This is a genomic window from Mesorhizobium sp. M1403 (genome assembly GCF_040317695.1).
Lineage (GTDB): Bacteria > Pseudomonadota > Alphaproteobacteria > Rhizobiales > Rhizobiaceae > Mesorhizobium.
The window spans coordinates 111,680-168,895 of the sequence record NZ_JAMYKY010000002.1 but is presented as its reverse complement, the minus strand read 5'-3'; the positions used below and the strand labels follow the sequence as shown (position 1 = coordinate 168,895).

The following is a 57,216-nucleotide window of genomic DNA, read 5'->3' as shown; positions in this document are numbered from 1 at the left end:
GTCGTCGGTCAGCGACGAGGTCGGCTCATCGAATGCGATCAGCTGGCCGCCAGCACGTATGGCGCGCATGATTTCGATCATCTGGCGCTGTGCCGGACCGAGCGTGCTGCAGAGTTGACGCGCCCGCATATCCTGCTGCATGCCGAAGGTCGCAAGCACCTTGTCGGTCTGCTCCTCGAGCCTATGCCAGTCGAGCAGGACGCCTGCCAGCCGTGGCAGTTCGCCGACGAAAATGTTCTCGGCCACGGTCAGGTTCGGAACGATCTCCGGCTCCTGATGGATGACGCGTATTCCGGCTCTGTGGCTGTCGCGCGGTTCGCTGAAAACGATCGGCGTGGAGCCATACAGCACGGTGCCGGTGTCCGGTGCGAACACGCCCTCGAGAATTCGCATCATTGTCGATTTGCCGGCGCCATTCTCGCCAACCAGAGCGAGCACCTCTCCTGGCCGAAAGGCAATCGAGACATTGTCGAGCGCCTGCACGACGCCGAAGCGCTTCGATATCCTGTCGAGCGAGAAGAAATCCGATTGCATCAAAGCTCACTCCCGAGGATCGATCCCGTGTGCCTGCCGACGAACTGCCGGCCCAAAGAGCGTCATGCGCCCTGCGGCATGACGCATATCTGGTTCAGTGGCAGAGCTTGGCTTTGTAGTCCGACGCAAAATTTTCGGCGGTGATGTATTCCGGGTCCGTGAAGGACTGAACGGGAAGCTTCGTTCCGTCCTTGATGGAGGCCAAGAGAATCTTCACCGCCAGCGCGCCATGATTTTCCGAATTGAGCCACATCGTACCACGGAACGCCGAGGGCTTTCCGGATCCGAAAGCGTCACAAGCGCGGCTCCCGTCGATGCCGATCCCCATGCCCTGGTCTGCGGTATAGCCGGCGTTTTCCAGGGCTCGCGCACCACCCAGCACGCCATCATCGTTGCATGAATAGAATATCCAGTTCGTGACGCTGGGATTGGCCGTCAATGTGGTGGTCATCACGTCGATGGCGTTGACCATCGTATTGTCGTAGGGGACGCGAACGATATTGCCCGGCTTGAAATCGGGCACCGCCTTCAGGAATGCTTCTTCCGCGCCCTTGTTGCGCTGCATGCAGGTATCCGCTTTGCGGTCCTCGATCGAGGCGATGCGCACCTCTTTGCCGGCCCAGCCGTCGGCCTTGTAGAGCTTGGCAAGTTCTTCGCCCACCCGCGCACCGATGTTGTAGGCATTCATGCCGACATAGGGGACCTGAGTGCCGTCCTCGTAGTAGATGTCGTCATCGACCGCCACCAAGGGAATTTTTGCGGCCTTTGCTTTCTCGGCGATGACCGGTCCCAGCGCCTTGTCGGGGACGACAATGGCGATGCCTTTTACGCCATCGCCGACCATCGTATCGAAGGTCGTGATCGTTAAATTGGCGTCGAACTGAACGTCCTGCGACACGAACGCAGCCCCTGCCGCCTCGGCCGCTTTCTTGGCGCCGCCGACTTCGGCGACAAACCATGGATGGTCTCCCATCTTGTTGATGTAGCCGATCTTGATGTCGTCTGCGCTTGCTGCGCCACTCATCAGTCCGGCAGCCAGTACCGCAAATGTCGCCAAAGCCTTTGTTGTGGTTTTCATGAAGATCCTCCCTGAGAGCTCGATGGTCGTTGCTAGTCGTGGTAGAGAACCGAGCGCCCACCATCGATGGTGATCGTCTCGGCATTTATGAACGGCGCTTCGTCCGAAGCGAGGAAAACCGCCGTCATTGCAACCTCGTCCGGCCGGCCAATGCGCTTGGGCGGATGAAGGTCGTAGGCTCGCCGCTTCTCCTCGGCGGGGTTCGGGAATGTGTTCCAGTAGGCTTCCGCGATCGGCGTCTCGATATAGCCGGGGGCGATCGCGTTCACCCGGATACCGCGCGCGGCATATTCGATGGCCAGCGAACGGGTCAGGCCCAAAAGTGCATGCTTGGCGACCGGATACGGGAATGTATGGGGAATGATCTGGAACGCGTGACAGCTCGCTATGTTGACGATAGACCCCGAGCCCTTCGCCAGCATCGTCGGCAAGACTGCCTTGGCGCAGAACCATGCGGCCTGGAGGTCTAGCTTGAGACAGCGGTCCCATTCCTCATCCGGCATCGCCAGTGGTTCGTAGAAGACGTTGGCACCGGCATTGTTGACGAGAACGTCGACGCCGCCATAGCTCGTGATCGTGCGGGCGACCATGTCCGCGACCGCGGATGCGTCCGTGACATCCGTCTCGACGAACGATACGTCGGCGCCTCCGACACGCAGTTCGTCGGCGATCGCTTTGCCGCTTGCCGCATTCAGTTCGGCAATGACGGTCTTTGCCCCATGCATCGCAAAAGCCCGGGCGGTGGCGGCACCGATGCCTTGGCCGGCGCCTGTGACGATTGCGATCTTTCCTTGCAGCCGGCCTGCCATTGCATTCACCAGTCGACCACGGTGCCGTCCGGCATGACGGCGTTGCGGGCATGCAGCACTTCCTGCTTGAAGGGGTGGCGCGCGATAACGTCCTCATTGACGGTGACGCCAAGGCCCGGCAGTTCGGGCAGATCCCAGCGGCCTGGCTTGCGCCGAATTGGCCAGGTAACGACATCGTCGTACCAGGCGACGGCACCGGACATCTCCTCCTGAATGACAACGTTTGGGGTCGATATGCCGAAATGAAGAGCAGCCACACCGGCGATCGGACCGAGCGGGTTGTGCGGCGCAAGGCCGATGCCTGCGGTTTCCGCCATGGCCGCGATCTTCTTTGTCTCGAGCAGACCGCCAGTGTGGCAAATATCCGGCTGGGCAATGTTGAAGGCGCGGGCTGCGATCGAGTGCGTGAATTCGCGACGTCCAATCAGCCGCTCGCCGGAAGCTATCGGCACGGCCGATCGCGCCGTAATGTGCGACAGTCCGGCAACATCTTCGGGCGGCACGGGTTCTTCCGCGAACATGATGCGGGCCGGCTCGATTGCCTTGAGGTAATCCATCGCCGCGTTAACGGATGCAGGGCGTCCGTGGAAATCGACCATGATGTCGATATCCGGGCCAACCGCCTCGCGAAGTGAGCCAACCATGTTGGCAACAGAATCGACTGCCTTCGCAGGAGACACGTAGTGGGTGTAGGGAATGCAGACGACCTTGACCGCATCGTAGCCTGCTTGCGTCACGATGCGTGCGCGTTCCACGATGGCATCCGCGGATCCGGTCTCATAGACCGCCTTCATGTCCCCGAGGCCGAGATGCGTATAGGTGCGCAGATAGTCGCGGACCCGACCGCCCAAAAGGCGCCAGACGGGGACGCCCAACGACTTGCCCAATATGTCCCAGAGCGCGATCTCGATGCCGCTGACGGCGGACATTCCCTCGACGCCAAGACGCCAAAAGCCGTGCCGCGTAAGTATCTGGTAGCACTGCTCCACATTGCGCGGATCTTGCCCGATGAGCAGGGCCTCAAGGTCCTGAAGCGCCCCAACGACGGCTCGGGTCTTCCATTCCAGCGTTGCCTCACCCCAGCCAAACAGCCCGGGCTCGTCGGTTTCGACCCGAACGAAGACCCAGTTGCGCATTTCCGCGTTGCAGACGCGCGCCTTGATGGCCGTGATTTTCATTGGTCCTCCCAGACCTGCCGTCTTTTTTCGAGGCAATATGTATGATTTATTACGGATAATATGGACGAGTCAAGCGCAACATCGATGTGGACCAGCGCCGCGCCTCGATGTTCAGCTCGCAACCATCATGTCCTCGCCACCCATCCAGCGCAGGCATCAGCAGCTCACTCAGCTCGCCTGATCAGTATTCGCCAACGTCGATGACGGCCTGGGCGAAGGCCTGCGGGGCTTCCTGCGGCAAGTTGTGGCCAATGCCGCCGGTGACGATCCGGTGCGTGTATCTGCCCGAGAATTTCTTGGCGTAGGAACTGCTGTCGGGATGGGGTGCACCATTGGCATCACCCTCAAGGGTAATGGTCGGCACTGTGATCACGGGAGCTTCGGCCAGCCGGTTTTCCAGAACGTCATATTCCGGCTCGCCATGTGCCAGGCCGAGCCTCCAGCGGTAATTGTGAATGACGATGCTGACGTGATCCGGGTTGTCCAGGGCTGCGGCGCTGCGCTGGAAGGTGTCATCGTCGAAATTCCACTGCGGCGAAGCGAGTTTCCAGATGAGTTTGGCGAAATCGCGCGTGTATTTCTCGTAGCCGGCGCGGCCGCGATCCGTGGCGAAGTAATACTGATACCACCATTGAAGCTCCGCCTCCGGTGGCAGCGGCACCATGCCGACCTGCTGATTTCCGATGAGATAGCCGCTCACCGAGACGATCGCCTTGCAACGCTCAGGCCAGAGCGCGGCAACAACATTGGCCGTTCGAGCACCCCAGTCGCAGCCGGCGATCGTGGCCTTTTCGATTCCCAGCGCATCCATCAGGGTGATCGTATCCGCGGCGAGCGCCGACTGCTGGCCGTTGCGCATCGTGTCGTCCGAAAGGAAGCGCGTAGTGCCGTAGCCGCGCAGGTAGGGCACAATCACGCGGTACCCCTTTGCGGCAAGCAGGGGAGCGACGTCGGTGTAGGTGTGAATGTCATAAGGCCAGCCATGAAGCAGGATCACTGGGGCACCTTCGGCGGGCCTCAGCTCCGCATATCCGACGCTCAGCTTTCCGGCATTGACCTGCCTAAGCGAGCCGAATGATTTCTGCCTGGTTTGCATCGCGGATGCCCTCGCCTCGACCGTCCAAGCGGCTACCGATGCGTTCAAGCCGAGTTCGGTGGCGGCGAACGTCATTGCTGTTGCGCCAACAATGCGTCGGCGGCGATGATCGACCGTCTCGGGAGCCTTATTCGCATTCATGATGAAGCCTCTATGATGACCAACAAGCCGGAACGACCAGAACCCGCCGCCGTATCGGCCGACAGGAAATATTGCGCTTATTTCGACGGTGACTGCGACGAATCCAGGATTGTAACCGCTCGGCCAGGAGGCAGTGCGGCGAGTTCTGACCGGATGCCGGTAAGGTCCAGCGTTTCCTCGATTTCCCTCCTAAGAAATTCGAGACGTAGGCCGTCCCCGCGCTTGAAAGCGGCTGGATGTAGCATCCGCAGAAACGGCAGCATGAGAATGACTCCTGATCTTTGTTGGGGTGAGAGAATGCGTCTGATCTTATGCTCGGAGCCACCTCGGCTTCAGACGAGGCCCTCACGATCCATTGCGATGCGCACGGCCGGTCGGGCAGCCATTCGGGCGCGAAGGGCTTGCAAAGGCGCGGGAACAGGGACGTGGAAGCGGGCCGCCCAAAGCAGCATCACGAAAAGATAAAAATCCGCGACGCTGGGTTTGTCGCCGAACAGATAGTCGGTCTCGAGCCCGTCAGCGAAGAGCTCGAGTTGGCTCGTAATCGTCGCGCTCGCCTTGGCCTTTTCGGCATCGCTGCTTTGGTGCCACATCGGCTTGAAGCTTCGGTGTATTTCAGTTGAGACGTAGGCCAGCGCTTCGAGAAGGCGGGTACGGCCCAACGGCCCCGCCACTCCCAGTGCCGGGTATTGTGACGCAATCCAGTCGAGGACTGCGATATTTTCCGTCAGCGCTTCGCCGCTATCCAGCACGAGGGCTGGAACATAGCCCTTGCGCGTGACGGTGGTGAAATCATCCCCGGAGCTCGTTCGTTTGGTTTTGAGGTTCACGCTTTCGCGCTCGAAGGAAACACCGGCCTCTTCCAATGCGATGTGATCCGCCAGGCTACAGGCGAGAGGGCTGTAGTAGAGTTTCACCGTTTTCCCTTTCTGACCCCGATTGAGTTCCGCAATTGGTCGTCGCCGGGCGAAAACCTGCCCAGCGCCACGCGAGACAACTGCTCCAAAAACTCGCACTTGGCGGGGACGACGACTACGACACCGACAGCTAGGCATGCCTATGCCGAGGTATGATCGGGCTGAAGTTCGGGATCGCCGTGCGCAATGCCGGACGGTATCTCAGCTCAGTGGCCAACGGTTACCTGGAGGAATTCAGAACCTTCCATGACGGCTTCATCGCCAGCCCGGCCAGTCCTTCGCTCAGGAAATCATAAACGAAAGTATTGGACGCACGTGCCCTTGGCACGATGGCTCACACCCGGCCACGGCCGGCATATTTCGCGCGACATGAGCAGACTCGAAAGGCGAAGGCCGTGGCCTGCTTTGCTCGATTGCCATCAACGCGATGAAGCAGCTTCCAACAATAGGAGTCGCCATCATGGCCGATCTTTCCGATACCTCCACAGCCGAGCACGCATTGCGCGTCGAGGCGCCCGCCGCGATCGAGGTCGACGTCTCCTCGCTGAGGCCGGGAACGTGGCTGATCGTCGACTGGCACGGCAAGCCGGTGGTCGTGCGCAACCGCACCGAAAAAGAGATGAAGGACGCCGAGGCAGTCAATCTCGCCGAGCTCAAGGATCCAATTGCCCGCAACGCCAACCTGCCGGCCGACGCGCCAGCGACCGACGCCAATCGCACCATGCCAGGCAAGGAGGCCTGGATGGTGATGGTCCAGGTCTGCACCCATCTCGGCTGCATCCCGCATGGTCAGGAAGGCGATTTCGGTGGCTGGCTCTGCCCTTGTCACGGCTCTCAATACGACACCGCCGGCCGCATCCGGAAGGGGCCGGCACCCGAGAACATGGCGGTACCGGTGTTCCAGTTCGTCTCCGACACCAAGATCCGTATCGGCTGAGGCAGGAGGGCATTTCGATGAGCGACAAACACTCGACCTATACGCCCAAAACCAGAATCGAACGCTGGTTCGATGCCCGCCTGCCGCTGCCGCGGCTGGTGCACGACAGCTTCATCGTCTATCCCGTCCCGCGCAACCTGAACTACGCCTATACGTTCGGCGGCATTCTCACGATCATGCTGGTTTCACAGATCCTGACCGGCATCGTGCTGGCCATGCATTACGCTCCTGATACGGGGCTGGCCTTCAATTCAGTCGAGGAGATCATGCGCGACGTGAATTCGGGCTGGCTGCTGCGCTATCTCCATTCCAACGGCGCGTCGTTCTTCTTCATTGCCGTCTACATCCATATCTGCCGCGGGCTCTACTATGGTTCGTATAAGGCGCCGCGTGAGCTGCTGTGGGTGCTCGGTTGCACCAACCTCCTACTGATGATGGCGACGGCCTTCATGGGCTACGTGCTGCCTTGGGGACAGATGTCGTTCTGGGGCGCTACTGTCATCACCAACTTCTTCACGGCCGTCCCACTGATCGGCGACTGGCTCCAGCAGCTTTTGCTCGGCGGGTTCGCGGTCGACAATCCGACGCTGAACCGCTTCTTTGCGCTGCATTACCTGCTGCCATTTGTGCTTGCGGGCGTGGTGACCTTGCATATCTGGGCGCTTCACGTCGTCGGCCAGAACAATCCGACCGGCATCGAGGTCAAATCGAAAACCGATGTCGTGGACTTCACGCCCTATGCCACCGTCAAAGATGCCTTCGGCATCCTCGTGTTCCTGTTCTTCTTCGCCTATTTCGTGTTCTACCTGCCGAACTATCTCGGCCATCCCGACAACAACACGATCGCCAATCCGCTGAAGACGCCGGCCCACATCGTGCCGGAATGGTATTTCTTGCCGTTTTACGCGATCCTGCGCGCCATCACCTTCAATATCGGGCCCATCAACTCCAAACTCGGCGGCGTGCTCTGCATGTTCGGCGCGATCGCGGTGCTGTTCCTGGTGCCGTGGCTCGACACCTCGAAGGTGCGCTCGGCGGTCTACCGGCCCTGGTACAGGGTGCTCTTCTGGCTGTTCGTTGCCAATTCCCTCTTTCTCGGCTGGCTCGGCTCCCGACCGGCGGAAGGCGCCTACGTCGTCATGTCCCAACTGGCGACGCTTTACTATTTTGCGTTCTTCATCATCGCCATGCCGGTGCTCGGGCTGATCGAAAAGCCGCGACGGCTGCCGAATTCGATCACCGAAGCAGTTCTCGAAAAAGACAAGGCCAGCGGCCGAGGCCCGATCGCCGGGCCGGAGGCCAAACATTGAACTGTGAATGGCGGTGATCGTTCATGAACTGGTGGAACTCTCCTCTGGTCTACATCGTGTTGCTCGGCCTCGCCGGGATCGTCGTTTGGACCCTCATCCCCAGACGCTTCGCCAATGCGAAGCTGGTCGTCCAACTCAGCTTTTTCCTCGCGATGTCGGCCATGGTTCTCGACCTGCGCGTCGTGCCATACGAGGCCGCAGGGGACAACGAGACAACCGGAGGAGCGATCCTCATGGGCTCGGTCAAGCTGCTCTGGTGGGTTCACCTTGCCTGGGCGCTAATCGGATTTGTCCGCATCTATCTCGTTTTTGAGCGAAAGCCGCGCGAGGCACGTCTCCTGCAGGACGTCGTGGTCGGTATCGTCTATGCTGGAATGTTCCTGTCGATCCTGGCGTTCGTCTTTGCGGTGCCGGTCGGAACGCTCATTGCCACGTCCGGCGTGTTTGCCGTCATCCTGGGACTGGCGCTCCAGAATACGCTCGGTGACGTATTTTCGGGGATCGCGCTTAACCTCGGCCGCCCTTACGTACTTGGAAACTGGATCATTCTGAGCGACGGAACCGAAGGCCGCGTTGTCGAGACCAACTGGCGGTCGACCCAACTCCTGACCCCGACCCACAATGTTCCAGGACCCTTCGCCTTTGGTCACAATCAGAAGCCTGGATGCGGCAGCTATCGAGATCGAGTTGTTTTTTCGCGTCGCAAATCTTGACCAGCGAAGTGCCGCTCGGAACGAAATCTTCGATCTCATTTATCGCCATTCAAAGTCGACCGGCATGCTGCTGGCGGAGCCACTTTCGGCTTCGATTGCCATGACCAACCGGCTGAGCGACGAGAAGGCAGCCTCCCAAAGCTTCACCCCGATCGAACTCATCAGGTCCATACCGGTATTCTCGGCGCTAACGGATACCGAGCAGGAGTCGCTCGCCGCAGCGGCCTCGGTTCGCACCTACCATAAGGGCGAGATCATCGCACGACGGGGAGAGATGCTGCCGTCGCTCATGATCGTACGGACGGGAGTTATCGTCCGGCAAATTGGCGAGGACGATGCTCACCTGCAGGAGATCGGCCGGCTTGCACCCGGCGATTTCTTCGGCGAGACCGGCTTGCTCGCCGGCATTGGCGAGATGTCGAGTTTGCGGGCAATGACCCCCGTCGAGGTTTACGAGATAGACCAGGAAAGCTTTGCGCCGCTGCTGCACGAAAGGCCCGAAATGGCTGAAGATCTTGCGGCGATCCTGTCGAAGAGGGTGTCGGCTCTTAATGAAAGCGGCATCGCCGGACAGAACCACGCGAGCTCCAAATTCGCGCTCCTCAAAGCCATTCAGACAGTCTTTCGCGCCGCTCCGTTCAAGCGCGTTCGAGCACCTGGCTGACAAGGCATGCAGAAGGACAGAGATCCATGACCATCCGCCAAAGCGATATCACAGGCATCGATACAATCATCCAGCCGGCTATCCGTGATTTTGCCGACGGACTGAAGATAAGGCGCGTATTGCCCTCCTCGAATCGCCTGATGATCGGGCCCTTCATCCTGTTCGACCATTTCGGCCCCGCTATATTCGACGCAGGTCACGGTTTCGATATGGGACCGCATCCGCATATCGGCGTTGCGGCCGTGACCTACCTGATCGACGGCGAGATCGTCCACCGCGACAATTTCGGTAAAGTGCAGACCATCCGTCCTGGCGAGGTCAACTGGATGACGGCCGGGTCGGGCATCGTCCATTCCGAGCGCACGCCACCGGAAGTCCGGGCGTCGGGAAGCAATCTCTTCGGCGCTCAGGCTTGGATCGCCCTCCCCTCCCGCTATGAAGAAATTGCCGCCGACGTCGCACATTTTGGCGCTCCCGAAATACCCAGGATCTGTGCCGACGGCGTCGAGCTTACGTTGATCGCCGGCGCGTCCGACGGGTCGGTCTCGCCGGTAAGGACGTTCTCCGACATGGTCTATGCCGAAATTGTGCTCACGAGCGGTGCGCGATACCAGGTGAAACCCGAACACCGTGAGCGTGCAATCTACATCGTCGCCGGTGAGGTTGGAATTGTCGGCCAGTTCGGGACGTTTCATGAGGCCGAATTGATAGCTCTGGCGCCCGGCGCTGAGATTGTGCTCCAGGCGCCTGCCTTCCATGCGGCGAGGCTGATGCTGATAGGAGGCGAGCCCTTTTCCGAGCCACGTCATATCTATTGGAACTTCGTCTCCTCTTCAGCCGAACGGATCGAGCAGGCAAAGGCGGATTGGCGCGAACGCCGCTTCTCCGGTGTGCCGGGAGACCACGAGTTCATGCCTCTGCCAGATCGCAGCGTGTGAGGGATAAGGCAGCGGATGGTGACCTCAGCGCCGCGACAGCTTTACGCCGGTGGCGTAGGCAGACCACTACGATATCAAGTAGAGATCGTTCATCGTTTCCTCGTCGAGCAAACCGTCGAACCAGACGTCGAAGATTGTCTCGAGCAGGAACTCGTCGTTGCTTGCTTCGGAAAACAGCGTGAGGGACGCGTGCAACTTCTTCGCATCAACCTCACCGAAGACAGCGCGAGCGCTTAGGCCGGAGAGCCGCTGCAGGGTGCCAACACATTCCCGATAACGGCCTCCTAGGATCGGAAATGAGAGATAAGCGCTGGCTTCGTCGAGCGATGTGATTGAATATGGCTCAGGCGCAGTACCGCTTCGCCTGGTGGCCAACCTTGGGAAGATGAACTCCATATAGGGAGTGCACATCATTCCTTGACGGAGAATAGCCAGCGCGTCGTCGTAGACCGGATCCTGTGCGCTGACGAACCTCTGCAAATCATACTCGTCGTGCATTAGGATAGATCCCTGGGAAACCCTCAACATTCGTGCCCTGACTAGCCGTCGACGACATCTGCATAGTCCGGGTGCTTGGCGAAAAAGCGGCTCATGAAGGGACATTTCAAGATCGCTTTACGGCCGGTTTTGCGGAGCAGCTCGAAGGTGCCCTGCGCCAATCGCGACGCGATCCCTTGTCCGGAAAATTCCGACGGGACTTCGGTGTGTATCAGCGCGACCTTCCCGCCCTCGAGCCGATAGTAGGCCGCCGCAAACATATCGCCGGCGATCGGCAGCTCGAAACGGTCCTGTTCGACGTTTTCAACGACTTGTGCATCCATCTTTATCTCTCGATTGTATGTCACGTTTGTCACCGGAGGGAGATTGGCCGGCCGCTATCGCACCGCAGGCAACCGCAGAGTGACGGTCGTGCCTGCCCCAAGTGTGCTCTGAATATCGATGCTTCCGCCTGACTGCTCGGCAAAGCGCTTCACCATCGGCAAACCGACGCCGCCGAGGCCTTCGCTTTTGGTGGTGAAGAACGGATCGAAGGCGCAGACCATCGTCTCGCTGGTCATCCCGATACCGCTGTCCGCGACACGGATATCTACCTGACCGGCGGTAGAGCTTTCAGAGGCCAAGCCGGCATCGATCGAGATGAAGCCGCCGTCAGGCATTGCATCGCGCGCGTTGAACAGAAGATTCAGAACCGCATTTTGCAATCCAAGGCGATCGCATCTCACCAAAGGCAGGTCCGATCCAACCCGAAGCTCAAGACCGAAATTGGCATCCAAGGCGCTCCGCACGAGGGTTTCGATCTCAGCCAGGCAAGCACCTACGTTTGTGTATTCGATTTCCGCGGGGCTCTCTCGGGCCAGGCTGATGGTTTGCCGGACAAGGCCACTAGCCCGTTCCAAAGCCGTTTTGGCGCCGGCAACTACAGGCCCAAGCGCCGGAGCCGCTTGGATGCTCGGATCGCGGGCCAGGTGGTTCAACGCCGACGAGGCGACCTGAATGAGATTGCCCAGGTCATGGACGATGCCGGCCGTCGACATTTGCACGGACATACCACTTCCAGGACCATCGGACGGGCTGTCGAAGACATCTTCTTTTATGTCCGGACGAAACATTTCATTACCCCGTTGGCTCAGCCGACACCTATTTGCTTCAATACACCATAATTTATGGTATTTATTATCCATTATATCTAAGAAGACTTCGATATATACTTCTGTATATCCAAACGCGAGACCATGATCTATTGATAGCCGATCCCGCTGATGTAGTTGGCAAGCAGCCGTTCCTGCAGTTCCTCTTGTTTGAAGAGCGCCTTCATCGCATCACGGATATCGAGGACGCCTAACGGTTTCGAGTCAGCCCCGAGCACCGGCACATTCTGCAGGCCTTGCGCGGCCATGGTCTGCCAGACTGAATGAAGATCATCATCGGGACCACAGGACACGATGGACCGGCTCATCAATGCCGCAATCGGCGCTTCTGTTGGCCCTGAATTCGCTAGATGGCGGACAAGGTCGGACTTGCTCAGCACGCCTGCCGCCTCCCCACTGCCGTGGCACACCACGACCAGGCCTATTGCGGGCCTGGAAAGTGAGAGTGCTGCACTGCGGAGTGGAGCGTCGACGTCGATCACCATGAGACGGGCCGATATTACTGGATGCAGACTGTCAATGCGCATGACGCCCTCCTGAGAGCGCCTCGCGGCCGCGGCCGGGAGGCTGGGATCGGTTCCAGGGTTTGGTCGCCGAGGTCGGCGCCTTTGCCTGGCCGGTCAGAATGGCGCGAAAACAAGCGCCATTCTGACCCATTCCAAAGATTAGCTTAGCGCTGCTTTGCTCAGGCCAAACTTCGCATCCCCCGAGCCCGGGACCGGTTTGAAGCCGATGTTCAGACGGTTCCAAGAATTGACCGCCATGACGACGAAGGTCAGATCGGAGATTTCCTTCTCGGAAAGCTGCGACCTGACCCGATCGTAGATCTCGTCCGGGACACCCTGCTCGGGCAGCTTGGTCAAGACTTCCGTCCATGCCAAGGCTGCACGCTCGCGAGGAACGAACAGGGTCGAATCCCGCCAGGCTGCCAGGTGGTAAAGGCGCAGTTCGCGCTCGCCATGAATCTTCGCCTGTTTGACGTGCATATCAAGGCAGAAGGTGCACCCGTTCAGTTGCGCGGCTCGGACTGCAACAAGGTCGCGGATCGGTTCTTCGATTGACCCCTCTCGCGTCGCACCAAGAAATTCAATAAATTTCTTCAGAAGTTCCGGCGACTGCTCCGCATAACTCGCGCGTTGGGCGACGGCTTTTCCTTTCGGAGCGACCGGTGACGCTGCAATATTCATTACTTATCTCCTTGAGGTGTTTGCAATCCATTGCAGCGTAAGGATGACCGGTGAGCCAAACTGTTGCTATCGTGCCGATGATATGTATTGCCACTCGATTGGTTTGGGGCGCCTAAACCGAAGTATAGGAGGTGGAAATTCGTACCCTGAACGCTGCCATCGGCAATTCGCTTTGCCGCAGGCATGCGACAGGCGCACAGCGTTTGGGTCATATGAAGGGCTCGGCTGAGCTGGCCAGCGTCGATCGAGAGAGCTGGATCGAAACTGCGTTCACTCTTCGAAGGGAGCGTTCATCACAAGATCAACTGCCGAAGTCGCCTTGTAGCCTGAAACAAAGCGCTCGCCGAAGTCCCGGGCAAAGTTGTCGTAGGTGGTTTCCGGCCTGACCTCGGCGATATGGCAAAAGCATCGAGTCATCCGTCGCTTCATTTGGAGGCGTGGAAACTCACCGATGATCTTTGCAATCTCGGCTGACGAAACGAGGCTGTATTGCAAGCCGACGACATCGAGGCAGATGCCGGCTGTGCAAAGCGCCACCTCAGCCTCCTTGTAGAGGCCGATCGACGGCGTCGAGTTGAGGGCGACGCTGTCCCAGATCAATTGGGCGCGCCGCTCGTCGAAGCCGCCTTCCCGAACGAAGGTGCGGGCAAGATCGGCGCCTTCCACTTCGAAACGGCGCGGCCCGGCGAAGTCCTCATTGAGCGTGACGTCATGCAACAGGGTTGCAACGGCAACAACCTCCGCGTCGTGCTGGATATTCTGAATCTGTCCGATCCGGGCCGCGAAAAGCCAGGATCGGACTACGTGGTTGAACAAGTAAGGTTCACATCGCTGGCGGGCATGTTCGATCGCTCGGCCGACAAGCGGTGTATCGGGGACCGAAATCCCCGCAAGTGTGCGGCTGGCGATCGAATTCATGTCACTGACCGTCCCTTCGCATACGCCCCGATGGTCCGGAGGGCCACGATTTCATTTCGCGTTCGTCGTCAGTTCCGTCTCGCTGGTGTCGACGACGAAAATAGCAAGCAGACGAGCGCCTTCCGTGTTGCTGGCGTTTTCGCTGACGGCATGACGGTCGCCCGGGAATTCCGAGAAACTCTCGCCGGCGCGATAAGTCTTCACCGGCCCATCGTTGACCTGGCTTCGGATCGTCCCCTCCAGGACCGTGGCATAGATGAACGCGGATTTGGGATGGGTATGGGCCGGCGACGTACCCCCCGGCGCGTACTCGACGAGCACGGCTTTCATGCTCTTGCCGGGCACGTTTGGAAGGGCCTGGTCGTAGACAAGCTTCACACTGGCGGCGTCTTTGGCCATTGCTGCGGTGACGGAAGCGGCGGTGAGCGCGGCGCAGAGAAGTGTTTTGATCATGTCTGGTCTCCTTGTTGTAATGCGAATGGTGGGCCTATCCGATGATTGCTTACTTCGGTGGTGTGTATCGGCTGAGCCAATCATCGAAACGCACGGCGCCGATGCGCGCATTCTCGCCGGGCACAAGCGTTCGATCGTCGATTGCCACCTGGCCATAGTAGAGCGCGCCGGGATCCGAGACGACTTTGCGAGGGTCGTTGGTGGCCTTCAGGAAGCGCTCGACAAGTTCGCTCATGCGAACGCGCTCCGGGCCGGCAATTTCGATCATGCCGTTCAACGGCGCGGCAAGCGCGACGTCCGCCATCGCATCGGCAACATTATCAGCCGCCATGGGTTGGAAGTAGGCCGGTGACATATGAATGGTATCCCCGACGGCGCCTGTGTTTGCGATGGCGGCGGTGAATTCGAAGAACTGAGTGGCGTGAACGATCGTGTAGGGAATTCCGGACTCCCTAATCAGCTTTTCCTGAAGCAATTTGCCGCGGAAATAGCCCATGCCCTGCAGCCGGTCGGTACCGACGACCGACAGCGCCACGTGATGACGGACACCGGCAGCCGTTTCGGCGGCAAAGAGATTACGCCCGGATGCCTCGAAGAACTCCAAGGCAGCCTTTTCCTCGAACGACGGCGAGTTCGCGAGGTCGATGACGACCTGCGCACCGGCAAGCGCGGCGGCCAGACCCTCTCCCGTAACGGTGTTGACGCCCGAATTCGGCGACGCCGCAAGCACGTCGTGTCCTTTGTTTCGCAGTCTCTCCACGGTCTTTGAACCGATCAGCCCGGTTCCGCCGATTACGACGATCTTCATGTCTAGTCTCCTGGTGTTCGTGTCTATTTTCGTTGTCGATCGGATGCTGGGCGTTCCCGGCCTGCTACTGACTGACCGATGCAGCAGCATCCTCGATGAGTGACGTGACCTCGTCGGGATGCGAAACCATGAGCGCGTGGGACGCACCCTCGATGACGACGGTCTTTACCGCGTGCGCACGCTTGGCCATGAAACTCATGACGGCTGCCGGGATGTTCCGGTCATCTGAGCCGTAGATCATGTAGGACGGCAGCGTCTTCCATGAGGCGACGCCCGAGGCTTCAGCCAGAGCTGCCTGCGCAACAGGGCGTTGAGTGGCAGCCATCAGCAAAGTCTGCTCTTGCGGAACGTCGGCGGCGAACTGGGCGCGGAACTTGGCCGGCTCGATGAAGAGGTCTTGTCCGCCGTCCGGCAACGCGACTGGAGCAAGCGCGCTACCCAAGGTGCTGCCGGGAAACATGCTGGACAACGTAAGGCTCGATTCGCCGGTATCCGGAGCGAATCCGGCCACGTAAACCAAGGCCTTCACATTGGGATTGCCATTGGCGGCCTCGGTGATGACAGGCCCGCCGTAGGAATGCCCCACCAGCACGACCGGCCCGGAAACCGACCGGACGATGGCTGAGACTGCTTTCGCATCGCTGGCAACGCTGCGGAGCGGATTGGCTGCGGCTATCGCTACATAACCGTCTTTGCTGAGTTTCGTGATGACTGCGTCCCAACTCGACGATTCCGCGAAGGCGCCGTGCACCAGTACGATCGTCGGCTTGGGCTGAGAATTCGCGGCCTGCGCCATCCCGCCGCCCGACGCGGCAAGCGCCGCAGTGAGCGCCAGGACTCGAGTTATGTTTCGCATTTGCTTTCTCCCGTGTGGCCTGTGGTGACCAATGCTCAGGAGAATGCGCCGACGTGGCCCGCCAGCCTATTGTGCGGAAGGGTCTGTCATACAATGCCAAGGTGCAGGGTAGGTCACCAGGGAGATCAGGTGCCCCGGAGCACGATTGAGGTATCTATGCCGGGTGTGCATTGTCGGCAGGCGCCGGAATAGACACTGAGGGCGCGCGGCCAGAGAGCTGTCGATCCGTTGAGCATTGGTGAGCCGGCCGGATCGACACGGCGGCAAAGCCTTCTCTCGTCAACGACATAGTCCCTGGCCTTCGGCCTGCATCGCCCAATGCCTTCGCATGGGTCAAACAGCTGGACCGTCTGATCGTGTCGCTGCGTCACGGCATTTATATTTGCGTGGGTGAATACCATCCAAGCTACCAATGGAGTTACCAAAATGAAAATGACAGCCCTTGCTGCCGCCGCGCTTGTTATTACAGCAGGAAGCGCCATTGCCGGAAGCGACCACTATGGATCAAACGGAGCCCAGCAGCCTGCGACTGCGTCTGACAACGTGTATACATCCTCGATCAAAAAAATGAGCAACGATATCGGGGTGCCGAAAACCGTACGCAAGCCGATTGTTCCCAACGATGAATATGGCCAGGGCATCTGGGGTCACTGATCCCGACCTGCAGAAAATTGAACGGACCAGGGCGTGACCCTGGTCCTTCCGCCGTATCGGCAATACGGCTCCGTGGAGGTCCGTCTGTCGGCAAATCCACTGCCCGGCCGGCTCGTGCCCGGCCAGTCCGCGCCTGTCGAGATTGACCGAGGGAGCGCCCTCAGCGAGGACAAAGTCCGTTGAATGGCGCCTGACCGGGGCCTTCGCCGACAGCATTGCTCAGTGTGCCGATTTCTGTCTTGCGCGTTGATCCCTGCAATGCGACTGTAGCCGTTTACGTACCTCAATTTGCGTCCTGTCGACGAACGTTCTCGCCTTCGACCTATTTGGCGTGACTCGTGCGGCAGCTTCCCGGAAAATCTTCGTCAGGAAGACCGATTGCTCAGCCGTTATTCGGCAGTCTATTGGAGCGACGACATCGCAGTCGTGGCTCAGAGCACTGCCATCCCGCCGTCGACCCGCAGATTGATGCCCGTGACGAAACTGCTCGCGTCCGAGGCAAGGAACAGAGCGGCTTTTGCCAGCTCTTCCGGCTGCCCATCCGGCCCAGGGGTATTGCCTCCGCCATCGCCTTTTCAAACAGCCCGCGCTGCTCAAACGGTATGCCTAGCTTATCGAGAATAGCCGTATCCACCGGACCTGGGCTGAGGACGTTGACCCGGATGCCGCGAGACTTCAGTTCGATCGCCCAACCGCGCGCAAAGGCATTTATAGCCGCCTTCGAGCCCGCGTAAACAGCATGACCGTCCAGAACCTTCTCGCTGGCCAGCGAGCCTGTGAGGATGATTGCGCCGCCGTTCCGCATGATCGGAATCAGCTTCTGGACGCCGAAGAAGACGTCACGCGTATTGACGGCAAATTGCGCATCATACTCTGCCTCGGAGACGTCGGCCGAGTGCGTGATGGTGTTTATGCCGGCGTTCGCCATATAGATGTCGAGCGCCCCGAACCTCTGGCGGATCTGCTGCGCTACCTCGTCATGGTGCGACACGTCGGCCACATTTCCCTGAATGCCCAGCGCGCCTGCCCCGATCTATGCGACCGCTTCCTCGACCGCCTGCCGCCGGCGGCCGGTAATGACGACTTGCGCGCCCTCGGCCGCAAAGATTTTTGCAGCCGATAGTCCGATCCCGCTGTTTCCGCCGGTGACCACCGCGATCTTGCCTGAGAGTGCGCCCATGTCGTTCCTGCCTTCGAAAAATTGTGCCGGTGCTGCTGCGATGGTCGCAACTGCTGGCCAAGAAAATCTCACCCGAATTGAGACCGCCAAAATGAGCGGCAATCGCAAACGGCTACCGATTGATAAACTCGCGGCGCTTAGCCAGTTTGACGTCTTGGAGAGCGCATTGGCCTTCAAGGCAGAACAAGCGCGCGGCGGCGACCCCCGACAGCGCGACGTAGTGTCGAACACCGGCGATCGCCTCCGCGCTGCACAGGCGCGGTTGCCCGAATGGCAGCCGTGTCGCAGCACATGTTTCGCGCCTTTGCCAGCGCTCCAGCTCGATGGCGCAGTGGTTCGGTTCCACAATCCGGGACATGAGCCGGCAGAACCAGCATTCAGGCCACCGCTCGGCTATGCGAGCGCACAAGGTTTGACCTGGCGCGCCACCCGAAATGCGGTTCAGGGCGCGCGAAATATTGCCAAAGGTGGTCATCGGCGGCTCCAAGGAATTGCGGAAAACATGCGGTCGTGACTGAGGCTTGCTATCCTTTGATGAAGGCGAGCAGGTCAGCATTGACCTGATCCTGGTGCGTGGCCGTAATCCCGTGGGGTGCGCCGGGGTAATAGATATCCTTTGCGCCTTTGATCAGTCGGGCCGACTTGACTGCCGAGTCCTTGACGGGGACGATCTGGTCGTCCTTGCCATGCAGGACCAAGGTTGGCACATCGAACTTCTTGAGATCCTCGGTGAAGTCGGTCTCGGAGAACGCCTTGACGCTTTCGTACGCGTTCACGAGACCCGCCTGCATGCTCCAGAGCCAGAACTGATCCAGAATCCCCTGGGAAACCTTGGCGCCTGGCCTGTTCGCGCCATAAAACAACGGTGCGAGGTCCCGGTAGTACTGCGAACGATCCTTGACGAGGCCAGCCCTTATGCCGTCGAATACCTCGATCGGCAGGCCTTCCGGATTGGCCGGCGTCTTCACCATGATCGGCGGAACAGCGGCGATAAGAACAGCCTTGGCCACCCGCTTCGTCCCGTGCCGTCCGATATAGCGAGCAACCTCGCCTCCTCCGGTGGAATGGCCGACCAGCGTGGCGTCCCGGAGATCCAGCGCCTCGATCACGGCTGCAAGATCGTCGGCATAGCCGTTCATGTCGTTGCCGGATGTGGCCTGGCTCGATCGCCCATGGCCGCGCCGGTCATGCGCAACCACGCGGAAGCCGTTATGGGCAAGAAAGAGCATCTGGCTGTCCCAGGCGTCGGAATTCAGCGGCCATCCGTGCGAAAATGTGACGACAGGACCCTTACCCCAGTCCTTGTAGTAGATTTCGGTGCCGTCCTTGGTCGTGATGGTGCTCATCGTCTTGGTTCCTTTGGTTGAGGGGGAAGAGGGAAGGTTTTGTTTTCGGCTCGCGGCCGAAGCAGCGCGGGGCAGTCCGGCGGCAACGGTGGCGATCAGGCCGGCCAACAAGACATCGCGGCGAGATCCGCCGACGGAGAAAAGTCCGTCGTTGTTCATCATGTCCATCCATGTGCTTTGAACATCCTGCTCACCATCACGACCGTCGAATCGGCCCGTGCGGTCGCGGTCGGGAGGAACGAGCGAGGAGCGGTAGAAACGCGACGGTCGTGATGGCTTGCGAGGAACAGGATGCACCGATCCGGGCCGCGAACCTATTCTACGGAAGCATCTGTCATACGATGCCAAGGTGCAGGGCAGGCACGCCGAGGATTGGGGACGGGCCGAGGCAAGCTCTTATAGACATACGTCAATTTAGGCTTGGGTAGCGGCGCGGGACCGACGCGGCATGGCCGGCGTCAGTTGCTGTGCATGAAATGTTGCGAGTTTGTCGGTCAGGCTGGCGCCGCAAAAGAGCGCCGCTCAGAGGTAGCGATGTTGGCGCGGGCCTGGCCGCAAAACACCCAATAGGAACCACCGATGTACATCAGGACCACCCGCAGCAGCAGGAGCGTGCCGACGGGCAGGAAGGCCTTCGCGCGCTGAAGAAGCAAATTTCCCACAGCCTGAAATGGCCGGCGCGCTGGGCGATCCTATTGGATGGGGCATGGATCGGCTGTGCCAATTCTAGACCTCGCGCATCGGCGGGGGCAGCGTTTCCCACGCCCGGATCAGCTCACCGATGGAAGCAGCTTCCATCTTGCGCATGACATTGCCGCGGTGAAGCTTGACGGTCACTTCACTGATGCCGAGGTCGAAGGCGATCTGCTTGTTGAGGCGTCCCCGCGCCACTTCTCGCAGAACCTCGCGCTCGCGCGGCGTCAGCGTCTCGACGCGCTCGATGTTGCGCTTGACGACCACCGCATCCGCCCGCCGCTTGGCGTCCACCGCAATGCCCGCGATCACGGCGTCAAGCAGCGTCTGATCCCGCACCGGTTTCGTCAGAAAGTCCACGGCGCCGGCCTTCATCGCCTGGACAGTCATCGGGATGTCGCCATGCCCGGTCAGGAAGATGATTGGTTTGGGGTTGCCGTTTTTCGCAAGATGGTGCTGCAGATCGAGACCGCTCGTCCCTGGCATGCGCACGTCGAGGATCAAGCAGCCGGGGCTCTCCAACACGTCGGCGTCAAGCAATTCACGGGTCGAGGTAAAGCACACCGGCAGGAAACCCGCCGACAGGATCAATTCAGACAGCGCCTCCCGAACAGAGGCATCATCATCGACAATAATGACCAGCGGCTGCTCGGCTTCAGCCCTCCGCTGCTGTGATGACGGCGTCGATCTCCGTAAGGCCAATTGGTCAACTCTCATGTTTAGGCTCCGTTTCTGGGTTGCGTAAAGCGTCGCCGATCGCCGCAAGCAGTGCCTGGCCATCGAACGGCTTGCGGAAAAGCCCGCCAATGCCCTTGGCGCGGTGCTGATCCACTATCTCGTGGCGGCCGGTGATCAGGAACACAGGCAGGTCCGGACGCGCCTTCTTGACCAAGTCACGAAGTTCAAAGCCGTCCATGCCGGGCATCCCGATGTCGGTGATAAGCATGTCCAATCCAGACAGGCCGCTGACCAGCAATGCCCCCGCCGACGAGAAGCTGCGTGCCACATAGCCGGCGGACTCCAGAAGGTCCTCCAGCGACTCGAGCAGTCTTGGATCATCGTCGACAATCGCCACGACAGGCCTCCGCTTGCTCACGCTCAGCTCCCCCCTGCCCGGCGCGAGTGCGTGATCGGTATTCCCAATCGCTCGGCGATGCGCACTAGGTCGGCGAGCGACGCCGCGACCATCTTCTGCATGACGTTCCTTCTATGAATTTCCAGCGTAACTTCGCTGATCCCCAGTTCAGCGGCGGCCTGCTTGTTGAGCAAGCCGCTGACCACCAGCGGCAGCACCTCACGTTCGCGCGGCGTCAGCTCGAGATAACGTTGCTTCAACACGCCCAGCTCGGCGCGCTCCGATCGCTCTACCCGATCCTGGGCAATCGCTGCATGGATTGCGGCCATGAGGTCTGCATCGCTGAAGGGCTTAGTCAGGAAATCTACGGCGCCGTGCTTGATCGCACGCACCGAGGACGGGATATCGCCATGTCCTGTCAGGAAAACGATCGGCGGATGATCGCCCTCGGCAATTTGCCGCTGCAGATCGAGGCCGTTAATATCCGGCAACTCGATGTCGAGGATGAGGCAGGCAGGGACGTCCGGCTTGTCAGCACTGATATAGTCGCCTGCCGATCCGAACGCTACGGCGCGCATGCCGTGTGCGGCCAGCAGCTCACTGAGCGCCTCCCGGATGCGTTCATCGTCATCTACGATGAAGACAATTTGGCCGTCCGTCGTCATGACGCCGCTTTCGCTTCAATCGGTAACGTGAAGATAAACGTCGCTCCACGTGGTTCGTTCTTCTCGACCCATAGACGCCCGCTATGCGACTCGATGATCGAACGGCAGATCGCCAGCCCCATGCCCATCCCTTGCTCTTTCGTGGTAAAGAACGGCTCGAATATCCGGTCGGGAAACTCGACGCCCCGGCCGTGATCGCTGACTTCGGTCTGGACAACATCCCCGATATGGCGCACGCGGATTTTGATAACTCCGTCGTCCGCAACAGAGTCCATCGCCTCCATGCCGTTGCGGATGAGATTGACCAGAACCTGCTGGATTTGGACGCGATCGAACGCGACTAGCGGAATGTCGCTTCCGACATCAACGCTGATGCGAACGCCCCGCCGCATCGCTTCCTCGGCCACGAGGTCGCGTGCCTCTGCGATGACACTGCTGAGCGTCGCATTGGTCCTCGTCTCGGTGGATTGCTTGAACAGTGCACGGATGCGGCCGACGACGTCCGCCGCCGAATTGGCGTCCCGGATGATCCGCTCGGCCGTAATCTTCGCACGTTCGACGTTCGGCGGGACGGCGCCCAGCCAACGGTGGCACGCATGGGAATTGGCGACGATCGCGGCCAGCGGCTGATTCACCTCGTGCGCGATCGAAGCGGAAAGCTCGGCGAGACTTGCAGCCTGAGTGGCTTGCGCGAGTTTGTCGGAGGCTTGTCGCAGCGCTTCCTGCGCGCGCACCTCTTCGTCGATGTCGAGGGAAACTCCGTACCATTGCACAACCGCCCCGTCTTCATCACGCCGCGGCTCGACCCTGCACTCCGCCCAGCGATAGCCATCTGTTTCGCGCCAGCGAAACCGCATCGCGGAACCGCCGCCTGTTTCGAAACAGGTCAGCAACGTGCGCAGCACCTCGGGAGCATCTTCGGGATGAACCAGTTCTTGCAGCAATTCCTCGATGCGCGGCTCTCCGAGTGTTTCGAAATTGGCGATCACGGAGCGGAAATGGTCCTGGTATCGCTTGTTGAAGTAGACCGGCCCGCCGGTCGGCACCGCGCTCCAGATGCGGACCGGCACAGCGTCGATCATCTGCTGAAGCTGCAATTCGCTCCGCCGCAGAGCCTCTTCGGCTTGCATCTGATCGTCTATGTCGTGACAGAGGCCGTACCACTGGACGATCAGGCCAGCGTGATCGCGCATCGGCTCTGCCCGGCTCGACATCCAGTGATAGACGCCATCGGCGCGGCGCAGGCGATACCTCATGGAGAAGCGCTCGCCGGTGGCGAGGCAGTGACTGAGCGTATCGCCGAATGCTACTGCGTCGTCCGGATGGACGGCGGCCGCTATCATCGCCGCCAGCCGGCTGATGCCCGGTTTGTCCAAATCCGTTACGTCCAGGCCGAGAAAGTCGACCATGCGCTTGTTGAAAAAGGTCGGATCGCCATCGGGCCTCAGGCGCCAAACGTGGCTCGGTACCATGTCGACAAGCTGCGAGAGCTCCCGCTCCCGGTCGCCCAATGCCTCAAGGCTTTCACGCAAAGTGAGCACCGCCGCCTGATGCTGCCGGGATATGGCGGCCACGACGAGCGCCGAAAATGCCGAGATGGCCAGAAAAAGCTGCAGCATGATCTGGTTGTGCTTCTGGGACTCGGGATCGCCGGCAAATTGGCTGGCGCCGGATATCGTGAATACCGCCGTGATCAGAGCGAGGACGGTCAATGCTACGGCGGCGCCTCTGAACTCAAAGCGCACTGCGGCCCAAAGAAGAGGCGGCATGATGATGTAGGCGAAGGGCAGATAGCCGCTCAAGGAAAGGGCGGCGATACCAAGAAAGATCAGCCCCAGGACGCAAGCTTCCATCCACCGCGCTGCCGAGAGCTGCGCCTTGCCGCGCCAGTTCTGGAACACGACCAGCGCCAGCGGTGCTACGATCAGGACTCCCGTCGCGTCTCCGATCCACCACAGCGGCCAAGCCGTCGCAAAGGTTTGCGATTGTATGCCAAACCACGCAAGGGCCGCACTTCCCACCGTCGCGCTTGCAACCGGCGCAATTCCAGCGGCCAGTACGACGAATGCAAGAACGTCCCTCAACGTTTCCAGCCGAACTGGGCGCTTGCAGGTCTGGTTCACAAGCCATGCGCCGGCCACCGCTTCAAGAGCGTTGCCGGCAAAGATCAGGAAGGCCGGGAGCAGCGGAGTGTGGAACCACAAGAAGTTGCTGAACAGTTCGGCCAGACAGGCCCCCAGCACCCACCACGGCCAGCTATACCTGGAGGCGAAGACAAGCGTAGCGATGAAAAGCCCGCTCGGAGGCCAAATGGAAATCCCTGTTCCAGGTATGATTGCGAGCGACTGGGCGAATCCGCAGCCCAGGACATAGGCCGCAATAAAAAGCCCCAGGTGCAAGAGTTGGGGACGGTGCGACCAGACGCGCGACAACCTGCCTCTTTCAAGATCGCTGATCATGTTGCCGTCAATCAGGCCCGATTCACTCGTCGCGAAAGGTCGGCCACTTCCCGGTCCGGATCGGTCCAAGTCATGCGTTAACGCGCGCGTTGCGCTCGAATCGATCTCGCCAAGTGAGTTGGGCGCTGTGGTCATCGGGTGCCCCTGACGGACAAACAAACTCTGGAGATTGTCGGCGCTTCGTGTAGCACTTGCTCTTGATAGCTGGACTGGGCTGACGGACTCACGTCGCCACCCTAATCCCGCCACGCCCCAACCGCACCTCATGGAAATCCATGCATTGCACGGGGCGGCGGCGCCCCTTCACCGAGAGCCGAAAAAACCAAGCGCTTACTGAGCACCGCCAGTTATTGCGCAGCTTTCGCTTCAACCGGGAGGGTGAAGATGAATGTCGCCCCACGCGGCACGCTATTCTCCGCCCAAAGGCGCCCGCCATGAGACTCGATGATCGAACGGGAGATCGCGAGCCCCATGCCCATTCCGTTCCCTTTCGTTGTAAAGAATGGCTCGAATATCTTGTTGAGACGTTCGATACCCGGGCCGCGGTCGCTGACCTCGGTCTGGATCGTGTCCTCTATCCGGCGCACGCGCATCCCGAGAATCTTGTCGCCTGCGGTGGTGTCCATCGCCTCCATGCCGTTGCGAATGAGGTTGACCAGGACCTGCTGGATCTGGACGCGATCGAACGCAACCAGCGGAAGGTTGCTTTCGACGTCGATATCCATGCGAACGCGGCGCCGCATGGCTTCCTCGGCCATAAGGCCACGTACTTCGGCAACGACGCTGGGGATCGGCGTGCTGGTTCTCATTTCAAGCGAAGGTCTGAACAGGGCACGGATGCGGCCGACGACGTCCGCCGCCGAGTTGGCGTCGCGGCTGATGCGCTCGGCCGTGATCTTCGCGCGCTCGACGTTCGGGGGCTCGGCGGACAGCCAACGGTGGCATGCGTTGGAGTTGGCGACGATGGCGGCCAGCGGCTGGTTCACCTCATGAGCGATGGATGCTGAGAGTTCGGCAAGGCTCGCCGCCTGGCTCGCACGCGCAAGTCTCTCTTGTGCCAGCCGAAGCTCCTCTTGTGTCCGCACCTCATTTTCGATGTCGAGGCAGATAACGTTCCACTGCACGATGGCGCCTTCAGCGTTGCGCATCGGCGCGGCGCGCGTCTCGACCCAGCGATATTCACCATCGAAGCGCCGCAGACGGTGCCGTCGCGCATACGGCTCGCCGGTGGACAAACAATAGGCATATCTCTCCTTGACACCTGTCAGGTCGTCGGGATGAACACCGGCGTCGAGTGTGCCAGCCAGCCGGGACTTTCCCGCTTCGTCCAATTCCTCAAGATTGTATCCGAGGAATTCTCGGAGCTGCTGGCTGCGATATATCGGTTCGCCATTCGGCGCGGCGCAATCGATCATTGCCGGCAGCGTTTCAACGAGCTGCCAGAGCGCGCGTTCTCTCTCGCGCAGCGCTTCTTCGACGCGCAGTTGATCGTCGATGTCGTGCGTAAGGCCGTACCATTGGACGATGCGTCCACCCTGGTCCCGCAGCGGCTCCGCGCGGCCCTCCATCCAGCGATAAGCACCATCGGCACGGCGCAGGCGATACTTCATGAAGAAGCGCTCGCCGGTGGCAAAGCAGCTGTCGAGTGCTTCCCTCAGGCTGGCTGCATCGTCGGGGTGGACGACGGTGGCAACGAAGGCCGTCAGCCGGCTCGTGTCCGGCTTTTCCGCGTCCGCTATGTCGAGGCCGAGAAAATCTATCAGGCGCTTGTTGAAGAAGGTCGGCTCACCGTTGGGAGACAGCCGCCAGAGGTAGCTCGGAACCATGTTGACGAGTTGCGAGAGCTCTCGTTCCCGGTCGTGCAACGCGGCTTGCGTGGTCACCAGGTCATGGATGTCGACGCTCACGCCGTACCATTGAAGAATGCTGCCATCTTCGTCGCGCAGCGGCTCGGCGCGAGTCTCGGTCCAGCGATAGCCGCCGTCGGCCCGCCTCTGGCGATATCTCTGAACGTAAGGCACGCCCGTTGCGAATGAATGGCGGATCGCCTGCCGTGCGGTGTCGATATCGTCTGGATGGATCACGCTCAGCGACGGCGATCCGTCCGGGGCGGTGATGTCATGGAGCGTGGCCCCGGTTACATCGGTGAACCGCTTGTTGACGTAGGAAGGCGTCCCTTCCCGTGTCGTACTCCAGATCAAAGCGGGCACGGTGTCGATAAGCTGCTGAAGGCGCCGCTCGCTTTTGCGCAACGCCGCTTGCGCGCGCACCTCATCGTCGATGTCGAGAGAAACCCCGTACCACTGCACGACCGTTCCGTCGTCATCGCGCCGCGGCTCGACCCTGCACTCAGCCCAGCGATAGGTGCCGTCTTTTTCGCGCCAGCGAAACCGCATCGCGGAGCCGCCGCCTGTTTCGAAACACCTCAGCAACGTGCGCTGCACCTCGGGCGCATCTTCGGGATGAATCACCTCGTGCAGCAACGTTTCGATGCCCGGCTCGCCGAGCGCATCAAAGTTGGCGATAACGGAGCGGAAATGGTCCTGGTACCGCTTGTTGAAGTAGACCGGCCCGCCGGTTGGCATCACGCTCCAGATGCGGACCGGCACGGCGTCGATCATGTGCTGAAGTTGCTGCTCGCTCTGCCGCAACGCCGCTTCAGCGTGCATCTGATCGTCTATGTCGTGACAGAGGCCGTACCACTGGACGATGCGGCCAGCGTCATCGCGCATCGGCTCCGCCCGGCTCGACATCCAGCGATAGACGCCATCGGCACGGCGCAGGCGATAGCGCATGGCGAAGCTCGCACCGGTAGCGAAGCAACCACGGAGTGCATCGCCGAATGCTGCCGCGTCGTCCGGATGAACGGCGGCCTGTATCATCGCTGCCAGCCGGCTCATGCCCGGTCGGTCCAGATCCGCTGCGTCGAGGCCGAGAAAGTCGACCATGCGCCCATTGAAGAAGATCGGCTCGCCGTCGGGATCGAGGCGCCAGATGTGACTCGGGACCATGTCCACCAGTTGCGAGAGTTCCCGCTCGCGGTCACGCAATGCTGACTCGGCCCGCTTCTGGTCCTCAATGTCTATTGTCGTGCCGTACCATTGAACGATGCGCCCCTGGCTATCGCGAAATGGTCGTCCTGAGCTTCGAAACCAGCGATAGACGCCATCGGCGCGCCGCAGACGATGCTCGGTATCATAGGGATCGCCGGTTTCGAGGCAATGCCGCCATCTGGCGGCTACAGGATCATAATCGTCGGGATGGACGGCTCGACGCCAGCCGAACTCATCGTCGTCTTCGGAAGTGTTGAGATCCTCATGCGTGTTGCCGAGGAACGCCAGGGTGTTTGGGCTGACATAGGTGAATCTTCCGGCGGCATCGGCTGCCCACGCGTGGCCGGGCATGCTCTCGATGATTTGCAGCGCGAGCGTTGCTTCGGGGTCGATTTCGCCAAGTGAGTTGGACGCTGCTGTCATTGGCTTCTCCTGTCGGACAAAAAAGCCTGGGGACGGTCAGCGCCTGATATAGCACTTGTTTTCAATATCTGGACAGGCGAACTCACCGCCTAAATCTAGGCCGGCGATGCCCCGGCTGCATCTCATGGAAATCCATGCATTGCGCGCAGATATCGCCGCTACAGAGGCCCTAACGATCGCCTCGCGCGAGGAGCGACGCGGATCGACGCGTCAACACCCACCACTGGGAAATACGAGCCGGACAGGTAAGACGCTCGGCTGCCTCTTCGTCGGCTGCAGAGTGAAACCGGAAAAACCTCTGCATTCGTCATCCCTGTCTCGTCCGGTTAACACGGCTCTTGGGGTAATCTGGAAACCTCCCGACCAAAACATCTGTTCCAAAGTATAGGGCCTGGACGCGGTTTTAGTTCTGCGGAGCGGCTTGGCGGGCGAGCAATTGTTTGGCGACAATGAGACAGGGCGCAGCGACCGCGAACAGCAGGACGAGCGCGAAGAAAGCTTCGTCGAACGAGATCGTGGCGACCTGCTTCTCAAGCGCGCGCTGCAGCAGCGGCAGCGCGGCCTTGGTTGCCGCGGCGCTGTCGATACTATTCGCCAGAACGTTCGCAGTGGCTCTCAAGCGCTGGTCCACGGCTGGATCGCCATTGACGAGGTGGGACGTCAGTATCGTCCGGTTGTGGACATTCTGGTGATCAATATACGTCTGCAAGAGGGCTGTGCCGGTCAGACCGCCCGCCTGCTTGCCGAAGTTGAACAGCCCGATGCCGAACGGCAGCGCATTGGCGGCAAGGCCCTGCAGTGTAATCAGCGTCAGTGCCACGAACAGAAGGCCGAGGCCGAATCCTCGCAGCAGCAGAGCAAGGGTCAGGTCCGGTGATCCGCTACCGCTCGTCGAAGCGGACAGCAGCCACATGGCGCCTGCGAAGAGCAGAATGCCAAACGGCGCAAGCGTGATCGGGCGCATCCCGGTCTTTTGGATGACGAAGCCGGACAACAGAAGTCCAAGCGCGAGCATGGCTCCGCTAGGCAGCAGAAGCACTCCTGCGCCCGTGGCGGTAAAATCGAGCACGTTGAGGGCAAAAGTCGGAATGAGATAGGCGCTGCCCGAAAGAGCAGAGCCGGCGACGAAGCTGACGAGAAGGCCAAAGCGAAAGTCCGGATTGCCAAGGGGCGAGATGGCCAGCAGTGAGCCTTCTGAACGAAGGCGGGTCTCCCAGACGGCCAGGAGGCCGGCAGCCGTCACACCGGTTGCGGCAAGGAAGGTGATGTCGGTGTCGTCGAACCAGTTGAACCTGCTGCCTTGCAGCAGGACGTAGGTCAAAAGCGCGGCGCCGATGCCGAGCAACAATATCCCGACGGCAGGAAACCTGGTTTTCCGCCAAAAGGTCCGATCGCCGTCCGCCGCCAACAGGACAAGGGAGACGATGCCGAGCGGAATGATGCTCAGGAATATCCACTCCCAGGTCAGATGGTCGACAAGCCAGCCCTGCAGGGCCGGCGTGACGGTTGTCGGAGCCATGACGGCGCCTACGGCAAAAACCGCCTGAACGACGGGCTGATGCCGGTGCGGGAAGCGAAAGAACAGCAGTGTCTGGCCGGCGACGAGAATTGTGCCGCCGGCCAGCCCTTGGACAATGCGGCAGATGCAAATCCAGGTGAGGTCCACTGACAACGTCAAGGCCGCGGATGCCAGCAGAAGGGCGACAACCCCCGCGCGCAGGCAGGCGGTCGGCCTGGCTGCCGTCACAAGAAGCGGAGCGACAAGGAACGCCGTCAGCTTGGCCGCGATGAAAACAACGTCGATCATCGCCAGTTCGTCCAACGTTGCGTAGGTGTCGCCGAGCATGTCGATCCGGCCGATGGACAGTGCGGTGGATGCGACCGCGTCCATGAAGGCGGCCAGCACGACGCCGGTTGCTATCAAGGAAGCGCGCAGGGTGCCGGGATGGCGCTGCATAGCCGCCGTTTCGGCGAGGTGCATCATTGTGCTGAGCGCCCGTCCGCGGTCCCGCCTGTCTGCATTTCCTGCGCTACTGCCGGAGCATCCTTGGCGCCTACGGTGATGGCAACACGAGCCGAGAGTCCCGGAACCAGGCGGCCGGGCAACGGATTGCGCATCATCCTGATCTTGACCGGCACGCGTTGGACGACGCGGATGAAGTTTCCGGTGGCATTGTCCGGCGGCAGCAGGCTGAATGCCGCGCCACTGCCGGGAGCGAAGCTGTCGACAAGTCCGTCGATTTGCAGATCTGGATATTCGTCAACCATGACGCGGACGCGTTGGCCGATCTCAACCTGCTTCAGCTGTGTTTCCTTGAAGTTGGCGACGATCCAGACATCGTTAACCGGAACGATGTCCAGGGCTGCCGTCCCTGGAGTAACATAGCGGCCGACCCGGATCTGGCGATTGCCGACGATGCCGTCGACCGGGGCCCTCACGACGGTGTTGGCCAGGTCTAGCATTGCCAGGTCGAGCGCTGCCTGTGCCTGCGACAGGGCTGCCTGCGCGCCGGACAATTGTGCATCCAGGGACGCCGAGCTTCAACTTCTGAGCCAACAGATTGGCCTCTGCGCCGTCCAGCGATGCCCTTGCCTTGTCATGGCCGGCCTGCGCATCCTGCAGCTTCTGATCGCTTGCGGTTCCGTTCTTCTGCAGCGTGACGTAGCGGCTTAAGTTGGCGCGGGCGAATTGCAGGTCGGCTGCGGCAGATTGCTTCTGCGCCTCGGCCTGCGCGATCAATGCGTCCTGCAGTTCACGGGTCGCCTTGATGTTGGCGATTTCCGCCTGCCGGGCGGCGACGTTGGCTTTCGCCTGCTCCGCCTTGGCCTTGTAGTCGCTGTCGTCGATGCGAAACAGGACAGCACCTTTTGACACACTGGCATTGTCGTCTATGTCGACTTCGACGATGTAACCGGCGAGCTTCGGAGCGATGCTGGTAATGTCTCCGCGGAGATAGGCGTTATCGGTCGTTTCCTCGAACCGGCCCCTTGTAAACCACTGCCAGCTCCAAATAGCTGCCATTGGCAGCACCATAAGGGCAACGAGGGCGATCGCGATCTTGCGGGGTTGGCTCATGATTGCCTCGACCCCAAGTCGACGCGCTCACTATCGAAGGAGATCTCCGCCTGCCGAAGAGCGAGCCGTTCGGCAAGGCTGCAAACCCACGGTGCGCAATAGAGTCTCACGAGAACGTCTCCGTCGAGCTGCGGCTCTGCAACAAGGCAGAACTGAAGAACGATCGCGGATTTCACGACCTCGCCGCTATCATGCGGACGAACATCCCATTTGCCCTGATCGGTAGTTCGTACTGAACCTCAGCACAGGTCGTATTGTCAGTCGGCCGGATTCAGGCGCGCGAACGTGGCGGCGCGGATCTCCGTATTGCCGAAGACCGTCCACGAGAAAATCCACTTTGAAGTAAATTCCGGACATCCCGTGGCAGCAATGATCGCAGAGAGCGCCCTCTTGAAGAGTTTGGTTGTCTTAACGTTCACCTATTTTGTATTTTGACAAGCGCGCAACACGCGTTCGCTGTGCAGCAGTTGCGACAGTTCATGAAACAACCCGCTATCTTGCCTCCGGCTAACGCGGTGCGACACGCAGCCCGGCGGCATCGAAGAGATGCATGCGCTCCGGCGGCAGAGCGAGGTGGATCGGCGGCCCTTGCGATTCAACGCCCTGCTGCTTGAGAACGGCGATAAGTTTGCTGTCGCCGGCAATGGTGGCGTGGACAACGGTTTCCGGTCCCAGCGCCTCGGCCAGCGTTATCCGCGCTTCCACCGATCCCTTGCTGCCATCCGAAAGTTGGATGTCGTGTGGTCGGATGCCAAGCGTCGCGTCGTCTCCCGGTTTCAGCGCGACCCCGTCGGCGGCGACCGAGGCCGACAGCCCGCCCGGACCTTCGACACGCACCTCGGCGCCGCTTGCCGAACGCACCTTCACCGGCAGCAGGTTCATCCGCGGCGCCCCGATGAAGCCGGCGACGAACAGGTTGGCCGGCGCGTTGTAGAGATCGAGCGGCCGGCCGACCTGTTCGATCCGCCCCGAGCGCATGACCACGATGCGGTCCGCCAGCGTCATCGCCTCGATCTGGTCATGGGTGACGTAGATCATCGTGGTTGCCAGCCGCCGGTGCAGGCCCGCCAGTTCAGCGCGCATGGTGATGCGCAGTTCGGCATCGAGGTTGGACAGCGGTTCGTCGAGTAGAAAGGCGGTCGGATTGCGCACCACCGCACGGCCGATCGCCACGCGCTGCTTCTGGCCGCCCGACAATTGACCGGGCCGGCGGTCTAGATAGGAAGCAATTTCCAGCATGCGCGTCGCTTCCGTGATCCGCGCGTCGATCTCGGCTTTCGGCATACGGATGTTTTCGAGCCCGAAGGCGAGGTTCTGGCGCACGCTCATGTGCGGGTAGAGCGCGTAAGACTGGAACACCATCGCCAGACCGCGCTGCGCGGCCGAAACGTTGGTGACGTCGACCCCGTCGATCTCGATCTTGCCGTCGGTCGGCCGATCGAGCCCGGCAATCAGCCGCAGCAGCGTGGACTTGCCGCAACCCGACGGGCCGACGAGGACTAGCATCTCGCCGTCCCCGACGTCGAGGTTGATGCCGTGCAAGATCTTCATCTTGCCGTAAGCGCGATCGATGTTGGTCAGCGTTATCCGTCCCATGACATCCTCACTTCAGTCCGGTGCCGGCAATGCCGGAAGTGATGTAACGCTGCAGGAAGACGAAGACGAGGACGACGGGGATCATCGTCACCACGGTCATCGCCAGTATGTAGTGCCACTGCACGTTTAGCTGGCCGGCATAGGTGTTGAGGCCGACCTGGAGTGTGTAGAGTTCCTTGCGCGACAGCACCACCAGCGGCCACAGAAAGTCGTTCCAGCGCCAGACGACCGAGAAGATCGCCAGCACGGCGAGCGCCGGTGCTGCAAGCGGCAATACGATGCGCCAGTAGATCTGCCATTCGGAAGCGTTGTCCATGCGCGCCGCATCGAGCAGCTCGTCCGGGATGGTCAGCATATATTGGCGCAGCAGGAAGACGCCGGTCGGCGTCGCCACGGTCGGCAAGATCACGCCCCACAGCGAATCGAGCAGTCCGACGGCGCCCACCACCGAATAGAGCGGCACCAGGATGACCGACAGCGGCACCATCAGCGTACCGACGATCACAAGCATCGTCAGATCGCGGCCGCGGAACTTGTATTTCGACAAGGCGAAGGCGGCCATCGAATTGGTGAGCAGCGTGATCAGCGTCGCCATTGCCGTCACAAAGACCGAATTGCGCAGATAGCGCAGGAAGTCGAAATGGACGAAGGGCTCGGTGTAGTTCTCCGTTGCGAAGCCGATTTCGCGCACCGGCTGCCGGTCGGCGATGTTGACCTTGACGATATCGTTCGGCGCCTGCGGGTCCACCATTTGCGCCATGATGCCGATGCGCCGCACCTCGGCCAGCACCTTGGTCGAACCATCCGGAAGCTTCACCCTGTAGAGGGCCAGCGGCTTATCGTAGCCTTCGACCCTCGCCTGTTGGCTGACATAAGGCATTATGGTCGGCGGGAACTCGGCGAGCTGTGCCGGTGTCTTGAATGACGAACCCACCAGCCAGACGGCCGGACCGAACATGATGACAACGCCGCCGAGCAGCCACAGCCAGCTCACGATATCCGTCCAGTGCCAGCCGCGACCGCCGCGCCGGCGGGTCAGGAATGTCATGACGCTGCTCATTCGCGGGCTCCTTTCCGCTCACCCCGGCGTCCGACCTGCAGCTGAACCAAGGTGAGCGCGACCAGCACCAATCCCATCAAGATCGAAGCCGCCGAAGCCAGCCCCGGATTGCGCAGCAGGGAGGCGAAGCCGATCTCATAGATGTACTGCGTGATATAGAGGGTCGAGGTTCCCGGCCCTCCACCCGTCAGCACATAGACTTCGTCGAAGATCTGCACGGCGCGGATCAGCGTCAGCACGATGACGACAAGCAGGTTAGGCATCAGCAGCGGCAGCGTGATGCGCCAGAACACCCGCGCCGGCTTCGTGCCGTCCATCTCGGCCGCTTCGTAAAGGTCGCGCGGGATCGCCTGCAATCCGGCAAGCAGGATAAGCGTATAAAAGCCCATATGGGCCCAGACCGAAACGCTGACGGCGGCGGTGAAAGCCCAGAAGCGGTCGGTCAGCCAGTTGTGCGGCTCGCCGCCCAGATCATGGACGATCAGGTTCAGCAAGCCCTGGCGTTGCAGGATCCAGCGCCAGATCAGACCGGTGACGACGGGCGACAGCAGCACCGGAAAGAAGAACACCGCGCGCCAGAAGCTGCGCCCGACGATCTCACGGTTGAGGATCAGCGCTGTCGCCATCGACACGACCGTCATCAGCGCCACCTGCACGACGACGAACAGGCCGGTATTGTGCACGGCCTTCCAGAAGAGATCCTCGTGGCAAGTGGCAGTGTCCAGGTAGTTGCCGCAATCGAGCAGGCGCTGGTATTGCTCGAGCCCGACATAGGTTCGGTCCTGCAGGAAGTAGGCCGTTCCTGACGTGGCCGAATAGAAGAAGTTGATGATCATCGGCACCAGGACGAAAATGCCGAAGATCGCCATGTTTGGGGCCAGGAAGAACGCGGCCATGCCGCCGGTGCCCGTCGCGCGCTGCCAGAACTTCAGCGGCACGTTGACGATCGATGCCAGCCACACGACCGGCGCCGCGAGGGCGGCGCCAATCCATGCCTTCAGTGTCGCGGCGGCGGTCACTTCGCCTCGGCAACCTTGTCGGCGATATCCTGGTCGATCCTGCCCCAGGCATCGTCGAGGCTGAGCTCGCCGGCCATCACCTGGCTGACGCGCGTCACCAGCGCGGCGAAGTAAGCATTGGCCCACTTCCACGGCGGCAGCGCATCGGCCGCCGGCAGGGTTTCACCCGCCGCCTTGACGAATTTGTCGAGCGCCGGACCGACATTCTTGTCGGCCGAGACCCATTTCAGCCCGCCCTTGTCTACGACGCCCTTGTGCGCGGGCAGAAACAGCGTGCGCTCGCTGAACTCTTTCACCACGTCTTCACGGGCCAGATAATCCATGACCTTAGCGACGTCCTTGGGATTCTTCGTGTATTTGATGGCGACCAGCGCCGCGCCGCCTTTCACGCCCGAACAGCCTGCGGTACCACAGGGCGAGCCGGTTGCCACCCAGTCGAAACTGTCGCCGATCTTGGTCGACAGATTGGCGACCTGCCAGCTGCCCGAATAATAAAACGGGATCTGGGCGTTGATGAAGTCGTCGGCGGCCGCGCGGTAGGTCGAGCCTGCCGCCGACACCCAGGTATCCTTCAGCATCAGGCCCTTGGCGGTCCAGTCGACGAGCTTGCCGACGAACGCCTTGGTGCCGTCGTCCACTTTGGCCGGCATGCCATCGGGTCCGACATAGTTCGCTCCGAAGGAGACATTCGGACCCGAAATGCGGTGACCGGAACGATCAATGGCGAAGGCAGCCGGAAGCTGCTGGCTCTTCGCCACCTCGGCGGCGGCGTTGATCCAGTCGTCCCAGGTCGCCTTGTCGCCGGGCAGCGGCACGCCGGCCTGTTCGAACAACGTCTTGTTGGCGAAGCCGCCGGTGAGCGTGAGCTGGGTCATGAAACCCGGGATGGCGTTGGAGCCGTCGGGGCGCATCCAGTCCAGCGTGTCAGCGAAATTGTCCTCCCAATATTTCGGATCGGCCACCAGTGGCCTGAGATCGAGCCAGTGCTGGGCAAGCTCCTTGATATTTGTGACGCGGGCGATGTCCGGGCCCTGGCCGGCTTCGAGCTGGATGGGCAACTGCTCCTGGATCACCTTGTAGGCGACGTTGTCGAGGGTGACGTGGATGTCGGGATTGTCCTTCATGAAGCGGTTCAGAATGTCCTGGATGACATCGCCCTCGACACCGTCCGAATACCACATGATGCGCACGTCGCCGGCAAATGCGCTGGTCGATGCGAGCAGGCTGACCGATAGCGCGGCCAGCAAAGTGCGGGTCTTATTCATGCTTCGTCTCCTCCTTTAGCGGGGCCGCGCCCCGATGGTTCAAGCGGCCACGCCCTCTCCTCTTGAGCGTCGCAGCCGATTTCCTCCCTACTCTCTTTGCTTCATGCGCATCGCCTCACCGCGCACGGTCCAGTTGGCCGGATCGAGTGTACGTCCCTCAGCCACGATCCTTGCGTCGGCGAGGAAATGCACCGTGCCGTACTCCGGATCCTCGACTATCAACTCGCCGTCGGGACCCGACCGCACCGACAGGCCGGCAAAGGCGCCCGCCCAGGCGTCGAGCGCCGGCAGATTGGCATCCCTGTCACCGAGACGAACGATCCATGTCGTCCTGCGTCCCGCCGCCCGCAACTCGTTGCCGGCCGTCGGGCCGGCCTCTACCTGCGTGAGCGGAACATCCGTCTTCAGCATGACGAAGGCGTCGCCGGATTGCGCGAACGCCCGATCGCCACCCACTCGCACGGCATCGAAGGCACGTGCGGGGAACCAGGCGTGCGTGAAGTCGGGCTGTTCATCCGAGCAGGAGAAGCTGACGATGGCGAGGTCGCGGTATTGGTGAAGCCGGGGCAAAGTGCCTGAGCCACCCCAATATGATGGTCTGCCATATCCCGACTGCAGCACTTCGCCGGGGTGGTTGATCCAGATCTGCGCATCCGGATTCTTGCCCAGCCGGGCGTGAACGACGGTCTCCTGATAACCCCATTGATTCCAGCGATAGCCAGCGGCGCTGCCCATCGCATGGTCGCGCGTCTTGTAGTGGTAGAGCCGCGCGAAGCGGTCTTGTCCCTGCGCGAAAGTCCATTCCCACGCCGTATCGTCGGTGAGGGAAGCAATTGCTGCCAACCCGTCCGGAACGCTCAAATCGTGATCTTGCAGGCAGAGTGCCAGCTGCGGCAGCGCGTGAAAGCGCATGCCGTAATTGCCCCTGCCCCAAAGCATGCGGCAGATGCCGGATAATTCCAGGGAACGCGCGGCGCGCAGCGTGTGCTCATAGGAGCGGCCCTGCGCCCCGGTGAGGATGCCGCGATGCGCCGAGCGGGCGACGATTTCAAGCAGGCGTATGATTGCCTTGCCGGCACGTTCGGCGATGTCCTTGTCCGGGGCCAGCGCGTAGAGTGCGCACAGGCCCTTGAGGTCGATCGGAAAATAGGGCGCCGAGTTGAACTCGGCCATCTCCCATGCCTCGAAATGGTCGAGCCAGGCTCGCACCCGCGCGGCTCCCACCGCGGACTGTTCGCGGCCAAGGCGGCCCGACCGCACGAACCGTGCATCAGGCAATAGGCCCCCAGCAATATAGGCGGCGGTGTGGAAGAGCAGCGCGTGGTTCTCGGAGAAGTACCACTGCACATCATTGCCGGGCTCGTCCATCCAGTAGCGATAGCCGAGGATGGCGTTGTCGACGCGCGCGCGCAGGCTCACTTCCAGCCGATCGCCATAGGCCTTGCGGCACCACAGCAGCGGCACCAGGATGAAGTCGGCGCAATCGTGACAATCCTCGATCGCCGGCAGCGCGCCGGAGATCATGGCGTCGGTCTCGGCGCCCTGCTGCCCGATCGCCAGGCGCGCCAGCGCGCGCACCGTATCGGCCTCGGCGTGACCGGCGACCTCGCGCAGAGCCTCATCTATACGCGCGGCAAGCGTTTCCGGTGCCTCGCCCTGACGGCGCGCGTGGCATATCTCGACGCCGAAGACACGCGTTACGGCATGGTCTGCGACCCTCAGCGTCACCTTGAAATGGCGAAAGTCGGCCGGCAGCTGCTCGGTATCGGCGATCGGCAGCCGCGTCTGGCCCGTTGGCAGATCGAAGGCGAAGCGCACCGGCGTCTCGATCGACATGAAATCGCCTTCGATCTCGATCTCGACTTGCGCGTCGCGCGGCAGGGCCACGCCGGTGACGAGCGCCACCTCGCCGCCGTCATAGGCGGGACGGTCGAAATGCATGTCGTCGAGGGCTGCTTCCATCGCATCGGCAACGCCGCTCTCGACTTCGATCGGCAGTGCGACCGAAGCAGCCGGACCGGATAGATAATCGAGCTGGAAATAGTAGCGGGCGTCGCGCTCGGCGAGATCGTCGAACCATATGCGAATGTCGTTGCGGCCGACCCTCAGCACGATCTTGAAGTGCTCGGCACTTTCCAGATTGCGGCCGTAGGGCGCCATCCAGCCGGCTTCCTCGCCATTGGCAAAGAGTATGGCGCCGCCGCATGTACGCAGCCGTACCATCACCTCGCCACTCGAGGCCGCCTCGATGGTGGTCTCGGCCCAGGTTCCAAGCACCGTCGGCCGGAACCAGAAGCCCGACAGGTCGATGCGTGGCGAGGCGAAGGGCAGCCAGATGCGCTCAGCGCCGAATTCGGCGCTGACCTGTGGTCGCTTGCCGCGTCGTTCCGCTGCGAACTGCGTGCGGCACGGATATTCATGGGGAATGAAATTCTTGTGCTTGGTAAGGAAGAAGAAGGGATCCATCTCGCCTTGCATGGGCTGGTCGGCCACGTCGTAGCGTTGCTCGGCGATAGACCCGAGCCGCCAATAGACGATTGGCTGCCCCGCCACGAGCGGCCGGCGCAGCGTAAAGTCCGTCCGAACGCTTTGCGCGGCCTCGCTCATCGCAAATCCTTCACGGGTACTGGATCGACATCGGTGTAGGCCTGGTTCTCGCCGGTCATGCCCCAGACGAAAGCATAGGGGCCGGTGCCGGCACCCAAATGGATAGACCAGGCGGGCGACAGGACAACGTCACCGTCCGCAACCATCAGGTGGCGCGTCTTGTCAGGCCGGCCCATCAGATGGACCACACGGTCGGCCTCGGCGAGGTCGAAGTAGCAATAAGCTTCCATGCGCCGCTCATGCAGATGCGGCGGCATGGTATTCCACACACTGCCCGGCGCGAGGTCGGTGATCCCCATCAGCAAGAGGCAGGACGGGGCCACTTCGGGATGGATGTACATGCGCAGCGTGCGCCTGTTCGCGCGAGCCTCCTCGCCGAGCACAAGCGGCTTGGCTTCGCTGTTGACGATGAGACGGTGCGCAATAGCGGCGCCGGCCGGCACCGAGTTCATATAGAAGCGTGCCGGCCTCTCCGGATCGTCGCTCTCCAGCGTCACCTCGCGCGCTCCGCGTCCGATATAGACGATGTCGCGGTTAGCCACGGGAAAGCGCCTGCCGTCCACCGCGACGGCGCCATTGCCGCCGAGATTGGCGATGCCCATCTCGCGCGCGTCAAAGAAGAGCGGCGTGCCGACTTCGGCCCCGTTGCCGAATGTCAGCGGGTTGGCCAGCGGCACCGCGCCACTGACGATCATGCGGTCGACATGGGTGTAGACGAATTCGATCGCGCCGGGCCGGAACAAGCCGTCGACCAGGAACTCGGCCCTCAGCCGGTCCGTGTCCATGCTGGCAATATCGCCCGGCGACACGCCATAGAGCGTCCGCATCATGCCGCCTCCACCTTCGACTGCAGATGCCGGGTCCCTTCGGTCAAGCACAGAATGGCCAGCGCCTGTCCGTAGCCCGTCGGATGGATGGGTATATCGCGATAGAACTGCAGGTCGGCGCCCATGCGTGTGCCATAAGACACGTTCGCCACCACACCTTTGTCATCGATGTTGGCCACCACGGCTTCCAAGGCGCGGAGGCCGGCGGCACGGCACTCTGTCGAGCCGATTCCGAGCCGCGCGGCCTTCATCAACCCGTAGCCGAAGCCGGCCGTGGCGGAAATCTCCTCGTAAGACGTCGGGTCGTCGAGCAGAGTGTGCCATGCGCCCGAACCTGCCTGCACCTCGAGCAGGGCGTTGATCTGCGTCTCCAGCACGCCGAGCAGATAGGCCCGGACCGAGGGTGCAATTTCGGCGAACTCCACCAGTTCGAGGATACCGACGGTAATCCAGGCATTGCCTCTCGCCCAACGCGCACGGGCGAAATTGTGCCGTCCCGCGAACGTCCAGCCGTGAAACCACAGCCCTGATGCCGGGTCGGCGAGATAACGGGCGTGGACCAGGAATTGCCTTTCTGCTTCCTCGACGAAGCGACGCTGACCGGCAGCCTGGCCGTAGGATGCGAGGAACAGCGCCACCATGAACAGCGTGTCGTCCCACAATTCGTCGTCGTTGACCCGGTCCGAAACATCATGCTGGAAACCGCCTTCGGGCGTCCGTGGCAAGACGGTGGCTACCTGCTCGGCCCATTCGCGCAGGACCGGCTCGAAACGCGGCTGGCGGCGGCGCCGCCACAATTCACTTAGCGCCAGCAGAGGCGCGGTGGTGTTGACGTTCATCGCCGGGAGACCGGCAGCGATGCGTCGGTCGTACCAGGTCTCGATCGTCTGCAGCAGCCGATCGTCACCGGTCTGCGCCCACAGCCGAACCAGCCCGTAGAGCCCGACGCCCTGCGGCCATTCCCAGCTGTCGAAGCTGACATAGTCGCCCGGCGTGCCGTCGAGATTCGGCTCATGGAACCGCCCGTCATGACGCAAGCCGGTCATGCCGGCCACGAGGCTGGCAAGCGCGTAATTCAAGCGTTCGGCCGATAGCGGCATCACTCCTCCGTTTCTCCCGCTTCATCAGAACTGTTTCACAGGCATTTTTCTTGCGCAATCTGAAAATTTTTTGCATTAGTCGGATGAATTTGCCGGAGGTGACGGAGCGATGAATATCCAAGGCAAGCGCGGCCGCCCCAGCCGCCGCATTCGACTTGAAGAGATCGCGGCGCGTTGCGGCGTGTCGGTCAGCACCGCCTCCCGTGCGCTAAGCGGTGTCGGCGGGGTGAGGGACGAGCTTCGCACCAGGATCATCGAAACGGCGAAGTCGATGAACTATGCCATTCCCGCCTCGGTTGCCGGCCGCAAGGTCATCCTGGCCGCAAGCAGCGTGGCAATGGTGGACAGTGCCCGCAATCAGTTCACCTACCATGTCCTTGACGGGCTCAACGAGCGCGCCCGGTTGCTGGGCGTCGAACTGGTGACCCGGCCGGTTTCGGCGCCCGAGGACGAAATCGCGCTGCTGCGTGAATCCGAGCACGACGACAGCGTCGCCGGCTGCCTGTTTCTGACGCTGGACGACGATGACGTGCTGACGCTGACAGCCGGCTTCGCCAAGCCGATCGTGCTCGTCAACGGCGACGATCCCTCGATGCGCCATTCGAGCGTGACGCCCTGCAATCGCTCTGCCGCCATGCTTGCCGCGCAGCATCTGATCGGCCTCGGCCACCGCCGCATCCTGTTCCTGATGCGGCGTGGGCGGCGCACGATCGAGCGGCGCTACGAAGGTTGGCGCGACGCGCTGATCACGGCCGGCATTGTCGGCTTCGACGACTTCGTGGTCGAGGTGCAGGACTGGCTGCCGGAACTTGCGAGCAGGGCCGTGACCGAGCGCATCGCGGCCCGCGGCCTCGATTTCACCGCCGTGCTGACGGCCGGCGACAGCCTGGCGTTTGGTGCCATCGCCGGCGTCCAGGAGGCCGGATATTCGGTGCCTGGCGATGTGTCCGTGGTCGGCATGGACGACTTGCCGCTCGCTGCCTTCTGCAACCCGCCGCTGACGGCGATGCACATTCCCATGCGCGAGATCGGATCGGCGGCGCTTAGCCTGCTGCTCGACGACATGGCCCATTCGGGGTCGCCGCCGCGTCGCGTCGAACTTGCCTGCAATCTCGTGGTGCGCCAGTCGACGGCACCAGCCCGGAGCGGCGCCGGCGATCATCAGCTGGCCTCTTGAGCGCGCGACTTGCCGCCAGCAAAGAGCAGCGGCAAACCCTCTTGCGTCTGCAGTTCAAGGACACGTCCAAGCAGGATCATATGGTCGCCAGCCGGGAAGCGGTCGGCGACGCTGCATTCGAACCGCGCCAGTGCTCGCGGCAGCAATGGCACGCCGTGCTCGCTCCACGACAGGTCAAGATCGGCAAAGTCCGTCCCCGACTTCGAAAAACGCCAGCACAGATCGATTTGATCTTCCGCCAGCACGTGAATGGCGTAGTGCGCGGAATTGGCGAAGGCTTCGAACCGGCGCGAGTGGCGGCCGATAGACCAGAGCACCAGCGGCGGATCGAGCGACACAGATGAGAAGCTGTTGGCGGTGATCGCGACCGGGCCGTCGGCCGTGCCGGTGGTGACGACCGTGACACCAGTGGCGAAACGCCCGAAGGCATTGCGCAAAAGGCCTGGATCGCACACGACATGCTCCATCAGCGGCGCTCCCCCGTTCCCAGTGGTGTCGCCGGGATCCGTTCCGGCACCCGGCCATAGGCGTGCGGGAGCGAGCATGTCTTGAGCTGGGGCAGGACCTTGGTGCCGAAATGACGCGCCTCGTCGAGATGCGGGTAGCCGGAAAAGATGAAGGCGCGGATCCCCATCTTCATATACGCCTCGACTTCCGACAGAACCTGATCGGTCGAGCCCACCAGCGCCGCGCCGCAGCCAGAGCGCGCCCGCCCGACCCCCGTCCACAGATGCGGCTCGACATAGCCTTCGGCATCGGCGATCTGGCGGTTCCTGGCCTGGTGCGATACGCCGAGCGATCGGGCGTCGAGCGCGCGCTCGCGGATCGCCCTGCCCTGCTCGTCGTCCAGCCTCGAAACCAGCTCCCGGGCATATTCCTTTGCCTCTGCCTCGGTATCGCGCACGATCATGTGGACGCGCAGGCCGTAGTCGAGCGTCCGCCCATGACGCTCGGCGCGCTCGTGGACTGCTCTCATGCGGTCGGCAAGCTCCTCCCTGGTTTCCGGCCACATCAGGTAGATGTCGCACTGTTCGGCGCAAAGCTCGAGCGCGTCGGGCGAATAACCGCCGAAATAGAGCAGCGGGCCGCCATTCTGCTGATAGGGCTTCGCCGGCGCCGTCGAGAGCCCTTTATAGCGATAGACCTCGCCCTCGAAATCGATGCTGTCCCTGGTCCAGGCCTGGCGCAGGATCTGCACCACCTCGCGGGAACGCTGATAGCGGTAGGCGCTGTCGGCTGTCTCGCCCGGAAAGTCCGACGAAATGACGTTCACCGTCAGCCGGCCTTCCAGCATGTGGTCCAGCGTCGCAATCGTGCGCGCCAGCATGATCGGCTGCATCTCGCCGCAGCGCACAGCGGCAAGCAGATTGATCTTCGACGTGATCGGCGCGCAGCCGGCAACGAAGCTCAGCGTGTCCTGGCCGACCTGATAGGACGACGGACACAAGATGTTGCGGAAACCGAGTGCCTCGGACGTCTTTACGATCTCGGAGCAATGCGCCCAGTTCGAGCGCAGTGCGCCGTCCGGAACGCCGAGATAACGATAGTCGTCCGAGCAGAGTGCGGCGAACCACGAGACTTCGGCAGCATCGAGATCCGGCGAGGTGATTGGGACGATGCTCATTGCCACTCTTCAGAAAAGACGTCCGGGCCACTCTTCAATGACGTCCGGAGCTGCGAATAGGGCTTGCGTAGCATTCGTTTTGGTGTAGATCAATACTGTATCAATTTTGGAGCCAAACCCGAAACCGGGATGCGATTGGAACACCGGATGCATTTGACAAGGGCGGACCCCGGCCACCGATCCAGCCAGATGCGCGGGCCCTTGCCTGTGCACTTGCAGACCAGCGAAATGCTGATCCGCGAAATCGCGGCCGGACGGCTGGCCGACGGGGCGCGGCTGCCGCCCGAGCGCGAGATGGCCGCGAGCCTCGGGATTGCCGTCGGCACGCTCAGGCGCGCGCTGGCAGATTTGACCGAAAAGGGCCTTCTCGACCGCATCCAGGGCTCGGGTAACTATGTGCGAGCGCGCGGCGACTTGCTCGGGATCTATGCCTTCTTTCGCCTGGAGCGCATCGGCGGTGGCGGCCTGCCGAGCGCCGACGTGCTGTCCGTCGAGCGGCTGCCCAAGCCCGCCGACCTGCCGCAATTCGGCAGCGCCGGCGAAGCCCACCGTATACGCCGGCTGCGGCGGCTCGACGGCGAGCCGGCCGCGGTCGAGGAGATCTGGCTCGACGTCAGCCGCGCCGAGCGGCTCAAGCGCGAGGACCTGTCGGAATCCCTCTATCTCCACTACCGGCTCGCGCTCGGCTTTACGATCGTTCGCGCCGAAGACCATGTTGCCGTCGCACCCGCGCCGGACTGGGTCCCGCTCGAGTTCAGGCCACCGCCGGGGACGGTCGTGGGTTTCATTGAACGTATCGCCTGGGCTGGCGACGGCGCCAGCGCGGAATATTCCCGCAGCTGGTTCGATCCGGGCGCGGCGCGCTACGTCACGCGTTTCGGATAGGCCGGAGGAAGTCGCAGCGTGACCAGATCATCGATCGGCTACGGCATCATCGGCTGCGGCATGATGGGCCGCGAGCACATCCGCAACATCGCTCTGTTGCCCGACGCGCATGTGGCCGCGATCTTCGAGCCGGACCCCGGCATGTTGGCGGCGTCGCTGGCGACGACGTCGGGCGCGCGATCGGCGGCATCGATCGCCGAACTGCTGGCCATGGACGAGGTAGACTGCGTCTTGATTGCCAGCCCCAACCACCAGCACCTCGGTCAGATGGAGCAGATCGCCGCACTTCGACCACTGCCGGTGCTGGTGGAAAAGCCGCTCTTCACCGACGCCGGTGGCGAGGGGCGGATCGCGGCGCTGAAAGCTCGGCTTCCGCTCGTCTGGGTGGCCATGGAATACCGCTATATGCCGCCCGTCGCCGCATTCGTCGAGCAGGCCCGCCACGCCACCGGCGGCATCCGCATGCTGACGGTCCGCGAGCACCGCTTCCCGTTTCTGGCCAAGGTCGGCGACTGGAACCGCTTCAACCGCAACACCGGCGGCACATTCGTCGAGAAGTGCTGCCACTTCTTCGACCTGATGCGGCTGATCCTCGGATCCGACCCCGTCCGCGTGATGGCGAGCGCTGGACAGGCCGTAAACCATCTCGACGAACGCTACGGCGGTGAGAGGCCGGATATCCTTGACCATGGCTATGTGCTGGTTGATTTCGCGAGCGGTGCGCGCGCCATGCTGGAACTCTGCATGTTCGCCGAGGGCAGCCGCTACCAGGAGGAACTCTGCGCTGTCGGCGGCGACGGAAAGATCGAATGTCTGGTGCCGGGTCCCGGTCGCTTCTGGCCGACCCACCTTGGCCCTGCGCCAGTGCCCCAGTTGATCGTCAGCCCGCGCAATCCGCCTGGACCACGCCTGCTGGAGATTCCCGTCGACCCCCGGCTGCTCGAGGCAGGCGACCATAACGGTTCGACCTATTTCGAGCATGTCCGCTTCACCGCTGCGGTGCGCGGACAAGGCAAAGTGGAAGTGACCTTGCAAGACGGCTGGTGGGCCGTCGTCATGGGTCTCGCCGCCCAGAGATCGGCCCGCGAAGGCCGCGCCATCGAACTTGCCGTTGAATTCGCGTTGCCGACCTGAGGCCGACCACGCATTCACCAGACCATAGGGTCAGATGCGCCGACCGGTTGCTGCGTCGAACAGATGCGCACATGCGCGGTCGATCTCGATCCGCACCCCTTCGCCTTGCTTGAGCGCAAGCCGCTCTCGGAAGAGGCAGGAGATTTCTTCACCGGAGCAGTCGACCCTGGCGAAGATTTCGGAGCCAGTCGCCTCGAGAAGAGTGACCGTGCCCGGCATGCCCTGCCCGGTTGCCCGGATATGTTCCGGGCGAATGCCGTAGACGAGTTCACGTCCTGCGGCATCCGCCGGCTGGGTGCCTTCCGGCAACGGCAGGATCAACCCGCCGGCGCTGCGGAACACGCCCTCCTCGATGCGGCCGGCGATGAAGTTCATCGCGGGCGAGCCGATGAAACCGGCAACGAAGAGATTGGCGGGATGGTCGTAGAGGTCAAGCGGCGCGCCGATCTGCTCGACCAGGCCGTCATGCAGCACGACGATCTTGTCGGCCATGGTCATGGCCTCGATCTGGTCGTGCGTGACATAGATCGTCGTGGTACCCAGCCGCTGGTGCAGGGCCTTGATCTCGCCGCGCATCTGGACGCGCAACTTGGCGTCGAGGTTGGAGAGCGGCTCGTCGAACAGAAAAACCTGCGGGTCGCGTACGATCGCGCGGCCCATGGCGACGCGCTGGCGTTGGCCGCCGGAAAGCTGGCGCGGATAGCGGTCAAGCAGCTTTTCCAGGCCAAGAATGCCGGCTGCCTTCCGGACCCGGCCAGCGGTGTCGGCCGGGTCGGCTTTCTTGATCTTCAGGGCAAAGCCCATATTGTCGGCCACAGTCATATGCGGATAGAGCGCATAATTCTGGAACACCATGGCGATGTTCCGGTCCCGTGCCCGCAGATTGTTGACCATACGCTCGCCGATGGCGATCTTCCCGCCGGAGATCGTTTCAAGGCCTGCAATCATACGCAGCAGCGTCGATTTTCCGCATCCCGACGGGCCGACCAGGATGACGAATTCGCCATCGGCGATATCGACGCTGACGTCGTGAATGATCTTGGTAGCCCCGAAGGCCTTCTGCACGTTGTTGATCGTTACCGATGCCATTGGATCTTTCCCAGAAAAGAGTGATGTCAGGGCGCGCCCTCAGCCGCCCTTGACGGCGCCGGCGGTCAGCCCCGCGACGATCTGCCTTTGCGCGAACATGGTCAGGATCAGCACCGGCAACGTCACCACCAGCGCCGCCGCGGCGAGCGGCCCCCAGCTGACCTGTTCGTAGGACAGCATGTTGTAGACGGCGACCGGCAGGGTGCGCGTCTCACGGCTGGCGAGCACCACGCCGAAGACGAAATTGTTCCATGAGAAGATGACGGATAGGATGAAGGCGACGACGATGCCCGGCTTGGCGATGGGCAGGGCAACCAGCCGGAAAACCTGCCAGGAGTTGGCGCCGTCGATGTTGGCCGCCTCTTCCAGTTCCATCGGCGTGGTCTCGAAATAGCCGATCATCACCCAGACCACGATCGGCACCGTCACCACCAGATGGATGATGATCTGCGGCCAGAGCGTGCCGAGGATCCCGATCCATTGGAACAGCAGAAACAGCGGGATGAGATAGGATAGCCCAGGCGTCATGCGGGCGATCATGATGACGACCGCCGACCGTTCAGCCTTGAGCCGTGCGATGCCATAGCCGGCCGGTACGCCGATCAGCAGCGCCAGCAAGGTCGCCGTGCCGGTCACCAGAACCGAGTTCCAGAGATAGAGCAGGAAATTGTTCTCCTCGAACACCTTTACATAGTTCGACCAGGCGAAACGTTCGGGGATCAGGATCGGCGGATAGGCACCGTTGTCGATTTCGAACTTCAGCGACAGCGAGATCATCCAGAGGAAGAACAGGATCGCCGGCGAGACGAAAACCAGGGCAGCGAAAAACAGACCGATCTGGTTGAGCAGCCGCGAACTCATCTATTTGCCCTCCGTATCGATCCACTGCGAGCGTTGACGCAGCATTAGGAGGACAAAAGACAGGGCCACGATGACAATGAAGAACACCACGGCCATGGCCGAGCCGTAGCCGATATCGTAGTAGGAGAAGGCGGTGTTGTAGAGATAGATGTTGATGGTTTCCGAGGCCGTGCCCGGCCCGCCCTGGGTCATCGCGTAGATGATGTCGAAGCTCTTCAGCGCATCGATGGTGCGGATGATGACCGCGATCATCAGGAACGGTGCGATCATCGGCAAAGTGAGATAGCGGAATTGCTGCCAGGCATTGGCGCCGTCGATCTCGGCGCTTTCGAAGGGCTCGCGCGGCACCGAAGCCAGCCCACCCAGCACAATCAGCATGACCAGCGGCGTCCACTGCCAGGTCTCGACCGCAACCAGCGACGGGATGACCGTGTTGGCATTGAATATCCATTCCTGAGCCGGGATGCCGACCAGCGACAGCAAGTAGTTGAGTACGCCGAGCTGAGGATGGAACATCATGGTCCAAACCAGTGCCACAGCAACGGGCGTCGCCATCATCGGCATGACGAAGACGCCGCGCAGCAGACCGCGCAGCGGAAACCTGGCGTCGAAGATCAGGGCGGCCAGGGTGCCCAGGAGCATCGGCGCTGCAACCGAGAGGAAGGTGTAGGTCAACGTATGAACAAGGGATTCCCAGAAACGTGGGTCGCTTGCCAGGCGGAGGTAGTTTTCCATCCCGGCAAAGCTCCGCGACTGGCCGAGCGTCCAGCGGTTGACGCTCATCCACAGCGTGAAAGCCCAAGGAAAAACGATGACGGCGCCAACGACGACGAGTGCGGGGACAACGAAAGGCCAGTAGTTGGGAGCCAGCCGGATCGTCTGGCTCCCGTCGATAACCGGCATCGTCACCCCGGTCTGTTCTGGGGTGGTGGCCGACATCAGCCCTGCTCGCTCCTGTCGAGAACCGGCTGGAACTGCTCGGTGGCCTTCTTCAGCTCGGCGGCGGGATCGGCGCCGGCAATCATGTTGGTCAGCGCCACGCCATAGATGTCGCGGAATTCGGTGACGGGAATGATGACCGGCAGTGCCAGCCGGCTGATATTGCCCGAGCCGATCACGGCATCAAGCCAGCTTGCCGGCATGGTGACGCCTTCGCGCACCTTGGGATCCTCCAGCACGGATTTGCGGAACGGAACGCCGGCGCCGGCCTGCAATAGCCGCGCGCCCATGGCTGGCGATACCGCCCACTGGCAGAACAGATAGGCGGCCTCCTTCTTCTCGCTGGCGGCGGTAACGCCAATCCCGTCGCCAAAGGTGCCCGAGGCATGCGCCTTGGGACCCTTGGGCATGACGCCGTAGCCGACCTTCCCGACCACCCTCGATTTTTCCGGGTTTTCCATCGGCGGGGCAAAACCCACGCCGTCGAGCCACATGCCGATCTTGCCTTGCAGGAAGGCAGACTGTGCTTCGGCCCAATTGAACCCGGTGACGCCCGGAGGGGCGGACTTGGTCATCAATCTTTGATAGAGCGCGGCAGCCTCGATCGCCTCGGGAGCCTCGGTGCGCAGCTTGCCCTTGTCGTCGAGCGGCGTCATGTCGTAGCCGAGCATCAGCGATGTCCACACCGGCGTATTTGCGTTCTTGAGCCCGCGGGCGACGAAGCCGTATGTATTGGTCGACGGGTCGGTCAGCGCTTCGGCGGCGGCCACCAGTTGCTCGAAGGTCTCGGGGTATTTGAGGCCCTTGGCCTCGAACAGCTCCTTGTTCCAATAGAGGATCCAGTAGTCCACCGAGAAGGGTAGCGAGCGCAGCACGCCCTGGCCGTCCTTGGCAAACAGCATGCCGGCCTCGGCGAAGTCGCTTTCGACCAACCCCGGGTCGGTGAGCGACGGGTCGGCGAGGTAGCCGGCGATGTCAGCCAGCCAGCCACCTTTCTCGAACTGGCGCTTTTGCACGTGGTAGCTCAGATGCACGACGTCGAAGCTGGGCTTGCCCGAGCTCAATTCGATCACCGTCTTCTGGCGCTGCTGCTGCTCGGGCGTGGCCTCGGCATTGACCTTGATGCCGGTCAGTTCCTCAAACTCGGCGAGATATTTCAGGATGGTGTCGCTGCGCGGGCTTTTCACCAGATTGACGTCAAGCGTCGTCCCGGCAAAGCGTTTCCAGTCGACGCCTGCGGCAAAGCTGGGGCGGAGCCCCACAAGGCCGGCGGCGGTGAGCGCCGCGGTTCCGGCAAGGAGTTGCCTCCTGGTTGGGTTGAACAGATTGGACGACATTTCTTCCTCCCGGTTGCTGTCGTTGTGGATGCGCCGCGAACCGCGGCGCGGCTATATTTCCTCAGATCTGGAGCGCCAGCCGGCGCGCATTGTCGATATGCAGACTGATCGCTTCAACCGCCTTTTGCGAATTGCGGCTCTCCATGGCTTCGATGACCGCCAAATGTTCGCGCATCACCGGCACCACGCGACCGTCGATGCGGAAACGCTCCTGGTGGATCAGCCGGATTTTCACCGAGTTGACCAGATAGGCCTTGGCGATGATCTCGTTGCCCAGCGCATTGATAAAGGTATCGTGCATGGCCCAGTCGATGGTCTGGGCCTTGGCTTCCATTTCCGGCGTCGGCGCCTGCCCCAGAGCTTGAGCCAGCATCTCCTCGTGTTCGCGCCGCATGCGGGCAAGTTCGGCATCTGAAGCGCTGGCCGTGAATAGCGCCACCGCCTCGCGTTCCATGAATAGCCGAAACTGAAATGCCTCGCGGATCAGATTGATGTCGATGTGCGCGATTTGCATGCCGCGCTGCGGGATGGTGGTCAGCAATCCCTCGGCCTCGAGACGCGGGACGATCTCGCGAATAGCGCCCAGCGGCAGCCCGGTGAAAGCGACCAGTTCGCGCTGTGACACGAACTGCCCCGGCCGCAGATCACGGGCCAGCAAATGCCGCGTGAAGCTGGCATAGGCTTTCTCCCGGAGAGTGATCGGTTCGCTGCCGTCTTCCACTTCAGCTCGCTTCCTTGTCGGCCAGCCCGGCCTTGTCGGTCAGGCCGCCTCTGTCGCAAACAGCCTGTCGTAGGCCGCGGCAAGCTGCCGCCGTCCTTGTGGGCCGATCGCCTCCAGGGGCGGGCGGACCGCCAGCCAGCGCTCGTCGCCGGTCGTGCGCGCGACCATGACCTTCACCGCCGGTGTGACCGGGTATTTGAGCAATTCGAGCACGAAGTCCTCGACGCGTGGGTTGTCGCGGCCGTCTTCGACCATTGCGAGGATTTCGCCGGTAACAAAATTAGCCATGCCGGAAATCGCACCCTGTCCGCCGCGGCGCACGCTTCTCGCCAGATGCCGTTCGTCGCCGATCAGGATCACCAGATCGCCATGCGCTTCAAGCAGCGCCTCACTGTAGCTCCAGTCCCCGCCGGAATCCTTCACCCCGGCCACCACGGCGGGAAAGGCGGCGCGCAACCGGCCGATCAGCCCAAGCGGGAGCGGCACCATGGTGACAGAGGGGATGTTATAGAGGAGCACATCACGCGCCAGCGGGCCGAGTGCGGCGAAGACGGCGGAAAACCATCCGAACAGCCCGTTCTCGCCGACATTCTTGAAGTAGCTCGGCGGAGCGAGCAGAATGTTGCGAACGCCGCGCTGCAAAGCGTGCCGAGCCTGATCGGCGGCATCTTCGGTTGCATTGACCAGCACGCCGGCGACGAGCTGATGTGCCGGTATACCGGCCGCCAACATGGCTTCGGTGACGATCCGCCGCTCGTCGGTGCCCACCGAGGCTCCTTCCCCGGTGGTGCCGAACAGCGTCGCGCTGCTGCAGCCGGCGCCAAGGCAGGCTCGGGCGTGCGCGATCATCGGCGCGAGCGCTATCTGCCCCGACGGGTCGAAGGGTGTGGTTAGGGCAACCGAAAGACCAAAGCGGGAAGCCAATGCGATCTCCGTTGAAATCAATGTGCACGTAGCGTTAGCACGCTAACATGTCAGATGTAAACTGGCGATCTTGCCAACTCGGCATCGCCGAATGGCGCTGCCGCGGCAGCGCCATCGCCGATCACATCCTGCCGCCCGAGCATCACATATGCTGCTGTCCCCGAGCGTCTGCGGATTGGCTGGACGAGGCGGCCTAAGCTGATCAAGTGGCGACGAGGTGGCCGTCGCCAACATCTTCAAGCTTGAGTTTCCGGGGCTCGTCACCGATGCGCCGCACAGCGCTTGGAATTTCGCTGTCCAAACGGGCGAACCGGGCGCGGCGCCGGCCTGGATCGGGAACCGGAACGGCTTCGATCAGCCGCTTTGTGTAAGGATGGCGCGGGTTGGAGAAGATCTGGTCGCGGGTGCCCATCTCGACGATCTGCCCCAGATACATTACCGCCACGCGATCGGAGATGTTCTCTACCACCGCCATGTCGTGCGAGATGAAGAGATATGCGACGCCGAATTCGCGCTGCAGTTCCTTCAGCAATCTTAACACGCGCGCCTGCACCGACACATCGAGAGCAGAGACGCTCTCGTCGGCAATGATCAGCTTTGGTCGCAGCGCCAGCGCCCGTGCAACGCAGATTCGCTGGCGCTGCCCGCCGGAGAATTCGTGGGGATAGCGCTCCATCTGGTCAGCGGAGAGGCCGACGCGTTCGAACAGTGCGGCGATCTGGGCGTGCCGTTGCTCTTTGTCGCCGAGGCCGTGGATCAGCAGAGGCTCGGCGACGAGATCGCCTACTCGCATGCGCGGGTCGAGGGACGCGAAGGGATCCTGAAAGATCATCTGCACATTGCGGCGTACAGCCTTGCGCTCCTTGCGGCTGAGCGCCGACAAGTCGTGGCTGCCGATTGAAATGCTGCCGGTGTAGGGCACCAGCCCGGCGATCGCCTTGGCCGTCGTCGACTTGCCGCAGCCCGATTCGCCGACCAGCGACAGCGTTTCGTGCGGCGCGATCGAGAAACTGACGCCCTCGACCGCGTGCACCCTGCGGTCAACGCGACCGAAGAAGCCGCCGCGCAGGTCGAAGCGGACGTGAAGATCGCTGACGGATACAAGCTCGGCCGGCATGTGGGCGGCGTCTTGTCGGTCTTCGGCCGGCCGTCCACCGCCGATGCGTGGCACGGCGGCCAGAAGCTCGCGCGTATAATCTGCCTGCGGGCGGGTGAAGATGTCGGTCGCGCTGCCCTGCTCGACCATCCGGCCATCGCGCATGATGATAACGCGGTCCGCCATCTCGGCGACGACACCCATGTCGTGCGTGATCAGGATAACGCTGGTGCCGTGCTCGCGCTGCAGATCACGCAGCAACTCCAGCACCTCGCCCTGAACGGTGACGTCGAGGGCGGTCGTCGGTTCATCGGCGATCAGCACATCCGGGTTCAGGGCCAGAGCCATGGCAATCATCACACGCTGGCGCATGCCGCCTGAGAGTTCGTGCGGATAGTGCTCGAGCCGCCGTTCGGCATCCGGAATTCGGACTGCCTTCAGCGCCTCGAGCGCCCTCAGCCGCGAGTTGGAGCGCGACAGCGAGGTGTGTGCCTCGATCGCCTCCGTGAGCTGCCGGCCGATGGAAAGAACCGGATTGAGCGATGTCATCGGTTCCTGAAAGATCATGGCAATGCGGTCGCCGCGGATGCGGCGCATACCACTCTCGCTAAGAGCCGCGAGATCCTGATCGCCGAGCCGGATGGAGCCTGATCTGATGCGTGCCGCCGGCTGCGGCAGCAAGCCCATGATGGCCAGTGCCGTCATCGACTTGCCGGAACCGGACTCGCCGGCGATGCAAAGCGTTTCGCCGCGCATCAGGTCGAATGTCAGGTCGGAAACGACGTCGCGGTCGCCCTCTTCGCCGCGCACGGCGACGCTCAGACCTGAGACGCTGAGTACCGGCCTGACAGAGCCACTCTCCGCGGCGGCCTGCCCGGATCGTTTGATGTCCTCCACCTTCATTCAAAGACGCAGCGCGGGAAGTAGAAAGAAACCACCCAGTTGGGCATGTCGACGATCTCGCTGATGCGCAGGTCGCCGCAAACCGACACAAGCATATAGGCGTCTACCGGATCCATACCGTAGCGGCCGGAGAGCAGGTCTATCATCTGCGAGACGGCGCTCCTGGCGCCGTCCATCAGATCCGGCCCGATACCGGTTGTCACCTCATAGCCCTTGGCGTCGAGATGTCGCGACACCGGACCGGGCGTCGTGAAACGCGGCGTCCGCAGCCGGGCATCCTTGACCAGATCGAGCGTCAGCACGGCGTTCATGGGGCTCTCGATGGCCGTGCCGCAGACCTCGCCGTCGCCTTGCGCGGCGTGCGTGTCACCGACCGAGAACAACGCTCCCGCGACCTCTACGGGCAGGTAGAGCACCGTGCCGGCAGCGAGATCACGGATGTCCATATTGCCGCCCACCCGCCGCGGCGGGACCACCGAATGCAGACCCGGCTCAGCCGGGGCATTGCCGATGGTGCCGGCGAAGGGCTTGAGCGGCACCCGGCCGCTCTTGCCGAACAGCGCCGGTTCGAGCGAGGCGGCGTCGTACTTCCAGATATTCAGTGCCGGTTGAGTGAAGTCATCCGCCAACAGACCGAATCCCGGGATATTCGCTGTCCAACCGAAGCCGGACGGCTTGAACGCCTCGATGGTGATTTTCAGGGCATCGCCCGGCTCTGCCCCGTCGACATAGATTGGCCCAGTGACCGGGTTCACCTTGGCAAAATCGAGCAAAGCAACGTCGTCAACGGTGCTCTCCATCGTCAGCTGCCCGCCGGACGAGTCCAGGCACTGGAACTCGATCGTCGACCCTGGCGCCACCCGTTCGGCCGGGACAAAGGAATTGTCCCAGCCGAAATGATGGTGGCGCCCGTGGATGGTGTAGTCGCAGTTATTGCACATCGGTCACATACACATTGTCGTAGTTGATCGGGATGTGGACCGGGTCGACATAGAGGTTGTCCGCGCCACCCATGCGGGTTGATTTCATGGTGAAACGCTGCTCGTTGAACACCGGTGCCCAGGGCGCGTCTTCCATGATCTTGCCGTAGATCTCGCTCCACATCTTGGCGCGTTCGCCAGCCTTGGCCGGGTCGACGATGGAGTCGGCTTCGGCCGCCTTGGCGTCGAGCTCCTTGTTGCAATACCACGACCAGTTCCAGCCGCCCGGGACGGCACCAGCGCAGCCGAGGATCGGGCCGTAGAAGTTCGACGGATCGGGGAAGTCGGCGATCCAGGCCATGCCGCCGGACCAGATCATCGGCGCGCCGGCCTTGTCGCCGCCGGCGGCGATGACGTTGGCCTGCGCGAGCGACTGGATGCTGGCCTTAATGCCGATCGCCGCCAGATCCTGCTGGATGGCCTGCGCGATACGCGGGTTGGGATCGGTATTCATTGCAAACAGCTGCGTGTCAAAACCACCGGGATGCCCCGCCTCGGCAAGCAAGGCCTTGGCCTTGGCTACGTCATAGGGATAGCCCTTGAATTCTTTGTCGTAGCCAGGCATCGACGGCGGCAATGGCTGATTGGCCGGCACCGCACGGTTGTTGATCAGCTGGACGATGCGGTCCTTGTTGATCGCCATGTTGACCGCCTGCCGCACCTTCACATCGTCGAACGGCGCCATGGTGATATTCATGGTGATATAGCCGGTGTGCAACTGGCCGCCCTCGACGACACGGGCCTTCTGCTCGGGATCGGCCATCACCTCCTGGAATTTCGCCGGCGGAATGCCGTCGCCGGGAACGTCGATCTCGCCTTTCTGGAGCCGCAGCAGCGCCACGATCGGCTCCTGGCCGATCTCAAAGGTGATCTTGTCGAGATGCGGCAGGCCCTTGTGCCAGTAGTCCGGGTTGCGCTCGAAGACCACGCGCTGGCCGAGCGTCCATTCGGCGAGCTTGAAGGCGCCGGTTCCGACCGGGTGCTTGCCGAAGTCCGCGCCGTATTTTTCGACCTCTTCCTTCGGCACGACGTGCGAGAAGTTGATCGCCATGACATGCAGGAAGGTGGCGTCGGGCCGGGTCAGCTCGAACTTGATCGTGTAGGGATCGACGACGGTTATGCCGGCCAGGCTTTCCGCCTTGCCGGCAGCGACATCGTCATAGCCTTTGATCGACCCGAAGAAGCCGGCACCAGGGCTCTGTGTCTTTGGATTGGTGACCCGGTCGAGAGAATATTTCACGTCGTCGGCGGTCATCTCGCGGCCATTGTGGAACTTCACTCCTTGGCGCAGCTTGAAGGTGAAGGTCTTGCCGTCGGGCGCAATCTCGTAGCTCTCGGCAAGGTCGGGCCGCAGGTTGGTGGTGCCCGGCTCGTAGTCCATCAGCCCGTCGAACAGGCTCTTGATCATCGACCAGTTCTGCCAGTCATAGCCGATGGCCGGATCGAGCGTAGCGACGTCGTCCTTGTAGGTGATGGTGATCGCGCCGCCCTGCTTGGCATTCGGATCGACGGCGTCTTCGGCGCGTACGCTCGTCATGCCAAGCACCAGCGCAAGCGCCGATGCCGCCACGGTCGATATCAGATATTTTCTCATGTCATGTTCCCTTTCTCTGGTGTTCTTGGTTTTCATCTGAGCTTGATGCGTGGATCGATGAACGGTGCGACAGTGTCGGCCAGGAGATTGCCGAGCACGATGGCAAAGGCCGAAACCAGGGTGACCCCCATGATGATCGGAATGTCGATGCGCTGAATGGCCTGCCAGGCTAGCTGGCCGATGCCTGGCCAGCCGAACACGCTTTCGACAACCACGATGCCGCCCATGAAGATGCCGATGTCGATGCCGATCATGGCAATGACCGGCAGGATGGCGTTGGGCAGCGCGTGCCGGAAGATAATGGCGCTGCGTGCAAGACCCTTGGCACGCGCGGTACGCACGTAATCCTGGCGCAGCACGTCGATCATCGACGAGCGCATCATGCGGGCGTACCAGCCGGCGCCGAGAATTCCCATGGTCAGCGATGGCAGCACCAGATGGCGCCAGGTGCCGTAACCGCCGATCGGGAACCAGCCGAGCCGCACCGCGAATACATAAAGCAGCAGCAGGCCGACGACGAATTGCGGCGCCGAAACACCGACGAAGGAGGCGACCATCAGCGACTGGTCGGTGGCGGTGCCACGCTTGACGGCGGCGATGAGGCCCATCGTAAGCCCGATCACGACTTCGCAAGTAATGGCGCCGACCATCAGCAGCAGGCTTGCCGGCAGCCGCGAGACGATCAGCTCCGTGACCTCCGAGCGCTGAATGTAGGAGCGCCCTAGATCGCCGCTGAGCAGGCTGATCAGATAGTGCCAATACTGGACGACAAAGGGCTGGTCGAGGCCGAGCTGCCGGCGGATGTTCTCGACCGTCTCGGGCGTGGCGCTGCGGCCGGCGATCTGGCGGACGGGATCGGCGGGCAGCAGATAGAGCAGCGCAAAGGTGATCAGAGAGACGCCGAGCAAGATGAGCACGGACTGGACAACGCGGCGGCCGAGATAGGCGATCATCTTCGCCCCCTTTGCGTCGGATCGAGAATGTCGCGCAACGCATCGCCGACTAGGTTAAAGGCTAGCGCTAGCGCCAGGATCGCCGCACCCGGAAAGAAAACCAGCCAGGGCGCTGCCTGAAAATAGGTTTGGTTTTCGAAGATGATGTTGCCCCAGGAAGCAGTCGGCGGTTGCACGCCGATGCCGAGATAGCTGAGCGTCGCTTCCAGAAGCACCGTGGTCGAGATGCCGAGCGTGCCCCAGACGATGATCGTCGGCAAAAGGTGCGGCAGGATATGACGAAACAGGATGCGTGGAGCGCTTGCGCCGATGGTGCGCTCGGCATCGATGAACTCGCGCTCGGAGAGCGAACTTGTCTCGGTGTAGATGACGCGGGCGGTCTGCACCCAGTTCACCAATGCGATCACCATAGCGACGATCCACAGGCTCGGCTGGAGCACCGCCGCCATGCAGATGGCGAGCAGCAGCGCCGGGAAAGCCATCATCAAATCGGTGAAGCGCATAAGCGCGCTGCCGATCCAGCCGCGGAAATAGCCGGCCGTGATGCCGACCAGCGTGCCGATCAGAAGCGCCACGCCGTTGGCGACGATGCCGATGATCAGCGACGTGCGCGCGCCGAAGAGAAGACGGGTCAGCAGGTCGCGGCCAAGCAGGTCGGTGCCTAGCCAGAATTGGGCTCCCGGCGGCAGTGGCGCGCCTTCAAGCGTGAGCCCGT

The 57,216-nt window shown here is 61.9% G+C and carries 53 protein-coding genes and 4 pseudogenes (2 of these 57 only partly in view); 10 read left to right on the top strand and 47 right to left on the bottom strand.

Annotated elements, in window-relative coordinates; all coding sequences use genetic code 11:
• From NKH01_RS05435 to NKH01_RS05410, 6 genes are all read right to left on the bottom strand, one after another.
• Window positions 1-534, bottom strand: the 5' end (the start) of a protein-coding gene (locus tag NKH01_RS05435) for a sugar ABC transporter ATP-binding protein (protein WP_353019354.1). The gene continues 987 nt to the left of window position 1, outside the view; 534 of the gene's 1,521 nt are visible here — the first part of the coding sequence; it begins with the start codon at window positions 532-534; its stop codon lies beyond the left edge, outside the window.
• A 94-nt stretch (window positions 535-628) separates the two neighbouring features.
• Window positions 629-1,612 (bottom strand): substrate-binding domain-containing protein, encoded by a 984-nt coding sequence (locus NKH01_RS05430; protein ID WP_353019352.1) that lies wholly within the window; start codon window positions 1,610-1,612, stop codon window positions 629-631.
• A 32-nt stretch (window positions 1,613-1,644) separates the two neighbouring features.
• Window positions 1,645-2,421 carry an SDR family oxidoreductase gene (locus tag NKH01_RS05425; RefSeq protein WP_023717008.1) on the bottom strand — a complete coding sequence of 259 codons (777 nt, stop codon included), beginning with the start codon at window positions 2,419-2,421 and terminating at the stop codon, window positions 1,645-1,647.
• Window positions 2,422-2,426: 5 nt separating this feature from the next.
• Entirely contained in the window at window positions 2,427-3,599 is a 1,173-nt protein-coding gene (dgoD, locus tag NKH01_RS05420) for a galactonate dehydratase (protein WP_353019350.1), read from the bottom strand.
• A gap of 181 nt (window positions 3,600-3,780) precedes the next feature.
• Window positions 3,781-4,836, bottom strand: coding sequence for an alpha/beta fold hydrolase (locus tag NKH01_RS05415; RefSeq protein ID WP_353019348.1), 1,056 nt, complete (start codon window positions 4,834-4,836; stop codon window positions 3,781-3,783).
• 332 nt (window positions 4,837-5,168) lie between these two features.
• Window positions 5,169-5,753: a glutathione binding-like protein gene (locus NKH01_RS05410; RefSeq protein ID WP_353019345.1), complete on the bottom strand. Its 585-nt coding sequence runs from the start codon at window positions 5,751-5,753 to the stop codon at window positions 5,169-5,171.
• A 460-nt stretch (window positions 5,754-6,213) separates the two neighbouring features.
• On the opposite strand from NKH01_RS05410, the gene petA reads away from it, so the two are divergent.
• The 5 genes from petA to NKH01_RS05385 are packed head-to-tail and all read left to right on the top strand — an operon-like array spanning window position 6,214 to window position 10,315.
• On the top strand, window positions 6,214-6,690 hold the full coding sequence (gene petA / locus NKH01_RS05405) for a ubiquinol-cytochrome c reductase iron-sulfur subunit (protein ID WP_353019343.1): 477 nt from the start codon (window positions 6,214-6,216) through the stop codon (window positions 6,688-6,690).
• Between the two features lie 17 nt (window positions 6,691-6,707).
• Window positions 6,708-8,000 carry a cytochrome b gene (locus tag NKH01_RS05400; protein WP_353019341.1) on the top strand — a complete coding sequence of 431 codons (1,293 nt, stop codon included), beginning with the start codon at window positions 6,708-6,710 and terminating at the stop codon, window positions 7,998-8,000.
• 23 nt (window positions 8,001-8,023) lie between these two features.
• Window positions 8,024-8,713, top strand: coding sequence for a mechanosensitive ion channel family protein (locus NKH01_RS05395; RefSeq protein WP_353019339.1), 690 nt, complete (start codon window positions 8,024-8,026; stop codon window positions 8,711-8,713).
• Window positions 8,643-9,377: a cyclic nucleotide-binding domain-containing protein gene (locus NKH01_RS05390; protein WP_353019336.1), complete on the top strand. Its 735-nt coding sequence runs from the start codon at window positions 8,643-8,645 to the stop codon at window positions 9,375-9,377. Before NKH01_RS05395 ends, NKH01_RS05390 begins: the two co-directional genes overlap by 71 nt.
• A gap of 26 nt (window positions 9,378-9,403) precedes the next feature.
• Window positions 9,404-10,315 carry a pirin family protein gene (locus NKH01_RS05385; protein WP_353019334.1) on the top strand — a complete coding sequence of 304 codons (912 nt, stop codon included), beginning with the start codon at window positions 9,404-9,406 and terminating at the stop codon, window positions 10,313-10,315.
• Between the two features lie 66 nt (window positions 10,316-10,381).
• Here NKH01_RS05385 and NKH01_RS05380 read toward each other — a convergent pair whose 3' ends face one another.
• From NKH01_RS05380 to NKH01_RS05340, 9 genes are all read right to left on the bottom strand, one after another.
• A complete protein-coding gene (locus NKH01_RS05380; RefSeq protein WP_023716999.1) occupies window positions 10,382-10,813 on the bottom strand; it encodes a DUF1810 domain-containing protein in 432 nt (143 codons plus the stop codon).
• Between the two features lie 41 nt (window positions 10,814-10,854).
• Complete coding sequence (locus NKH01_RS05375; RefSeq protein ID WP_352483845.1) at window positions 10,855-11,136, bottom strand: GNAT family N-acetyltransferase; 282 nt, start codon at window positions 11,134-11,136, stop codon at window positions 10,855-10,857.
• Window positions 11,137-11,190: 54 nt separating this feature from the next.
• Window positions 11,191-11,925 (bottom strand): sensor histidine kinase, encoded by a 735-nt coding sequence (locus tag NKH01_RS05370; protein ID WP_352846148.1) that lies wholly within the window; start codon window positions 11,923-11,925, stop codon window positions 11,191-11,193.
• 128 nt (window positions 11,926-12,053) lie between these two features.
• Entirely contained in the window at window positions 12,054-12,491 is a 438-nt protein-coding gene (locus tag NKH01_RS05365; RefSeq protein ID WP_352483844.1) for a CBS domain-containing protein, read from the bottom strand.
• Window positions 12,492-12,629: 138 nt separating this feature from the next.
• Window positions 12,630-13,151: a carboxymuconolactone decarboxylase family protein gene (locus tag NKH01_RS05360; RefSeq protein ID WP_023674208.1), complete on the bottom strand. Its 522-nt coding sequence runs from the start codon at window positions 13,149-13,151 to the stop codon at window positions 12,630-12,632.
• A 270-nt stretch (window positions 13,152-13,421) separates the two neighbouring features.
• A complete protein-coding gene (locus NKH01_RS05355) occupies window positions 13,422-14,069 on the bottom strand; it encodes an HD domain-containing protein (RefSeq protein ID WP_353019331.1) in 648 nt (215 codons plus the stop codon).
• A 51-nt stretch (window positions 14,070-14,120) separates the two neighbouring features.
• Window positions 14,121-14,522, bottom strand: a complete 402-nt coding sequence (locus tag NKH01_RS05350; protein ID WP_353019329.1) for a cupin domain-containing protein — start codon at window positions 14,520-14,522, stop codon at window positions 14,121-14,123.
• A 49-nt stretch (window positions 14,523-14,571) separates the two neighbouring features.
• Window positions 14,572-15,330: an SDR family oxidoreductase gene (locus tag NKH01_RS05345; protein WP_353019327.1), complete on the bottom strand. Its 759-nt coding sequence runs from the start codon at window positions 15,328-15,330 to the stop codon at window positions 14,572-14,574.
• A gap of 64 nt (window positions 15,331-15,394) precedes the next feature.
• Window positions 15,395-16,186 (bottom strand): alpha/beta fold hydrolase, encoded by a 792-nt coding sequence (locus NKH01_RS05340; RefSeq protein ID WP_353019325.1) that lies wholly within the window; start codon window positions 16,184-16,186, stop codon window positions 15,395-15,397.
• A 426-nt stretch (window positions 16,187-16,612) separates the two neighbouring features.
• Here NKH01_RS05340 and NKH01_RS05335 point away from each other — a divergent pair, with 426 nt between their 5' ends.
• Entirely contained in the window at window positions 16,613-16,840 is a 228-nt protein-coding gene (locus NKH01_RS05335; RefSeq protein ID WP_084642389.1) for a DUF680 domain-containing protein, read from the top strand.
• A 431-nt stretch (window positions 16,841-17,271) separates the two neighbouring features.
• On the opposite strand, the pseudogene NKH01_RS05330 reads toward NKH01_RS05335, so the two are convergent.
• Window positions 17,272-18,020 (bottom strand): annotated as a pseudogene (locus tag NKH01_RS05330) (glucose 1-dehydrogenase).
• Here NKH01_RS05330 and NKH01_RS05325 point away from each other — a divergent pair.
• A complete protein-coding gene (locus NKH01_RS05325; protein ID WP_353019323.1) occupies window positions 18,019-18,534 on the top strand; it encodes a hypothetical protein in 516 nt (171 codons plus the stop codon). The pseudogene NKH01_RS05330 and the gene NKH01_RS05325 overlap by 2 nt on opposite strands.
• Before the next feature lie 10 nt (window positions 18,535-18,544).
• Here NKH01_RS05325 and NKH01_RS05320 read toward each other — a convergent pair whose 3' ends face one another.
• The 18 genes and pseudogenes from NKH01_RS05320 to bglB form a co-directional block, all read right to left on the bottom strand.
• Window positions 18,545-19,525, bottom strand: coding sequence for an alpha/beta fold hydrolase (locus NKH01_RS05320; protein ID WP_502896349.1), 981 nt, complete (start codon window positions 19,523-19,525; stop codon window positions 18,545-18,547).
• Window positions 19,526-19,860: 335 nt separating this feature from the next.
• A complete protein-coding gene (locus NKH01_RS05315; protein ID WP_352547609.1) occupies window positions 19,861-20,019 on the bottom strand; it encodes a hypothetical protein in 159 nt (52 codons plus the stop codon).
• A gap of 73 nt (window positions 20,020-20,092) precedes the next feature.
• Entirely contained in the window at window positions 20,093-20,776 is a 684-nt protein-coding gene (locus NKH01_RS05310; RefSeq protein ID WP_353019321.1) for a response regulator transcription factor, read from the bottom strand.
• On the bottom strand, window positions 20,766-21,155 hold the full coding sequence (locus NKH01_RS05305) for a response regulator (protein WP_353019319.1): 390 nt from the start codon (window positions 21,153-21,155) through the stop codon (window positions 20,766-20,768). The genes NKH01_RS05310 and NKH01_RS05305 overlap by 11 nt, the downstream gene beginning before the upstream one ends.
• Before the next feature lie 2 nt (window positions 21,156-21,157).
• Window positions 21,158-21,799: a response regulator transcription factor gene (locus NKH01_RS05300; protein WP_353019317.1), complete on the bottom strand. Its 642-nt coding sequence runs from the start codon at window positions 21,797-21,799 to the stop codon at window positions 21,158-21,160.
• Window positions 21,796-22,455 (bottom strand): annotated as a pseudogene (locus tag NKH01_RS35270) (sensor histidine kinase); the annotation flags it as partial. The gene NKH01_RS05300 and the pseudogene NKH01_RS35270, both read right to left, overlap by 4 nt.
• 30 nt (window positions 22,456-22,485) lie before the next feature.
• Window positions 22,486-24,231 (bottom strand): annotated as a pseudogene (locus NKH01_RS05295) (MASE1 domain-containing protein); the annotation flags it as partial.
• A gap of 374 nt (window positions 24,232-24,605) precedes the next feature.
• On the bottom strand, window positions 24,606-27,734 hold the full coding sequence (locus tag NKH01_RS05290) for a PAS domain-containing protein (RefSeq protein ID WP_353019314.1): 3,129 nt from the start codon (window positions 27,732-27,734) through the stop codon (window positions 24,606-24,608).
• A gap of 403 nt (window positions 27,735-28,137) precedes the next feature.
• Complete coding sequence (locus NKH01_RS05285; protein WP_353019312.1) at window positions 28,138-29,718, bottom strand: MFS transporter; 1,581 nt, start codon at window positions 29,716-29,718, stop codon at window positions 28,138-28,140.
• The gene (locus tag NKH01_RS05280; RefSeq protein WP_353019310.1) at window positions 29,715-30,251 is read right to left on the bottom strand and encodes an HlyD family secretion protein; all 537 of its coding nucleotides are present in this window, start codon (window positions 30,249-30,251) and stop codon (window positions 29,715-29,717) included. The genes NKH01_RS05285 and NKH01_RS05280 overlap by 4 nt, the downstream gene beginning before the upstream one ends.
• Before the next feature lie 100 nt (window positions 30,252-30,351).
• Window positions 30,352-30,756, bottom strand: a pseudogene (locus NKH01_RS35265) (HlyD family secretion protein); the annotation flags it as partial.
• 561 nt (window positions 30,757-31,317) lie between these two features.
• Window positions 31,318-32,406, bottom strand: coding sequence for an ABC transporter ATP-binding protein (locus NKH01_RS05270; RefSeq protein WP_352483677.1), 1,089 nt, complete (start codon window positions 32,404-32,406; stop codon window positions 31,318-31,320).
• Between the two features lie 7 nt (window positions 32,407-32,413).
• Window positions 32,414-33,466: a carbohydrate ABC transporter permease gene (locus NKH01_RS05265; RefSeq protein WP_023716976.1), complete on the bottom strand. Its 1,053-nt coding sequence runs from the start codon at window positions 33,464-33,466 to the stop codon at window positions 32,414-32,416.
• Window positions 33,463-34,485: a carbohydrate ABC transporter permease gene (locus NKH01_RS05260; RefSeq protein ID WP_502912600.1), complete on the bottom strand. Its 1,023-nt coding sequence runs from the start codon at window positions 34,483-34,485 to the stop codon at window positions 33,463-33,465. The genes NKH01_RS05265 and NKH01_RS05260 overlap by 4 nt, the downstream gene beginning before the upstream one ends.
• Window positions 34,482-35,750, bottom strand: a complete 1,269-nt coding sequence (locus tag NKH01_RS05255) for an ABC transporter substrate-binding protein (protein ID WP_353019308.1) — start codon at window positions 35,748-35,750, stop codon at window positions 34,482-34,484. The genes NKH01_RS05260 and NKH01_RS05255 overlap by 4 nt, the downstream gene beginning before the upstream one ends.
• A gap of 87 nt (window positions 35,751-35,837) precedes the next feature.
• Window positions 35,838-38,357, bottom strand: a complete 2,520-nt coding sequence (locus NKH01_RS05250) for a hypothetical protein (RefSeq protein ID WP_353019306.1) — start codon at window positions 38,355-38,357, stop codon at window positions 35,838-35,840.
• Window positions 38,354-39,187: a 5-dehydro-4-deoxy-D-glucuronate isomerase gene (gene kduI / locus NKH01_RS05245; RefSeq protein ID WP_353019304.1), complete on the bottom strand. Its 834-nt coding sequence runs from the start codon at window positions 39,185-39,187 to the stop codon at window positions 38,354-38,356. The genes NKH01_RS05250 and kduI overlap by 4 nt, the downstream gene beginning before the upstream one ends.
• A complete protein-coding gene (bglB, locus tag NKH01_RS05240) occupies window positions 39,184-40,284 on the bottom strand; it encodes a beta-galactosidase BglB (protein WP_353019302.1) in 1,101 nt (366 codons plus the stop codon). Before bglB ends, kduI begins: the two co-directional genes overlap by 4 nt.
• Before the next feature lie 109 nt (window positions 40,285-40,393).
• On the opposite strand from bglB, the gene NKH01_RS05235 reads away from it, so the two are divergent.
• Window positions 40,394-41,461, top strand: coding sequence for a LacI family DNA-binding transcriptional regulator (locus NKH01_RS05235; protein WP_023716970.1), 1,068 nt, complete (start codon window positions 40,394-40,396; stop codon window positions 41,459-41,461).
• On the opposite strand, the gene NKH01_RS05230 is transcribed toward NKH01_RS05235, so the two are convergent.
• Complete coding sequence (locus NKH01_RS05230) at window positions 41,446-41,928, bottom strand: flavin reductase family protein (RefSeq protein ID WP_353019299.1); 483 nt, start codon at window positions 41,926-41,928, stop codon at window positions 41,446-41,448. The two genes, NKH01_RS05235 and NKH01_RS05230, sit on opposite strands and share 16 nt — an antisense overlap.
• Entirely contained in the window at window positions 41,928-43,085 is a 1,158-nt protein-coding gene (locus tag NKH01_RS05225) for an LLM class flavin-dependent oxidoreductase (protein WP_352494371.1), read from the bottom strand. Before NKH01_RS05225 ends, NKH01_RS05230 begins: the two co-directional genes overlap by 1 nt.
• A 228-nt stretch (window positions 43,086-43,313) precedes the next feature.
• On the opposite strand from NKH01_RS05225, the gene NKH01_RS05220 reads away from it, so the two are divergent.
• Window positions 43,314-43,970 (top strand): GntR family transcriptional regulator, encoded by a 657-nt coding sequence (locus tag NKH01_RS05220; RefSeq protein WP_353019296.1) that lies wholly within the window; start codon window positions 43,314-43,316, stop codon window positions 43,968-43,970.
• A gap of 60 nt (window positions 43,971-44,030) precedes the next feature.
• Window positions 44,031-45,104: a Gfo/Idh/MocA family protein gene (locus tag NKH01_RS05215; RefSeq protein ID WP_502912606.1), complete on the top strand. Its 1,074-nt coding sequence runs from the start codon at window positions 44,031-44,033 to the stop codon at window positions 45,102-45,104.
• 30 nt (window positions 45,105-45,134) lie between these two features.
• Here NKH01_RS05215 and NKH01_RS05210 read toward each other — a convergent pair whose 3' ends face one another.
• The 11 genes from NKH01_RS05210 to NKH01_RS05160 form a co-directional block, all read right to left on the bottom strand.
• Window positions 45,135-46,193: an ABC transporter ATP-binding protein gene (locus NKH01_RS05210; RefSeq protein WP_352483687.1), complete on the bottom strand. Its 1,059-nt coding sequence runs from the start codon at window positions 46,191-46,193 to the stop codon at window positions 45,135-45,137.
• 39 nt (window positions 46,194-46,232) lie between these two features.
• Window positions 46,233-47,054 (bottom strand): carbohydrate ABC transporter permease, encoded by an 822-nt coding sequence (locus NKH01_RS05205; protein ID WP_352483688.1) that lies wholly within the window; start codon window positions 47,052-47,054, stop codon window positions 46,233-46,235.
• Window positions 47,055-47,957, bottom strand: a complete 903-nt coding sequence (locus tag NKH01_RS05200; RefSeq protein WP_245274609.1) for a carbohydrate ABC transporter permease — start codon at window positions 47,955-47,957, stop codon at window positions 47,055-47,057. It lies immediately after the preceding gene.
• 35 nt (window positions 47,958-47,992) lie between these two features.
• The gene (locus NKH01_RS05195; protein WP_023716964.1) at window positions 47,993-49,330 is read right to left on the bottom strand and encodes an extracellular solute-binding protein; all 1,338 of its coding nucleotides are present in this window, start codon (window positions 49,328-49,330) and stop codon (window positions 47,993-47,995) included.
• A 61-nt stretch (window positions 49,331-49,391) separates the two neighbouring features.
• A complete protein-coding gene (locus NKH01_RS05190; protein ID WP_023716963.1) occupies window positions 49,392-50,051 on the bottom strand; it encodes a GntR family transcriptional regulator in 660 nt (219 codons plus the stop codon).
• Window positions 50,052-50,090: 39 nt separating this feature from the next.
• On the bottom strand, window positions 50,091-50,975 hold the full coding sequence (locus NKH01_RS05185; RefSeq protein ID WP_353019291.1) for a dihydrodipicolinate synthase family protein: 885 nt from the start codon (window positions 50,973-50,975) through the stop codon (window positions 50,091-50,093).
• Between the two features lie 202 nt (window positions 50,976-51,177).
• Window positions 51,178-52,974, bottom strand: a complete 1,797-nt coding sequence (locus NKH01_RS05180) for an ABC transporter ATP-binding protein (protein ID WP_353019289.1) — start codon at window positions 52,972-52,974, stop codon at window positions 51,178-51,180.
• The gene (locus NKH01_RS05175) at window positions 52,971-53,915 is read right to left on the bottom strand and encodes an acetamidase/formamidase family protein (RefSeq protein WP_353019287.1); all 945 of its coding nucleotides are present in this window, start codon (window positions 53,913-53,915) and stop codon (window positions 52,971-52,973) included. Before NKH01_RS05175 ends, NKH01_RS05180 begins: the two co-directional genes overlap by 4 nt.
• Complete coding sequence (locus tag NKH01_RS05170) at window positions 53,905-55,548, bottom strand: ABC transporter substrate-binding protein (RefSeq protein WP_353019284.1); 1,644 nt, start codon at window positions 55,546-55,548, stop codon at window positions 53,905-53,907. Before NKH01_RS05170 ends, NKH01_RS05175 begins: the two co-directional genes overlap by 11 nt.
• Window positions 55,549-55,580: 32 nt before the next feature.
• The gene (locus tag NKH01_RS05165) at window positions 55,581-56,501 is read right to left on the bottom strand and encodes an ABC transporter permease (RefSeq protein ID WP_352547582.1); all 921 of its coding nucleotides are present in this window, start codon (window positions 56,499-56,501) and stop codon (window positions 55,581-55,583) included.
• Window positions 56,498-57,216 carry the 3' portion of an ABC transporter permease gene (locus NKH01_RS05160; protein WP_353019814.1) on the bottom strand. Its footprint extends 148 nt past the window's final position, so 719 of the gene's 867 nt are visible here — the last part of the coding sequence; its start codon lies beyond the right edge, outside the window — the gene reads right to left on this strand; it ends in the stop codon at window positions 56,498-56,500. Before NKH01_RS05160 ends, NKH01_RS05165 begins: the two co-directional genes overlap by 4 nt.

Excerpts from the sequence above, each read along its gene's own strand:
- NKH01_RS05415 (WP_353019348.1), bottom strand. The coding sequence starts at position 4,836 with ATGAATGCGAATAAGGCTCCCGAGACGGTCGATCATCGCCGCCGACGC.
- NKH01_RS05355 (WP_353019331.1), bottom strand. The coding sequence starts at position 14,069 with ATGAATTCGATCGCCAGCCGCACACTTGCGGGGATTTCGGTCCCCGAT.
- NKH01_RS05195 (WP_023716964.1), bottom strand. The coding sequence starts at position 49,330 with ATGTCGTCCAATCTGTTCAACCCAACCAGGAGGCAACTCCTTGCCGGA.
- NKH01_RS05220 (WP_353019296.1), top strand. The coding sequence starts at position 43,314 with ATGCTGATCCGCGAAATCGCGGCCGGACGGCTGGCCGACGGGGCGCGG.
- NKH01_RS05210 (WP_352483687.1), bottom strand. The coding sequence starts at position 46,193 with ATGGCATCGGTAACGATCAACAACGTGCAGAAGGCCTTCGGGGCTACC.
- NKH01_RS05395 (WP_353019339.1), top strand. The coding sequence starts at position 8,024 with ATGAACTGGTGGAACTCTCCTCTGGTCTACATCGTGTTGCTCGGCCTC.
- kduI (WP_353019304.1), bottom strand. The coding sequence starts at position 39,187 with ATGATGCGGACGCTCTATGGCGTGTCGCCGGGCGATATTGCCAGCATG.
- NKH01_RS05400 (WP_353019341.1), top strand. The coding sequence starts at position 6,708 with ATGAGCGACAAACACTCGACCTATACGCCCAAAACCAGAATCGAACGC.
- NKH01_RS05365 (WP_352483844.1), bottom strand. The coding sequence starts at position 12,491 with ATGCGCATTGACAGTCTGCATCCAGTAATATCGGCCCGTCTCATGGTG.
- NKH01_RS05235 (WP_023716970.1), top strand. The coding sequence starts at position 40,394 with ATGAATATCCAAGGCAAGCGCGGCCGCCCCAGCCGCCGCATTCGACTT.
- NKH01_RS05255 (WP_353019308.1), bottom strand. The coding sequence starts at position 35,750 with ATGAATAAGACCCGCACTTTGCTGGCCGCGCTATCGGTCAGCCTGCTC.
- NKH01_RS05380 (WP_023716999.1), bottom strand. The coding sequence starts at position 10,813 with ATGCACGACGAGTATGATTTGCAGAGGTTCGTCAGCGCACAGGATCCG.
- petA (WP_353019343.1), top strand. The coding sequence starts at position 6,214 with ATGGCCGATCTTTCCGATACCTCCACAGCCGAGCACGCATTGCGCGTC.
- NKH01_RS05175 (WP_353019287.1), bottom strand. The coding sequence starts at position 53,915 with ATGTGCAATAACTGCGACTACACCATCCACGGGCGCCACCATCATTTC.
- NKH01_RS05325 (WP_353019323.1), top strand. The coding sequence starts at position 18,019 with ATGTCGTTCCTGCCTTCGAAAAATTGTGCCGGTGCTGCTGCGATGGTC.
- NKH01_RS05360 (WP_023674208.1), bottom strand. The coding sequence starts at position 13,151 with ATGAATATTGCAGCGTCACCGGTCGCTCCGAAAGGAAAAGCCGTCGCC.
- NKH01_RS05215 (WP_502912606.1), top strand. The coding sequence starts at position 44,031 with ATGATGGGCCGCGAGCACATCCGCAACATCGCTCTGTTGCCCGACGCG.
- NKH01_RS05230 (WP_353019299.1), bottom strand. The coding sequence starts at position 41,928 with ATGGAGCATGTCGTGTGCGATCCAGGCCTTTTGCGCAATGCCTTCGGG.
- NKH01_RS05350 (WP_353019329.1), bottom strand. The coding sequence starts at position 14,522 with ATGATCAAAACACTTCTCTGCGCCGCGCTCACCGCCGCTTCCGTCACC.
- NKH01_RS05370 (WP_352846148.1), bottom strand. The coding sequence starts at position 11,925 with ATGTTTCGTCCGGACATAAAAGAAGATGTCTTCGACAGCCCGTCCGAT.
- NKH01_RS05250 (WP_353019306.1), bottom strand. The coding sequence starts at position 38,357 with ATGAGCGAGGCCGCGCAAAGCGTTCGGACGGACTTTACGCTGCGCCGG.
- NKH01_RS05345 (WP_353019327.1), bottom strand. The coding sequence starts at position 15,330 with ATGAAGATCGTCGTAATCGGCGGAACCGGGCTGATCGGTTCAAAGACC.
- NKH01_RS05300 (WP_353019317.1), bottom strand. The coding sequence starts at position 21,799 with ATGACGACGGACGGCCAAATTGTCTTCATCGTAGATGACGATGAACGC.
- NKH01_RS05320 (WP_502896349.1), bottom strand. The coding sequence starts at position 19,525 with ATGAACAACGACGGACTTTTCTCCGTCGGCGGATCTCGCCGCGATGTC.
- NKH01_RS05205 (WP_352483688.1), bottom strand. The coding sequence starts at position 47,054 with ATGAGTTCGCGGCTGCTCAACCAGATCGGTCTGTTTTTCGCTGCCCTG.
- NKH01_RS05200 (WP_245274609.1), bottom strand. The coding sequence starts at position 47,957 with ATGCCGGTTATCGACGGGAGCCAGACGATCCGGCTGGCTCCCAACTAC.
- NKH01_RS05170 (WP_353019284.1), bottom strand. The coding sequence starts at position 55,548 with ATGAGAAAATATCTGATATCGACCGTGGCGGCATCGGCGCTTGCGCTG.
- bglB (WP_353019302.1), bottom strand. The coding sequence starts at position 40,284 with ATGCCGCTATCGGCCGAACGCTTGAATTACGCGCTTGCCAGCCTCGTG.
- NKH01_RS05225 (WP_352494371.1), bottom strand. The coding sequence starts at position 43,085 with ATGAGCATCGTCCCAATCACCTCGCCGGATCTCGATGCTGCCGAAGTC.
- NKH01_RS05310 (WP_353019321.1), bottom strand. The coding sequence starts at position 20,776 with ATGAGAGTTGACCAATTGGCCTTACGGAGATCGACGCCGTCATCACAG.
- NKH01_RS05340 (WP_353019325.1), bottom strand. The coding sequence starts at position 16,186 with ATGCGAAACATAACTCGAGTCCTGGCGCTCACTGCGGCGCTTGCCGCG.
- NKH01_RS05375 (WP_352483845.1), bottom strand. The coding sequence starts at position 11,136 with ATGGATGCACAAGTCGTTGAAAACGTCGAACAGGACCGTTTCGAGCTG.
- NKH01_RS05430 (WP_353019352.1), bottom strand. The coding sequence starts at position 1,612 with ATGAAAACCACAACAAAGGCTTTGGCGACATTTGCGGTACTGGCTGCC.
- NKH01_RS05335 (WP_084642389.1), top strand. The coding sequence starts at position 16,613 with ATGAAAATGACAGCCCTTGCTGCCGCCGCGCTTGTTATTACAGCAGGA.
- NKH01_RS05180 (WP_353019289.1), bottom strand. The coding sequence starts at position 52,974 with ATGAAGGTGGAGGACATCAAACGATCCGGGCAGGCCGCCGCGGAGAGT.
- NKH01_RS05265 (WP_023716976.1), bottom strand. The coding sequence starts at position 33,466 with ATGAGCAGCGTCATGACATTCCTGACCCGCCGGCGCGGCGGTCGCGGC.
- NKH01_RS05290 (WP_353019314.1), bottom strand. The coding sequence starts at position 27,734 with ATGACAGCAGCGTCCAACTCACTTGGCGAAATCGACCCCGAAGCAACG.
- NKH01_RS05285 (WP_353019312.1), bottom strand. The coding sequence starts at position 29,718 with ATGATGCACCTCGCCGAAACGGCGGCTATGCAGCGCCATCCCGGCACC.
- NKH01_RS05270 (WP_352483677.1), bottom strand. The coding sequence starts at position 32,406 with ATGGGACGGATAACGCTGACCAACATCGATCGCGCTTACGGCAAGATG.
- dgoD (WP_353019350.1), bottom strand. The coding sequence starts at position 3,599 with ATGAAAATCACGGCCATCAAGGCGCGCGTCTGCAACGCGGAAATGCGC.
- NKH01_RS05425 (WP_023717008.1), bottom strand. The coding sequence starts at position 2,421 with ATGGCAGGCCGGCTGCAAGGAAAGATCGCAATCGTCACAGGCGCCGGC.
- NKH01_RS05165 (WP_352547582.1), bottom strand. The coding sequence starts at position 56,501 with ATGATCGCCTATCTCGGCCGCCGCGTTGTCCAGTCCGTGCTCATCTTG.
- NKH01_RS05385 (WP_353019334.1), top strand. The coding sequence starts at position 9,404 with ATGACCATCCGCCAAAGCGATATCACAGGCATCGATACAATCATCCAG.